Consider the following 57,383-nt stretch of genomic DNA (forward strand, 5'->3'; position numbering starts at 1 on the left):
TCAGACGCGGAAGCCGAATACCCAGATTCAACCTGCAGACTCTCATTATGAATGAGGGACCAGCAGGGGGCAGGTCAGCGCTGAACACAGGCAAAGATGCGCCTGAAAACGGAGTTGCGCGAAGGCGCTTCCCCGACGCCCAAACGCCCCCGAACTCTGTCCTTGGGGGTGCTGACCCAAGAACCCCATGTGTTCCAAATGCGGACACTGGCAGGGAGCTTGCAGCGATTCGACGAAACGGTGGCCAAGCTTCTGAGCCTGTTGCGTCAAGGACGGCAGCTTGACCCTGTGCGAGTATGGTGGACCGGAAAGCGTTGGGTGCTGCTTGATGGGCATCACCGATTGGAAGCCTATCGCCAGTTTGCCGAAGCCAAACAGATACCAGAGGCCGCTTTCAAGGTTTCGGTTGCCGTGGTGGTGGCCGATACGGTGGATGATGCGGAACGCGCTGCACACGAGGATAACGCCAAGATTAGGAACGCGTCCGAAGACATTGACCGGCGCGACCTTGCTTGGAAGCTGACAGTGGAAGACCCGACGCGCAGTTATGGGTTTATCCAAGATCGGACCGGCGTGAGCAAGGGCACGGCGCAGAACATGCGGAAGGTGTACTTCAAGCTTAAGGACCGGCGATGGTCGGTGGCTGGGATGATGCAGGCCGGTTGGGCATATGCCCGGAAGGGCGCGGCAGATGAGAAACCGGATATGAGTGCAATGACGGAAGATGAACTTCTTGGCGTCATGCTGCGCGAAGCCGATTTCATCGAAGAACGGCTGCGGAAAACATTCGGGCAGAAATGGACAAAGAAATGGGATGCTTTTGCATTGCTGTTGTCGCAGCGGCACCCAATCTTCCTTAGAAGGATGCTCGATAGCCACTACTTCGAGATACCCGAGGAGATGGAACAGGACGACTTTGATGATGACATCGAAGACGAAGCAGTGAGCGCGTAGGTGTGGCCCTTGCGGCGATCCCTTCCAAGGGTTTGTTGGAGGGGATGGGGCGATAGTCGTTGGAGCCGAACGAACAATGAGCGGACGCCTTGCCAGTCTCCATGCGACCCCGGAATGGCAGTCCTCGGGAACCCGAAGAGAGTTCTTTCAGCGGTTGGACGTTGAGGCGCGGGATAACCGGCACGGTAAAAGCCCAGCCTTCGGGACCCTCATGGGGAAAACCAAGGGGTATACCTCATACATACCGTACAATTTATACAGCGATTATCGGTGCGGAACTCTGGAGCACAAGGCAAACGTTCCCGCCGCTTCCGTCTCTATCTGTTTTTTGCCCAGCCAAACCTGTATCCACATTTCTCTACACAAAGGGCAATTCGGGCGATAATATCCCTTTGATATCAACATGCAGGCGTGTGGTGTCGCTCCGTGTGGGGGCACCACTAAAACCATCCCAAGCAATTGCGTTACAGAAACCGGCCGTTAGGGATGTGTCCTATTGCATGCCTGATTTCCGCAAACCCAGCTCGAACATTTGTGCAGCAGCTGTGCGGGCATCGGCACAGCCGTTGGAAGCATCATTCTGACGTAGCGCAGGCATGCGCCTGGGGGCCGGGGGGCTTGGGAAGATTGAGTTTGCCAAAGTGCAGGGCGGGGGAAGGCGTCTTGTGGGCGGCGGGCCATCCCAAACCCAAGCGAAGCCCGCGGTCGCCTTGGCTTCGGAAATCGCGCGGAACATATCGTCAGGATCACTGCTGTTTTGGGCGCCCGGCTGTCACGGGTTCGTCGTCTGGGTCCGCATCGATTCGATCAACAACTTTCTTGAGTTGTCTGCCGACAAACCGGCTCGGGCGTGAGGTGGCGACCTTGTATCCCATTTCTGCCAGATCAACGGTCGCCTTGAGCGATCCGGTGATGGCAACGCCAATGCCCTCTTCGATGGCCTCTGCCTTGTCCATGCCTGCGCGATGTTGGTCGATGGCGTGGTTTATGCCGCGCAAAGAGGCGAGGATGCCAAGACCACCCAGCCCGCTCAGGACCGCGTCGGCGCCCGCATCGGCAACGTCGATGACAGTCCCGCCAAGGGCCAGAGAGGCGGCGGTATCCAGCTCTACATTGCTGATCCCGCCATCAATTGCGCCGGTTGCTTCGGCGACCTCACTTGTTGCGATCACGGGGATCGCCGGATCCACGCTTTCGATATAGGCCACGCTGTCGGTTGCCTTGATCTGATATGCCACGCCATCGACAACGATATCGGTGTCGGGCGTGTTGAAATGGGCGTGCAGGGTGCCGCCGGTGGCATCGGCGACATGGCTTTCGAACAGCGCACCCTTTGTCAGCGCAGTCAGGCCGACCAGACTTTCGCTGGGCATGGTCAGACATTGCAGCCAAATTTCGAAATCCGTCAGCCCGGCATAATTGCCATTCACCGAACGCAGCGCGTCAAAGACCGCGTTGGCCTGCGCGACATCATTCCAGGCCGACACCGGCAGCGACAGCGCGCCGAGCATGAGCGCATGCTGGGCCAGGGCGTCATCGTCAAACGGAACATTGCGTGCCTCGGGGATGGCAAGGGCCGCGCGGGCCTGAGAGGTGGCCAATCGTTCCTCGGCGCGGGCCTTGGCGCTGTCGAATTGGGATTCTGCTGTCTTGATCGCAGCGGCATTGCTTGCAAGGAAATACCGCACATCCGCCTCCAGCTTTTCGATATCACGATCCATTTTGCGATAGTCGGGATAATCGTAGTTCAGCTTCTGCCACCAGGACGCATCCTTGAGGATGTCTTCGACATCAAGTTCCAGCTGCCTTCTGCGCGCCTTGACGTATTTCAGGTTCTGCACAGCCGCATCCCGTGCTGACAGTTTGGGATGCGCGGCCCTGGATGCCGCGATCCGCGACAAGGCTCTTTTGCGCATTTTGGCAAATTGGTCTTTCAGGGCTTCGCCACGCCGTCTTTTGGTTTGTGCCTCTTTGGCCCGCTCCAGCTGCGCTTCAATCGCGGGGCGGTGATGGTGGATCAACGGCCCGAAAAGCGGGTGGTGGTCCAGTTCAGGCAGGTTGCGAAGCCCCGCAAGAATGACATCGGGGTCCGTTTCCTGCTGCAAGCTGTGCAATGCGTTTGCCAGATTGCGATGCCGTATTTGCCGCCTGCGCACATGAATCGCCCAGAATGCGGCGCAGAGCGTTCCGCCGACCAAGGCCGCGAAGGGCAGCAAGGCGCTGGAAGTGACGCCGGTGTCGAGGCTCGCGCGGGCGGCGGGCAACAGGAGCAGGGCGCCAAAACCGAACAAGGCGGCCAGAGTGACGGCGCGCCAGAGATGGCGGTTCAGGGTTTTACGGATCTCGTTAGTCATGGCTGTCCTTCACCCGGTCACGCAACAAACCGTCCAAGGCATGGCTGTGCACATGTCTTGTTCCAAAGAGGATGATTTGAGCCGGTTTCGGTGACGATCTGGCTGGCAACACGCGCTCAAACCTCTTGGTGACTGGTTGTTTTGACCATGACAGCATCGTCGTTGATTTCGCAATCCATCCGGCAAACAGATTTTGCATCAGTTGCTTGGATGGAACCCTTGCGGGCCATCTCTGGCGTGGTCCGCGTCTGGGAATGGCATGTTTCGGGGTGAGGGCGGTTTGACGCAATCTGCGAACAATGCTCCGGGCGCGCAATGCAATTCATGCTGCGCCATAGCGTAATTCTGTCTGCCTGACCTTGATCCTACAAAAATACTAAGGTATTTGCGGCCAAAATGATCGCAGCCAGACTACCGTTCCCTCATCGGTCACCAGCCACGTGAAAAACTGAAAAGGGAACAGAATGAACCATCTGAGATCACGCAGCGTGTTGCTGCTTGGAACCTGCCTCTGTGCTGGCACTGTTGCGGCCCAGGACGCCGATCCGCTTTTCCTTGGGACGTTGCGTATTGATCTGGCCGCGGCACAGAACCTGTTGGGCAATGACGAGATCACCGAAGAAGAGCTTGCCGATCGCAACCCATCGACCGTCAAGGACGTGTTTGTTGGCGAATCTTCGGTGTCGGTCAGCGGTGGCGCGGCGATGGCGCAAAAGGTCATGGTGAACGGGATCGAAGAAAGCCAATTGGCGGTCACCATCGACGGGGCACGTCAAAACAAGGGCGCCTTTCACCACACTGGCAACGTTCTGCTTGATCCCGCGTTGTTGAAGTCGGTCGCGGTCAGCGAGGGGCTGGCGCCAGCGGATGCGGGCCCCGGCGCGCTTGGCGGCGCATTGGCCTATACCACCAAAGACGCCGGCGACCTTCTTGCGCCGGATGACACCTTTGGCGGGCGGCTGTCGCTGACGACGGGCACCAATGGAACGGGGCTGCGCAGTTCGCTTGCGCTCTATGGTGTGACGGGCGGTTTTGACTGGCTGCTCAGCGGGACACTGCAAGAAGGCGACGACTACGAAGACGGCGATGGCGACCGCATCGACGGCACCGGCGCAGAGCTGTCGGATTATATGGTCAAGCTGGGCTTCACCACCGACACCGGCAAGCGGCTGGCCTTTTCCGCGTCCCAAACCGAAGACACCGGCCCGCGCGCATCGCAGGGGGGCTTCATTCGCTCGGATTTCGCCGGGTTGACCAGCCCCGCGCGCCCGACCGACATCATCGACGGCTATGCGCGCCGCAGCTCTTATACCTTGACCTATAGTGACACGCAGCCACAGGGCAATTTCGCGCCCTATCTGCAACTGACCTATAACGAGCAGGAAGTGGATGTTGGCGACGTCACCGGCGTGAACAAAAGCCTGTCAGGCACGGCCAAAAACGAATGGCAACTGGGCAATGGCACCGTGACCGCAGGTATGGATTTCTTTGACGAAACCGCCGAAGCAACCGAAGGGGCCGATGGCGCGGAAAGCCGCTTCAACCTTGGTCTTTTTGCACAGGCGCGCCAGGATTTGACCGACCGCATCTCGGTCAGCTACGGCGGACGATATGATTTCCAGCGTTTCGAGGGGGCTGACGGCAGCGATTTCGAAGAGGGCGGCGCAAGTGTGAACGCCGCTGTTGACGTTCTGTTGACGGACGGTCTGTCGCTGAACGCCGGGATCGCCTCGACCTGGGGCGGGTTCGCGCTGGGCGAGGCCGCCCTCGTGAACTATCGCACGGATTGGAACTATGATGGCTTCGCCTCGACGCGGGCGCATTCGGCGCGCATTGGTTTGCGCTATGACACCGGGCCCTGGGCCTTTGGCGGGGCTTTGTTCCATACTGAAATCAACGATGTATCCGCCATTTTGCCAAGCGGTGGCAATCGCGGTGCGTTGACCGACATGACGTCGCAGGGCTTTGACGGTTCGATCAGCTACACAGGCGCGCGGGGCTTTGCCAAGCTGAACTATACCTTTGCGGATGTGCAGCTGGACGACGATGAAATCGCCACCACGGCCTATTACTTTGGCCGTCCGATGGGGCATATCATTGCCTTGGAGGCCGGGTATGACCTGAGCGACGAATGGCGGATCGGCGGCAATGCCGAAGTCGCGCTGGAGAACAAGATCGGGTCGCTGGATCTTCCGGCCTATGAGGTCGCAAATGTCTTTGCCAGTTATGCGCCCACGGCGGTGGAGGGGCTGGAAATCCGGCTTGGCATCGACAACCTGTTCGACGCGACTTACGCCAGCCGAAGCAGCGACGGGCTGGATCTAAGCGCGATCGAGCCGTTGAATGAACCGGGGCGGACCTTCACCCTGACGGCCAGTTTGCAGTTCTAGGCCAAAATGACATGCTGACGGGCGGCCCCGGGTCGCCCGTTTTGCATTGTGTCGGGGTTAGGCGCTTTGCCACACCATGCCTTTGAAATCTTCGCGAAATGCGAATGTTTCAAGGTGGCTATCAATCACACTATGGGCGGCGGGCACGTCTTCGGGTTTGGACAGGGTGAACACAACCGTCAGCCCGGTCTCATCCGCCTGCATCTTTGCGGGGCCCATTGGAAAAGCCACGGTGCCGGTTTGGTGGTCATAATCCACATCAACCTTGTGCCCGAAATGCTTGCACAGTTGCTGGAGATATTTTGACCCGTTGGGGGTGGCGAACGTGCCGGTTTCAGTCACGGTCAAGGGCATGGCGGTTCATCCTGATTGTTTCTGTCAGATTAAGGCTTGCAGCCGATGAACGCAATCCGCTACACCCGCCGCAATACCGCGAAGCCATGCCAGACGGACCAGCCACGCGATTGCATCTGACCTTCAGGAGTGATTCCATGCGCATGACCCTACTTGGTGGCCTTTTGGGCGCCGCTCTCGCTGTTCCGGCCTTTGCCGATGATGTTTCCGTGCAAACCGCGACCGGCGCTGTGACGGTGCCGGCCAAGCCCGGAAAAATCGCGGTTTTTGATGTTGCAGCGGTCGATACCATCAACGCGCTTGGTCAGAAAATCGACGGGTTGCCGAACAAACTTTATGTCAAGCGGCTTGATCCGGTGATGGAGGCCGGTGCGGTGGTTGGCACGTTGTTCGAACCCGACTTCGAAGCGTTGGCAGTGATGCAGCCCGATCTGATTGTGGCCGGTGGCCGGTCGTCCGAACAGGTGGAAAACCTGTCCCAGATCGCGCCGACGATCGACATGACGATTTGGGGCGATGATATGCTGGATCAGGCGCATGCGCGGATCGCGGCCTATGGCGCGATTTTCGATGTCGAAGACAAGGCCGCCGCGCTGACCGAAGAGCTGAACGCCAAGCTTGCAGAAGCGCAACGCGCGGTCGAAGGCAAGGGCAAGGCGTTGATCCTGTTGACCAATGGCAGCAAGGTGTCGGCCTATGGCCGGGGCGGGCGGTTTGGCTGGCTGCACAGCGAAATCGGCATCGAAGAAGCGGCGCAAAACGTCGAGGCCGAAACCCACGGCGAGGCGGTTTCGTTTGAATTCGTCGCCGACATCAACCCCGATTGGTTGCTGGTGGTGGACCGGGGCGCCGCGATTGGCGCCGACAGTCAGGCCGCCGAGGCCACATTGGACAACCCGTTGATTGCCAAGACAACAGCGGCACAAAAGGGCCAGATCGTCTATCTTGATGCGGCGTCGCTTTATATTGCGTCGGGCGGTGCCGGGTCTGTCCTGCACACGCTGGACGAGGTGATCGCAGCCTTTGCTGGCGCGGACAGCTAATCTTGCGACTGTGGCCTTTGCTTATATGCGCGCTGATCGGGTTGAGCGGTCTCAGCCTGTTGATCGGCGCGGCGTCGTTGTCGGATGGGGATGGCGGCTGGCTTTTGATGGTCAGCCGGTTTCCCCGCACGGCGGCGGCGGTGTTGGCGGGGGCTGGGCTGGCACTGGCCGGGGTGGTGGTGCAACAGGTGGTGCAGAACCGTCTGGTCGAACCGGCCCTGACCGGCACGCCCGAGGCGGCGATGCTGGGATTGCTGGCGGTGACATTGATCGCGCCGGGCATGGCGATTGCGGGCAAGATGTTGGTGGCCGCCGCGGCGGCATTGGCGGGGATGGCCGGGTTTATCGCGCTGGCCAAACGGGTGCCGCGCAGTGACCCGATGCTGTTGCCGATTGTCGGGCTGGTCTATGGCGGCATTCTGGGTGCGATTGGCATCTGGGCCGCGTGGCTGACCGATTTGATGCAATACCTTGGCACATGGCAATTGGGCGAATTTTCCGGCGTGATGATCGGCCGGTACGAATGGCTCTGGGCGGTCGCGGGGATGGCTGTGCTGCTCTATGCGGTGGCGGATCGGATCACGATTTTGGGGCTGGGCGAGGCGCAGGCGCGTTCGCTGGGCCTGAACTATAAACAAACCCGCGCGCTGGGGTTGGTGATTGTGTCGGTGTTGACCGCATTGGTCATGGTGACGGTTGGGGCGTTTCCCTTTGTGGGACTGGTCGCGCCAAATCTGGTGTCGCGCTGGCGCGGCGACAACCTGCGCGCCAATTTGCCGTTGATTGCGCTTGGCGGCAGTGTGCTGGTGCTGGCGGCGGATGTGATTGGGCGGGTGATCCGCTATCCCTTTGAAATTCCGGCGGCGACGGTATTTGGCGTGTTTGGCGCATCGGTCTTCCTGTGGCTGCTTCACGCCGCGCCGAGGCGGGCCCATGGTTGACCGACATGTGGCGTGGTTGGCGCTGGCGCTTGTGGCGTTAAGCGCGGTTTTTTTGCTGTGGCACCTGCGCGCGCCTTATGGATTTATTTTGGAGCTGCGCGGCGCAAAACTGGCGGCGTTGATCTGTGTCGGGGCGGCGACGGGGGCGGCCACAATCCTGTTTCAGACGGTGGCGATGAACCGGTTGCTGACACCGGGGATCGTGGGGTTTGATGCGCTGTTTGTGCTTTTGCAGACGCTGTTGGTTGTGACCCTTGGCGGCGTTGGCGCGGCGCAGATCCCCGGCGCATTGCGGTTCGGGATCGAAGCGGCGGTGTTGATGGCGGCGGCGACCGCGCTGTTTGGCGTGTTGCTGCGCCGCGATGCCGGCGATGTGACCCGGATGATCCTGACCGGGGTGATCCTTGGGGTGTTGTTGCGCGGGCTGGCCTCGATGGTGCAGCGGATGATGGACCCGTCGGAATTTGCCGTGGTGCAACAGGCGATGTTTGCAAGCTTTGGCCGGGTGGACCTTGGCCAATTGATCGCGGCGGGGCTGGTGTTGATGGCGGCGATTGGCGCTGCGCTACGCATGGCACCGGCGCTGGATGTGGCCGGATTGGGCCGGGGCACGGCGCGGGGGCTGGGGCTGAACCATGATCGGGTGGTGCTGATGGCGCTGATGCTGGTGGCGGCGATGATTTCGGTCTCCACCGCGCTGGTCGGGCCGATCACGTTTCTGGGCCTTTTGGCGGCCAGTCTGGCGCGGCATCTGACCGACACCCACCGTCATATCGTGCTGATCCCGGCGGCGGCGCTGATTGGGGCGCTGATCCTTGTGACCGGGCAATTCGTGTTTGAACGCCTGCTGGGCAGCCAATCGGCGCTGGCGGTGGTGGTGGAATTCTTTGGCGGGCTGCTGTTCTTGTGGCTCGTCCTGCGCAGGAGACAGCTATGATCAAGGTTCGCGGGCTTGGCTATGGGGTCGGCGATACGGCGATCCTGCATGATGTGGACCTGACGCTTGCGCCGGGGGGGATCACCGCGTTGATCGGGCCGAACGGGGCGGGGAAATCATCGCTGCTGCATTGTATGGCGGGGCTGACAACGCCGACACAAGGCTGTGTCGAGATCGACGGCCTGGACCCGTTCACCGCCCGGGATGAGGCCCGTGCGCGTGCCGTGGCCCTGTTACAGCAAACGCCAGTGGTGGTCAGCCGCTTGCAGGTGCGCGAGCTGGTCAGTTTTGGCCGCTGGCCGCATCACCGCGGGCGACCGGGGCCCAAGGACATGGAAAAGATCGCAGAGGCCTTGGAGGCCTTTTCTCTGACGGATTTTGCTGAACGGCCCTTGGAAACCTTGTCTGGCGGCCAGCGTCAGCGCGCGTTTATTGCCATGACCTATGCACAGGATACGCCGTGGATGTTTCTGGACGAGCCGCTGAATGCGCTGGATCCACGCCATGCGCGCGATTTGATGGCGCGGTTGCATGGGCTGTCGCGCGGCCATGACCGCAGCATCGTGATAGTGATCCACGATATCAACGCGGCGGCGGGATGGGCCGATCGCATTGTTGCGATGAAAGACGGGCGCATCGTGGCACATGACGCCAGTGCCGCGCTGTTGACGCCCGAAACCCTGGGCGATGTATTTGATACCCCGTTCGAGGTGCTGCGCCACAAGGACAGGCCAGTGGTGATTGCGCGCTGATTGCGGGCAAAGACGCCGCCAGACCGCCATCAGGGCGGTCGCGTGCATGGTTTGTCCGCCAGCGGTCACCACATTTCAAAGGATTGCCCCGAAGGGCGAAATTGACGGCACCCTTTCAAAGGTGCGCTACACATCCATTCCCAAAACCATAAAGGCATCGGTGTTGAAAGTGGTGAGCCGTGATGGGTTCGAACCATCGACCTACTGATTAAAAGTCAGTTGCTCTACCAACTGAGCTAACGGCCCACTGGCGGCGTATCTAGAAAGACCGGCGGCGGGGGTCAACCCCGAAAACGCGAAAAAAAGCATGGGACTGGAATAAGTTTGGGCAGGGGCGTATATGCCGCCCTATGAGCAATGCGCAAAAAAACAATTGGCCGTTTATGAAGATGCACGGGTTGGGCAACGATTTTGTTGTCCTTGACGGGCGTGCGCGAACGGTCGACGTGACGCCGACGCTGGCCCAGGCGCTGGCGGATCGGCACCGTGGTGTCGGTTTCGATCAATTGGCGGTCATCCTGCCAAGTGGCGATGCTGATGCCGCTTTGATTTTCTATAATTCAGATGGGTCAACCTCGGCCGCATGTGGCAATGCCACGCGCTGTATTGCACGCCATCTGATGGAAGAGACCGGCAAGACAGAGCTGAGCCTGCAAACCAGCGACCGGGTGCTGTTGGCGCGCGATTCGGGGTGTGGGTTCACGGCGGTCAATATGGGCCACGCCCAGACCGAATGGCAGGATATCCCCCTGACAGAGGACGTGGACACGCTGCACCTGCCGATCGCGGGGGATCCGGTGGGCACTGGCATGGGCAACCCGCATTGCACGTTCTTTGTCGATGACGTGATGGCGGTCGACCTGGAGACCCGCGGTGCCGAAATGGAACATCACCCGTTGTTCCCGGAACGCACCAATGTGCAATTTGCCACGGTGACCGGCGAAAACGCCATGCGGATGCGGGTGTGGGAGCGGGGCGCTGGTGTGACGCTGGCCTCGGGCTCGTCCTCCTGTGCCACCGCAATGGCGGCCTATCGAAGGGGGCTGATCGGGCGCGAGGTGATGATAAAGCTGGATGGCGGTTTGATTCATGTCGAGATCTCGGATGAAGGTCTCTGGCTGACCGGACCGACCAGCCACGTGTTTTCCGGTACGCTGACCACACAATTTTTGGAAAGTCTGGAATGAACGCCCCGCACAAACCTGCGGTGAAGCCGCCGGTCTTTTCGACCATGGGCTGTCGCTTGAACGCTTATGAGACCGAGGCGATGAAGGAACTGGCCGCCGAGGCCGGTTTGCAGGGCGCGGTTGTGGTCAACACCTGTGCCGTCACAGCCGAAGCCGTGCGCAAGGCCCGCCAGGAAATTCGCAAACTGCGGCGTGACAATCCCGAGGCACGGCTGATCGTGACCGGATGCGCCGCCCAGACCGAGCCCGAAACCTTTGCCGCGATGGCAGAGGTCGATGCGGTGATTGGCAATACCGAAAAGATGATGCCAGAGACCTGGCAGGGGATGGCGGCCGATTTCGTCGGCGAGACAGAGAAGGTCATGGTCGACGACATCATGTCGGTCACCGAAACCGCCGGCCATCTGATCGACGGATTCGGGACGCGGTCCCGCGCTTATGTGCAGGTGCAGAACGGCTGTGACCATCGCTGTACCTTTTGCATCATTCCCTATGGTCGGGGCAATTCGCGGTCGGTGCCCGCCGGTGTGGTGGTGGACCAGATCAAGCGGCTGGTGGATCGCGGCTATCACGAGGTGGTGTTGACCGGGGTGGATTTGACGTCCTGGGGGGCTGACCTGCCGGCAACGCCGCGTTTGGGCGATCTGGTGCGGCGCATCCTCAAGCTGGTGCCGGATCTGTCGCGCCTGCGGATCTCGTCCATTGATTCGATAGAGGCCGATCCGGCGCTGATGGAGGCGATTGCCACCGAACCCCGGCTGATGCCGCATTTGCATCTGTCGTTGCAGGCCGGTGACGATATGATCCTGAAGCGGATGAAACGGCGGCACCTGCGCGATGATGCGATTGCGTTTTGCGAAGAGGCGCGCAAATTACGCCCGGACATGACCTATGGCGCCGATATCATTGCCGGTTTCCCGACCGAGACCGAAGCGATGTTCGACAATTCGCTGAAACTGGTCGAGGATTGCGGCCTGACCTGGCTGCATGTCTTTCCCTATAGCCCCCGTCCTGGCACCCCGGCGGCGCGGATGCCGCAGGTCAATGGCCGCGCGATCAAGGACCGCGCTGCGCGGCTGCGGGCTGCGGGCGACTTGCGCGTGGCGCAGCATCTTGGTGCCCAGCAGGGCCGCAGCCATAAGATCCTGATGGAAAATCCCAATATGGGCCGTACTGAACAATTTGCCGAAGTCCGCTTTGCCGCGCCCCAGCCAGAAGGCCAGATCGTGACAGCGACGATTGCCGGCTTTGATGGCCACCAATTGGTGGTCTGAGGAATGCACCCAAATCCGATTTTCCGTGGCGAAGCTACGGAGCGTAACCTGGGCTTTGCGCGCGAGCGGGGCTTTGGAATGCTGGCTGTTGGCGCGGCGGATGCTGCGCCGATGCTCAGCCATGTGCCGTTCCTGTTGGCCGAAGATGGCGCCGAGGCCGAACTGCACCTTGTTCGCTCAAACCCCATTGCGCGGGCCTGCAAGGCGGCAATGCCCGCCCGGATCGCCGTCAACGGGCCGGATTCCTATATCTCGCCCGATTGGTACGGGGTCGAGGATCAGGTGCCGACCTGGAACTATGTGGCGGTGCATCTGGTCGGGCGGCTGGAGCCGCTGCCGCCGGACCGGCTGTGGGACATCCTGAACCGGCAATCGGCGCTGTTCGAAGAGCGGCTGTTGCCCAAACCACCCTGGTCGACGGACAAGATGACACCAGAGGTGCTGGACCGGATGATGCGCATGATCGCGCCGTTCCGGTTTGTGGTGGATAAGATAGATGGCACATGGAAACTGGGCCAGAACAAAACCGATGCCGTGCGCGACAGGGCGGCGGGGGGGGTGGCGGCCTATGGTCAGGGGCAGGAAATTGCCACGCTGTCCGCATTGATGTGGGGCGTGGACAAGGACGCCTAAGGTGCTAGGCTGCGGCCGAATGATATATGTTCCAATGCTGGCTGCCATTTGCAACTGGCTGAAATCAGACCGGGAAATTCCACATGAAATTGTTGATGGCTGGCACGTCACCCTTTGTCCGCAAGGTTATGGTGACATTGCACGAAACCGATCAGGTGAACGCGGTAGAATACGAGGCGGTTGTCGCCGCGCCCGCCGGGCCGTCCGCCGAATTGATCGCCGCCAATCCGGTGGGCAAGATCCCGGCGCTGGTGCGTCCGGATGCGCCGACACTTTACGACAGCCGGGTGATTTGCCGGTTCCTGGATTCGCGGGTTAATGGCGGCCTGTATCCGCAGCAGCGCCAATGGGACACTCTGACGCTTGAGGCGACGGGGGATGCGATCATGGATGCGGCGGTGCTGATGGTCTATGAAATTCGGTTCCGCGACGAAGCCCAGCAATCACAGGATTGGATCGAGGCGCAATGGACCAAGGTTGATCGCGCCCTTTCGGCGTTGAACACCCGCTGGATCAGCCATTTGCACGGTCCGTTGGATATGGGACAGATTTCGGTGGCCTGCGCCTTGTCCTATCTGGATTTTCGCCATGACGCGCGCAGCTGGCGCACCGAGTATACCGCATTGGCGGATTGGCATGCGGCCTTTTGCCAGCGTCCCTCAATGATGGCGACCACCCCCAAGGGGTGACACCCGATCCGACAGATCCGGGGGCGGTCCGCCGCCAAAGATTCGCGTTGCGCGGCGGCAAAGGCCGCCGCCCGGCAATAATTCCGCAGCATCGGCCAGCGAAAAATGCCGAAATCTGCCGCATTGGGCATTCGACCGGTTGATTTCAACGTGTTTTTGGCGCGACATTACGGCGCGATGGGGCCTGCGCTCTTTTGAACGCTGGACGCCCAATTGGCACGGCGCTAAACACCGCACCGGAGAGCTGTGTTTTCCTATGGGAAGGCATGGACGGGAATTTACAGCCAGACTACTGGCGCTGAAATGGAGATCACTCGTGTCCCACGCAGACGATCACGAAGGCACCCGCAGAGATTTTCTCTACTACGCCACCGCAGGGGCGGGGGCCGTAGCCGCAGGTGCTGCGGTATGGCCATTGGTCAACCAAATGAATCCTTCCGCCGATGTGCGCGCGCTCAGCTCGATCCGGGTTGATGTGTCGGGCGTAGAGGTCGGAACCCAGCTGACGGTCAAATGGCTGGGCAAGCCGGTGTTCATTCGCCGCCGTACCGAAGACGAGATTGCCGAAGGCGAAGCTGTCGAGATGAGCCAGCTGATTGATACCTCGGCCCGCAACCCGAACAAGGGCGAAGTGGACGCGACCGACGCGAACCGCACCATGGACGACGCGCATGAATGGCTGGTGATGATGGGTGTTTGTACCCACCTCGGCTGTGTGCCTTTGGGTGACGGCGCTGGCGATTTCGGCGGTTGGTTCTGCCCTTGCCACGGTTCGCACTACGACACCGCAGGGCGCATTCGCAAGGGTCCGGCACCGGAAAACCTGCATGTGCCGCCCGCCGTCTTTGAAGACGACACAACAATCAAACTGGGTTAAGGAGCGGACATATGGCTGGTATTCCTCACGACCATTACGAACCGAAATCCGGTATCGAAAAATGGGTTCACACCCGTCTGCCCATTGTTGGGCTGATGTATGATACCCTGATGATCCCGACGCCCAAGAACCTGAACTGGATGTGGATCTGGGGCATTATCCTGACATTCTGTCTGGCGCTGCAAATCGTCACCGGCATCATTCTGGTGATGCATTACACGCCGCATGTAGATCTGGCCTTTGCTTCGATCGAACATATCATGCGCAACGTGAATGGCGGCCATTTCATCCGCTATCTGCACATGAACGGCGCGTCGCTGTTCTTTATCGCGGTTTATCTGCACATCTTCCGCGGGCTTTACTATGGTTCGTACAAGGCACCGCGCGAAATCACATGGATCATCGGCATGTTGATCTATCTGTTGATGATGGCGACCGGCTTCCTTGGGTATGTGTTGCCTTGGGGTCAGATGTCGTTCTGGGGTGCTACGGTGATTACCGGCCTGTTTGGCGCGATCCCCTTCATTGGTGAACCGATCCAGACTTGGCTGCTGGGCGGACCGGCGGTGGACAATGCCACGCTGAACCGCTTCTTCTCGCTGCACTATCTGCTGCCTTTCGTCATTGCGGCGCTGGTTGCGGTGCATATCTGGGCCTTCCACACCACCGGCAACAACAACCCAACAGGGGTTGAGGTGCGCCGCACGTCGAAAGCCGAAGCCGAAAAAGACACCGTGCCGTTCTGGCCCTATTTCGTGATCAAGGATGTCTTTGCCCTGGCGGTGATCCTGGTGGTGTTCTTTGCCATCGTCGGTTTCATGCCGAACTATCTGGGCCACCCGGACAACTATATCGAAGCCAACCCGCTGGTGACGCCCGCGCATATCGTGCCGGAATGGTATTACCTGCCGTTCTACGCAATCCTGCGTGCCTTCACCTCTGAGGTGTGGGTCGTGCAATTCGCCAGCTTTGTGACCGGCGGTATCGTCGACGCGAAATTCTTTGGTGTGTTGGCAATGTTTGGGGCGATCGGTGTGATGGCGGTCGTGCCGTGGCTCGATACCTCGTCTGTGCGGTCGGGCAAATACCGTCCGATGTTCAAATGGTGGTTCTGGCTGTTGGCGATCGACTTTGTCGCGCTGATGTGGCTGGGTGCCATGCCCGCAGAAGAGCCTTATGCAACCTTCTCGTTGATTGCCGCGGCCTATTGGTTTGCCTACTTCCTGGTGATTCTGCCGCTTCTGGGTGTGATCGAGAAACCGCAAACCCCGCCAGAGACCATCGAAGCCGACTTCAATGCCAAAATGGCCAAGAAGGCCGCCAAGGCTGCTGGTCGTAAATCCCAGCAACCGGCTGAGTAAGAGGACGAGAGAATGATGATCAAGCAACTCACCCTCTCCGCGGTAGCGGCGCTGGCAATCGGAACTTCGGCGGCCCTGGCCGCCGGCGACGAAGGGCATATCCACGACGTGGATTTCTCTTTCGAAGGGCCTTTTGGTGCTTTTGACCAAATGCAGCTGCAACGCGGGCTTCAGGTCTATACCGAGGTCTGTTCTGCCTGCCACGGTTTGCAATATGTGCCGATCCGCACGCTGGCCGACGAAGGTGGCCCGCAACTGCCGGAAGATCAGGTGCGCGCCTATGCGTCCCAGAACTTTGAAGTTTTCGATGCCGCGCTGGACGATTATCGCCCGGCGGCGGAAACCGACAACTTCCCGAAAAACACGGCTGCGGGTGCACCGGATCTGTCGATGATGGCCAAGGCCCGCGCCGGGTTCCACGGTCCTTATGGCACCGGTCTGAGCCAGCTGTTCAACGGCATGGGCGGACCAGAGTACATCACCTCGCTTCTGACCGGCTACACCGGCGAAGAGAAGACCGAGGCAGGTGTGACGCTGTACGAAAACACCGCTTTTCCGGGCGGCTGGATTTCGATGGCACCGCCGCTTGATGACGATCTGGTGGAATTTGCCGATGGCCACTCCGCCGATCTGCACCACCTTGCCGAAGATGTGTCCGCCTTCCTGATGTGGACGGCAGAGCCGAAGATGATGGCGCGCAAACAGGCCGGTCTGACCGGTGTTCTGTTCCTGGTGCTGTTGTCGGTGCTGCTCTATCTGACCAACAAACGCATCTGGGCGCCGATCAAGAAACAGGCCAAACTGGCTGCAAAGTAAACGGATGGTTTGAGCGCAAGCTCAGCCTGAAGAACGTAAAAAGCCCCGTTTTGGCGGGGCTTTTTCTTTGGCATCAGGTCAAAGGTCCAGATCAAACGCCCAGATAGGCGCGCAATTCCGGCGGTGGATCGGCAAAAAGCCGGTCGGTGGATTGCGGCGGGAAAAGCTGGCCTTCGGCGACCAGCGCGACCTGATCTGCGACCCGCTTGGCGTCTTCGGGGGCGTGGCTGACCATCAGAACCGTGATTCCCGCATCCGACGCCAATTGCGCCACCAGGTCGAGCATCTCTGCCCGCAATGCCGGGCCAAGCGCCGAAAACGGCTCGTCCAGCATCATCAGGGGGCGGTCCTGTAAAAGAACGCGCGCCAGTGCCGCGCGGCTTTGCTGTCCGCCGGACAGTGCGGCGGGCTTTCTTGTGCCCATGTCGGCCAACCCGACCTGCGCCAAAGCGGCGTTGATCCGTTCCGTTTGGGCGGGGGTGGGCCGTTTGGTGGTCAACGCCAGTGCCAGATTGGCGGCAATGGTCAGATGCGGGAACAGGTTGTTGTCCTGAAACAGAATGCTGACCGGGCGTTTGGCCGGCGCCAACCCATCCAGCGGGCGATTGTCCCAAAGGATCTGGCCACGACTTGGCGGTAGAAAACCGGCGATCATGTTCAGAATCGTGGATTTTCCTGCCCCGCTTGGGCCGATCAGGGCGGTGAACCGTCCCTTGAATTCTGCATTGGCGGCGAGGTGATAGCCCTCCAGGTGCAGGGTGATGTCACGCAGTTCAAGCATTGGCTCGTCCGCCCTTGTCAAAGATCCAGAACAGCCCGAGGCTCATCATCAGCAGCAACAGCGCCGCGCCCTGTGCCGCCTCGATCCGATAGGCCGCCATCAGCTGATAGAGTTGAAAGGGCAAAGTGGCATGTTCACCATCGGCAAACAGGGCGATCACCCCAAGATCCCCCATGGAAAGCGCCGCGGTCAGACCGGCAGCAAAGCCCAAGGGGCGGCGCAGGCGCGGCAACAGCACGATGCGCCATAGCGCCCAGCCGGTGATCCCAAGCGTCGCAGCCAATCTACCGTAATCCTCTCGGGCGGCGTCCAGCTCTGGCCGCAGGATACGCAATACAAAGGGCAGCGCCATAAGTGCATTGACCAGCAATGTGACTGGCAATGCGACCTCTGCCGGGCGCACGAAGGGTTGCACCAAAAGAAAAAGCCCCGTGCCCAGCACCAATCCCGACACGGCGACCCCCAATAACCCGGCCAGCTCACCCAGTTTGGTGGCCAGCGGCAGGGCCAAAAGGATCGTCAATGCGGTCGCGCCGAGCGCAACGCTCAGCGATCGTAACGCAGACGACCATACATCCGCAGACAGCGCAAAAAGCCCCGGCAGGCCGGACAGAATGATCATGGCAAGCGGTGTCAAAAGGAACAGCGCCGCAAAGCCGATCCAAAAGAAATCGACGATCCGCACCACACGGCCGCGCCCATCCCAGCGCTGCGGCACCCGGTCCAGCCCGGCGCCCAACCCATCGGGCGGCGACAGCGCGAACAGGGCCAATGCGGCGGCCATGCCCATGGCCAGTTGAACCAGCGCCAGGGTCGCGGTCTTGCCCAAATCGAAATCGAATTTGAACGCCTGATAGATCGCCAGTTCCACGGTTGTGGCCTTTGGCCCGCCGCCAAGCGTCAGCGCCACGGCAAACGACGTCAGGCAAATCACGAAGATCACCGCAAAAGCCCCCGGCGCGATCCGCGCCAGCATCGGGCGTTCCAGCACCCGGCCCATCGGCGCATCAAGCGATGCGGCCAGGCGAAACCGCTCTGCCGGGATCGCCAGCCAGCCCTGTAAAATCAAACGTGTGGCCAGCGGCAGGTTGAAAAACACATGCGCCAGAATCACGCCGTGATAGCCGTAAATATCAATGCGCGGCAGGCCCAGCCAGCCGCCGATCTGGTTCACCAGACCATTGCCGCCAAAAACCGCCAACAAGCCCAGAACCGCGACAATCACCGGCAGGATAAACGGCGCGCCAAGCAGGGCGATCAATGCGCCGCGCCCGGGAAACTGTTGCCGCGACAGGGCGCGGGCCACCGGAATGGCCAGAACGACGCTCACCGCCGCAGACAGCGCCGCCTGCCAGATCGTGAACCACAGGGCGGCATATTCCGGAGTGCCAAGGCCGCCAAGGCCACCGGCACGCATAATCACCGCAACCACGGGGCCGATCACCAGCCCCGCAGCCAAAAGCGCCCAAACGAAAGGCAGCGTTACTGCGAAAGCGCGCTGCGCCATGCTTCGATCGCTGTATCCCGCAGCGAGGCCGCTTCATCTTCTGAATAGAACAGAACCTTTTCCGGCATCGGCAGTTCGCGGAACCCTTCGGGCCATTTTTCGACCGGAAGCGCCGCAGGCAATGACCAGTTCGAGGTCGGGATCATCGACTGGAATTCCTCGGTCAGGATGAACTGCATGAATTGATCGGCCAGATCGGGGTTGTCCGTGCCGGCCAGCTTCGCCACCAGTTCGACCATGAAGTAATGCCCTTCGGGGAAAATCGCCGCCGATTTGGTCAGGTCTTCTTCGGCAATGATGTGATAGGCGGGGGATGTGGTGTAGCTGAGCACCATGTCGGCCTCACCATCGGTGAAAAGCCCGTAGCTCTCTGACCAGCCTTTGGTCACTGTCACGATTTTCGGCGCGAGCTTTTCCCAGGCTGCCTTGGCCCCGTCGCCATAGACGGCCTGCACCCAAAGCACGAGCGCCAGCCCGGAAATCGACGACCGCGGGTCCTGGATCACCAGCCGGAGGTCATCCGGCGCGTCAAGCAGCGCCTCGAACGAGGCTGGCGGGGTGTCGATCAGTTCGTTGTTATAGATGAACGCCGTGTGGCCATAGTTGAACGGCAGAAAGATCTCATCCGTCCAGTCCACCGGCAGGGTCAATGCCGACATGTCGGCGCCATGTGGGGCAAACAGCCCGCTGTCGCGCGCCTTTTTGGTGATGTCGGATGTCAGACCGATCACAACGTCGGCTTCTGTGCGCTCGCCCTCCAACAGGATGCGAGGCAGAAGATCGCCGGTCTTGTATTGCAGATCACAGTCGCAACGGGCCTCAAACGCGGCTTCGATCCCGGGGCCAGGGCCCCATTCGGAATTGAAATAATCGCCTGCGTATACTGTCAAAACGGGGGTATCCGCCGCGGCCACGGTGGCCGAAGCTGCAACAAGTCCCGCAACGATGGTGCGTCCCAGCATGGGTCTCTCCAAATGTTGTGGGCGGAGTAGGGGCATGCTTGCGCAATCGACCTTCCCTCCGCCGGTTCTAGCCGGTTCAGGTTCAACGGGTTCGCATGTGCATCTCAGCTGGTCATATGGATCAGCACCCCGAGGTGAGGCCATTTCTAGGGCTTTGCCCTATGCGCCACAAGCCAATTGTGCTTGAGACCCGGCCAGTGGCGGCTTAGACGAAAGGAAATGGAGGGTTTGTCATGAGCTATAACACCTTTGGCCGCATGTTCCGTGTCACCACCTGGGGCGAAAGCCACGGACCGGGATTGGGCGCGACCGTTGATGGCTGCCCCCCGGGCATGGAGATTGATGCAGAGTTCCTGCAAATCTGGTTGGACAAACGCAAGCCGGGCCAGAACAAGAACACCACCCAGCGCAAGGAGCCGGACGCGGTCGAGATCCTGTCGGGGGTGTTCGAAGGCAAATCCACCGGCACGCCGATCCAGTTGATGATCCGCAATACCGATCAGCGGTCCAAGGATTACGGCGATATTGTTGAAAAATTCCGCCCCGGTCATGCCGATATCACCTATTGGCAGAAATACGGCATCCGCGATTATCGCGGCGGTGGGCGGTCGTCGGCGCGCGAAACCGCAGCACGGGTTGCGGCCGGTGGCGTGGCGCGGGCCGTGCTGGCGCAGATGCTGCCGGGGCTGAAGATCACCGGCTATATGGTGCAGATGGGCGAAAAGCACATTGATCGGTCGCGCTTTGACTGGGACGAAATTGGGCGCAACGATTTCTGGGTGCCCGATGCGGCGGCGGTGCCGGAATGGGATGCCTATCTTGGGCATTTGCGCAAAGATGCCCATAATTCGGTGGGCGCGGTGATCGAAGTCGTCGCACAGGGCGCGCCCGCGGGTCTTGGCGCGCCGGTCTATGGCAAGCTGGACACCGATCTGGCCACGGCGATGATGTCGATCAACGCGGTCAAAGCGGTGGAAATTGGCGACGGCATGGCGACGGCGGCGCTGACCGGGTCGGAAAACGCCGACGAGATTTTCATGGGGCCGGATGGGCCGGTCTATTCCTCGAACCACGCGGGTGGTATCCTTGGTGGGATTTCCACCGGGCAGGATGTGGTGGTGCGTTTCGCGGTCAAGCCGACGTCGTCGATCCTGACCACGCGCAAGACAATCACCAAATCCGGCGAAGAGACCGAGATCATCACCAAAGGCCGCCACGATCCTTGTGTCGGTATTCGCGCGGTGCCGGTGGGCGAAGCGATGATGGCCTGTGTGTTGCTGGATCATATCCTGATGCATCGCGGCCAGATGGGCGGCGACGTGGGAGAGACATTGGGACGGATCGGTTAACGGGCCCGGATTTCGCCACGCCTTCGCGTGTCGACAGGTTTGGGGGCCTGCCCCCAAATCACAGGATAGATGGGGTGCCAGCCCCCCAAACCCCCCGGGATATTTAAGGTCAGATGAAAGACACGGGTTTGAACCGGGGGCAGCCGGGGAAGGCGCGCGGTTTCGCGTTTTGGTTGACGTGATTGCCCGCTTCAGGACCGTGCCCGTTCGGCCCCTTTTTCAATCGCGTCGCGCAATTTGTTTTCCAGCGACTTTTGTTTGGTGGGCGAGTGGAATTTCAGCCCGAACATGTCTTTGACGTAGAAGCTGTCCACCACCTGTTCGCCGTAAGTCGCAATCACCGCCGATGAAATATAGACATTGGCATTGGCCAATGTGCGGGTCAGGTCGAACAACAGGCCGGGGCGGTCGCGGGTGTCGACCTCGATGATTGTGTAGATTTCCGAGCCATCGTTATCAAAGGTGATATGTGTTGGCACCCGGAAGGCGCGTTCGCGTTTCTTGATCTTGTCGCGGGATTTTATGGCTTCGCGCGCCTTGACCTCGCCCTGAAGGGTTTTCTGGATCATGGATTGCAGGCGCGGTAGTTTGCTGGCTTCATAGGGGGAGCCTTCGGCATCCTGAATCCAGAAGGCCGCCGTGGCAAAGCCGTCCTTGGTGGTAAATGTCCGGGCATCCACCACATTCGCCCCGACCAGAGACAGCGCGCCACACATGCGGCTGAAGATACCGGGATGGTCGGCCATGGCAAAGCATACCCGGGTGGCGTCACGGTCTTCGTCGGGGTGCAGGTCGATGGCAATTGCAGCATCGCCAAGATCACGCAACAGATTGGCAAAGGCCAGATGGGCCGTCACATGCAGGCCCTGCCAATAAGGCGGGTAGTGGCGCGCTGTTTCTGCCCGCAGGTCCTTGACCGGCCAATCCTTGAGCGTTTGGCGCAGCAGCTTCTTGGCCTCGGCCCCGCGGTTTTCGCGGTTCAGCGCCTCCATTCCGCCCTCAAGCGCGCGGCGGGTCTGGCGGTACAGCGCCCGCAGCAGGGCCGCTTTCCAGTTGTTCCAGGTGTTGGGCCCGACGCCGCGAATGTCACAGACCGTCAGCACACAGAGCAGGTTCAGCCGTTCCACGGTTTTCACCGCCTTGGCGAAATCGCGCACGGTGCGTGGATCGGCAATGTCGCGTTTCTGGGCCATGTCGGACATCAAAAGGTGATAGCGCACCAGCCATTCGACGGTTTCGCATTCCTTCTTGTTCAATCCCAGCCGTGGCGCCACCGTGCGGGCAATACGCGCCCCCAGGATCGAGTGGTCTTCGTCCCGCCCCTTGCCAATGTCATGCAGCAGAAGCGCGACAAACAGGACCTTTCGGTCAATGCCGGATTCGATGATGTCGGTTGATACAGGAAGCTCTTCGCCCAGCTCGCCGCGTTCGATTTCCGCCAGATGGTGGATCACCTGGATCGTGTGTTCGTCGACCGTGTAATGATGGTACATATTGAATTGCATCATGGCGACGATGGTCTTGAACTCTGGCAGGAAGGCCCCGAGCACGCCCAATTCGTTCATCCGCCGCAGGGCGCGTTCCGGGTTGCCATGACGTAGCAGCAGATCGAGGAACAGTTTCGCCGCCGCCGGATTGCGGCGCATGTCGTCGTCAATCAGATGCAGGTTCGCCTTGACCAATCGCATGGCATCGGGATGGATCAGCAATTCGCTGCGCAGGCCTTCTTCGAACAGGCGCAGGATGTTCAGCTTGTCTGCCAGAAATGCCGTGTCATCAACAATTGCCAACCGACCGTGGATCACCGAATAGCCTGCCTTGACCCGGCGTTGGCGGCGAAAGAAACGGTCGATCAGCGGCGGGCCCTTGGTGTGGTCGGCCTCTAGCGAGGTCAGGAAGATGCGGGTCAGGTCGCCCACTTCGGTGGCGTGCAGGAAGTAATCCTGCATGAAATGTTCGACCGCGCGTCGCCCGCCCTTGTCGACATAGCCCATGGCGGATGCGACCTCGACCTGGAGATCGAACGCCAGCTGTTCCTGCGGCCGGTTTGACACCAGATGCAAATGACAGCGGGTCGCCCAAAGAAAATTTTCCGCCCGCACAAAGGTTTCGTATTCTTCGGGGCGAAACACCCCAAGGTCCACCAGCTCGCTCGAGTGGTCGACGTGGTGCACATATTTGGCAATCCAATACAGGGATTGCAGGTCGCGCAGCCCGCCTTTGCCTTCTTTGATATTGGGTTCGACCATATAGCGTTGGCCGCCCTGCTTCTTGTGGCGGTCGTCGCGCTCTTCGAGCTTGGCCTCGACAAATTCCCGTTCGCTGCCCTGAAACAGGTCTTTTTGCAGTTTGGTGTCCAGATCCCGCGCAAGCCGTTTGTCGCCCGCCAACAGCCGGTGTTCCAGCAAAGCGGTGCGAATGGTGAAATCTTCGCCGCCGAGGCGAATGCAATCGCGCACCGTGCGTGACGCATGGCCAACCTTCAGCCGCAGATCCCACAGGATGTAGAGCATGGATTCAATCACGCTCTCGGACCAGGGGGTGATCTTGTGGGGTGTCAGAAACAACAGGTCCACATCGGAAAACGGCGCCATTTCCCCGCGGCCATAGCCGCCCACCGCAATCAACGACAGCCGTTCACCGGCGGTGGGATTGGACAGCGGATGCAGCATTTCGGTCGCGACCCGCCATGCGGTCAGCACCAGTTGGTCGGTCAACCAGGTATAGGTGCGTTTGGCGGATTCAGCGGCCAGTGGGTTGGCACGAAACGCGGCGGCGATGGTTTCCATCCCGGCCTTGCGCGCGTCCAGCAGGTGTTTCACCAGAAGCTTGCGGAATTCGCCCGGCCGATCACGGTCAAACTGGGCGATCAAGGTTTCGACCGCGGCAGAGTCAAAGATCTCTGCCGCGGGGCATATCAGAATATCGGTCAATTCGGTCTTTCGTGCAGCGTTAGACTTTTGGGCGGCTTTAGAAGCCTGCTCCGCCAAATGCTTTGGGGGCTGGGTCAAGAATTACCACCTTGTTGCCGCGCACAGAGGCCACCGCCAGCGCGCGTTCATTCGTGCCGTCGGGCCGCAGACGGAACACCCCGCCAACCCCCTGGAAACCGGCGGTTTGCGTCAATGCGCCACGTGTCAGCGCGTCGGATTTGCCCTGGGCGACCAAGGCACCAATTGCAGCGATCCCGTCAAAGGCCAATCCGGCCAGCGGATGCGGGGATGTGCCATAAGCGCCCTGATACCGGCTGTTGAAACTTGCGGTGCGCGCCTGATCCGGCAGGGCAAACCAGCCGCCCTGAACACCAGGCAACGCCAGGGTCTGGGGGGGGACATCCCACCGCGCCAGGCCGATATACTGCGTAGTGTCTGGCGCAATGCCGTTCTCTGGCAGCAATTGCACCAGAAGCGGCAAGGCCCCGGCGGCATTGGATGTCAGGAACACCGCGTCCGATTGCCGTGCGGCGGCGGCGATACGGGGCATCGCATTCAGCACGCCGGCCTGGGAAAATTCAAAAGATTCCGCCGCAGTCACGCGCAGGCCGTTTGTACCGGCAGCGGATTCAATCGCCGCTTTGCCGAACTGGCCTTCGACGTTGTTGGGGTACACAATTGCGACGGTGGATTTGCCGTTGCGTGCAGCATAGCCCAACAGGCGATTGGCCGTATTGCGGAATGTGGGGCCCAGAACAAATACGTTGCCCCCGGCGATCGACGGGTTGTTGGAAAAGCTCAGCACATTCACGTTGTCATCAGACACGGCAACGCCGACCGCATTGGCCGCCTCGCCGAACAGAGGGCCAAGGATGATTTTCGCCCCTTCGTCGACGGCCTTTTGCGCCTGGGCTGCGGCCTGACCTGCGTTGCCGGCCGTGTCGTAAACCCGCAGATCAATGCGCACCCCGTCAAGATCGGCAACAGCAAGGCGCGCCGCGTTTTCCAGTGCCTGCGCCACGCCGCTGGCCCCGGCGTCGCTTTTGGGCAGCAACAGCGCCACAGGCACCGGGTTATCGGTGTTGATCCGCTGACCGGTGTTGTCACCCGCGCCGACACCGCCAAATTGGATCGGTTCACAGGCGGCGAGTGCAAGAACGCCAAAGCTGGCGACAGCCAGGCGCAAAATCCGGGGCAGACGCAACCGCTTGCGGGCGGCGGACAAAACGGCAAACATGGGCATCTCACTTCGTGGTTTGACGACACGGCGGTGACCGTGTGATTTGATGCGATAATAAACACAGAGCGGAGCGGGTCCAGTGGCGAATGTGAATGAGGGTCGGAACTGGCAAAGAGATTCCCGTCGGATCGCGCCAGGAATGTATTTTGTGGCGGTGCCGATCGGCAATGCACGCGACATTACGCTTCGGGCATTGGATATCCTTGCCGGGGCGGATGTACTGGCCGCGGAAGACACCCGCGCATTGCGACGGTTGATGGAATTGCACGGTGTCCCGCTGAACGGGCGGCAGATTCGTGCCTATCATGAACACAATGGTGCCCGCATGCGCCCCGCCCTGTTAGAGGCCTTGGCGGCGGGGCAATCGGTGGCTTATGCGTCCGAAGCAGGCACGCCGCTGATTTCGGACCCCGGTTTTGATCTGGCGCGCGATGCGGTGGCGTCGGATTTGCCGGTCACGGCGGCGCCGGGTGCCTCGGCGGTGTTGACGGCCTTGAATGTCGCGGGGCTTGCGACCGACAGATTTCTGTTTGCCGGGTTTTTGCCATCTGCCACAACCGCCCGGCGTACCGCGCTGGGCGAGCTGGCGGATGTGGCTGCGACCCTCGTGTTTTACGAATCACCGCGCCGGGTGGCGGCCATGCTGGCCGATGCGGCCGAGGTTCTGGGCCCGGATCGACCCGCCGCGACATGCCGCGAATTGACCAAGAAATTCGAAGAGGTGGTCCGTGCGCCGCTGGGCGAATTGGCGGAAAAGCTGACGGAAAAAGACCCCAAAGGCGAATTTGTCGTTTTGATCGGCAAGGGCGGGGGCGCGCAGGACACGGACGAAGACATCGAAACCGCGTTGCGCAAGGCCCTGCAAACCATGTCGGTGCGTGATGCGGCGGAAATGGTGGCCAATGCCTTTGGGCAAAAGAAACGCTTTGTTTACCAAATGGCCTTAGACTTGTCGAAAGAGGGGTAATCTCAGGATTTTCACATGCCATTGGATTGCGGTGTTGCGGATATTGGCCATGTGGACGTCGGTGACGCACGTGCGCGGCGCGGTCGGCGCAATCAATTGGCGGGCGTTTCTGCGGAAGGATCGGTTGAAAGGGCCTATGTCGCGGCTGGGCACCGGGTTCTGGCCCGTCGCTGGCGTGCGCGCGGTGGCGAGATTGATTTGATCCTGCAGGACGGCAACGGCACCTATGTGTTTGTCGAGGTTAAAAAATCCGCCACATTTGACCGTGCATTGGCCCGGATCACACCACAACAAGTGGCGCGTATTCATGCCGCCGCCGAGGTTTTTCTCGGGGATTGCCCGCAGGGGCTACTGAGTGATGTGCGCTTTGATGCGGCCCTGGTGGATAGCATGGGACAGACCCAAATATTGGAAGGCGCATTGCTGGGATATTGACTGTTGGTGCGGCTGGCATTGAACACCATGGGTTCATGGGCCATGTAAGAGGCTGAAACAGAACAGGGGCAGCCCATGAAAATCGCCTTTCAGATGGACCCGATCGGGGCCGTGGACATCAATGCCGACAGCACGTTCCGCATCGCGGAAGAGGCACAGAACCGGGGGCATGAACTTTTCTTTTACGGCCCGGATCAACTCGCCTTTCAAGAGGGGCGGATCACCGCGCGTGGTCAGGATCTGCGGGTCAAACGGGTGCAGGGCGATCATGCCGAGCTGGGTTCGATGCGCGAAGTGGATCTGGCAGACTTTGACGTTGTCTGGCTGCGCCAGGACCCGCCGTTTGATATGCATTACATCACCTCGACCCATCTGCTGGATCGGCTGAAGGGGCAGACATTGGTGGTCAATGATCCATTCTGGGTGCGAAACTACCCGGAAAAATTGCTGGTGCTTGATTTCCCTGACCTGACACCGCCGACGGCGATTTCGCGGGATCTTGATACATTGAAGGCTTTTCGGGCCAAGCATGGCGATATCATTTTGAAACCGCTTTACGGCAACGGCGGGGCGGGTGTGTTCAAGTTGGTGCAAGGGGACGGAAACTTGGCGTCGCTGTTTGAGCTGTTTACCGGCTTTTCGCGCGAACCATTGATTGTACAGAAATTTCTGCCAGCGGTGTCCGCAGGCGACAAACGGGTGATCCTTGTTGATGGCGCGCCTGTCGGGGCGATTAACCGAGTGCCGGCCAAGGGCGAAACTCGGTCGAATATGCATGTGGGCGGTCGGCCGGAAAAAATCGGCCTGACAGAGCGTGATCTGGAAATTTGTGCCCGTATTGGCCCGTTGTTGCGGGAAAAAGGCCAGGTTTTTGTCGGGATTGACGTGATTGGCGATTATCTGACCGAAATCAACGTGACCTCGCCCACCGGGATTCAGGAATTGGAACGATTTGACGGCATCAATGTCGCGGCCAAGATTTGGGAGGCGATTGAGGCGAAAGTGGCCTGAGGCGCGTCACGGGTCTGTTGCTGCCATGAGCCGATAGCTGAGCGCTTCGGCCACATGGGGCCGATGGATGGTTTCGGACCCGTCAAGATCGGCAATCGTGCGTGCCACCCGCAGCACCCGGTGATAGCCGCGTGCCGAAAGGCCGAAGCGGTCGGCGGCCTTCAACAGAAGGTCGCGGCCTTCGGCGTCCGGGGTGGCAAAAGCCGCGAGCGCCTTGCCCTGAAGGTCGGCATTGACCGCGGTGTCCGCCAATGCTTCATAACGCGCCGTTTGCAAGGCCCGGCTTGCGGCGACCCGCGCGGCAATTGCGGTAGAACTGTCGCCGGTTTCGGGCAGGTCGAGGTCGGTGAACGACACGGGCGGCACGTCAACGCGCAGGTCAAACCGGTCCATCAATGGCCCTGAGATGCGGCCCATGTAGTCTTCGCCACAGACCGGCGCGCGGGTGCAGGCCCGCGCCGGATCCGGCAGATAGCCGCATTTACAGGGGTTTGCCGCAGCGATCAGCATGAAGCGGCAGGGATATTTCACATGGGCATTGGCGCGGGCGACCATGACCTCTCCGGTTTCGATGGGTTGGCGCAGGGTTTCCAGCACCGCACGGGGGAATTCCGGAAATTCATCCAGGAACAACACGCCGTTATGGGCCAGACTGACCTCGCCGGGTTTGGCGCTGCGTCCGCCGCCAATGATTGCCGCCATGGAGGCCGTGTGATGCGGTTCGCGGAACGGTCGCACGCGTGAAATCCCGCCCTGATCCAGAAGTCCGGCCAGCGAATGGATCATCGAGGTTTCCAGAGCCTCTTGCGCCGACAGCTCTGGCAGGATGGTTGGCAGCCGCGCGGCCAGCATGGATTTGCCCGATCCCGGTGTGCCCACCATCAAAAGATGATGCCGCCCGGTTGCGGCGATTTCCAGCGCGCGTTTGGCGCGTTCCTGACCCCGCACATCGCGGAAATCCCGGTCACTCGTGGCGGGGGGCACTTCGCCGGGTGCGGCCGGGGACAGCGGCGATTGGCCGGTGAAATGGCGCACCACATCAGCCAGGTTCGCCGCGCCGATCACCTGCGTTGCGCCGACCCAGGCCGCTTCGGGGCCGGATGCGCGCGGACAGAGCAGGGCGCGATCCTCTTCTGCGGCGGCCATGGCGGCGGGCAGGGCGCCGATCACCGGCACCAACCCGCCATCCAACGACAATTCGCCAAGCGCAACAATGCCGGCGACCGCGTCTTCGGGGATGATGCCCAATGCGGCCAACAGGCCAAGCGCGATGGGCAGGTCGAAATGTGACCCCTCTTTGGGTAGGTCAGCCGGGGAAAGGTTGACGGTGATGCGTTTCGACGGCAACGCGATCGACATTGAATTCAACGCCGTACGCACCCGGTCGCGGGCTTCGGACACCGCTTTGTCCGGCAGGCCGACGATGGAAAACGCGGGCATGCCGGGCGTGACGGCGCATTGCACTTCGACCGTGCGCGCGGTTACGCCTTCAAAGGCAACGGTATAGGCGCGGGCGACCATATTGCCCCTTCCCCTGATGTGATTAACCAACTTTGGGGAAGGAGGCGTTGAGGAAAGGTTAACGCGGTAACAGAAAGTTAACCGAGGTTGATGTCATTCGGCCCGGCAATGACGCTTTCTATCAGGCCGCATCGACCGTCTTGATGAAGTCTGGCCAGGCCGTTGGGTCGACCATGGTCTTGTCGCGGCAAAAAGGGTTGCAAAATCCCCAGATACGCCCCCGAAATTCCAGAAAATCGGTGACCGCATCGCCGGAATAGGGGCAGGTTGCATTGACCGACGGGCCATGTGCGACCGCTGCGGCGGGCTCTGGCGTGGGGCCGGGCCATGATTTTGTCGGGTAGGGCATCGCATACCGTTGCAGGGTTTCCCCCCGTACCAGCCCCATGGCGCGAAACCGGCGAAAGGCCGGATCGGCCAGATGACGCGCGACATAAGCGGCAGCCTTGTCACCAACCGGCAGGCCATATCCCGCAATTCGCGCCGCGACCGGAGCATAAAAGGCATCTGCGACAGAATATTCACCACAAAGCCAAGGTCCGCCGGATTGTGCCAGCGCATAGTCCCAGACCTTTTCAAGGCGGGCCAGATCCGTCGCCAATGCGTCTGGCACCGGCACATCATCATAGGCAAGCCGCATGTTCATCGGGCACAAGCTGCGCAAACTGCCAAACCCGGAGTGCATTTCGGCGGCCAGTGACCGGGCGGTTGCGCGCCGCGGTGGATCCTTGGGCCAGAACCCACGATCCGGGTGACGCGCGGCCAGTTCTTCGGCCATGGCCAGTGAATCCCAGACCAACCCGCCACCGGATAATTCGGCGCTGGGTACAGTGCGCGCTGGTGCAAGGTTTAGCTGCTCTTCCACAGAGTTCTGTGCAAAATTGACAAGGTTGATCCGGCACGCAAGGCCAAACCGGCGGTACAGCAACCATCCCCTGAGGGACCAACTGGAATAGGCGTAATCGCCAATGTGCAAAATATCGCTCATGAAAACATCCTAGTATCAGGGGGTTCACAGGTCCAATTGCAATTGTTGCGGCGCGTCATCACGGAACGTGAAGGATTGTGATCGCTTGTGCGAATATTTTTTCGCGCGATCGGGGTAAGATTTAGATCCAAGCACGATCACCCGACGTATCACTATCACTGCAACAGACAAAATTGGAGATTATTCAAATGGCCCAAAATGCTACGCACGACAGAGCCCTGTCCCGCGCGGCAATGAAAGCCGAATTGCTGGATGCTGAGACAGAGAGAAAGCTTGCTTATGCTTGGCGGGACGAACGCGACGAAGCGTCGCTTCACCGTCTGATTACCGCTTATATGCGGTTGGCCATTTCGATGGCCGCAAAGTACCGGCGCTATGGGGCGCCGATGAATGACCTGATCCAGGAGGCTGGGGTGGGTTTGATGAAAGCCGCGGACAAATTCGACCCGGACAGGGGCGTGCGGTTTTCGACCTATGCGGTGTGGTGGATCAAGGCGTCGATTCAGGATTACGTCATGCGCAATTGGTCGATGGTGCGGACGGGGTCGACCTCGTCGCAGAAATCACTGTTTTTCAACCTGCGTCGCGTGCAATCACAGATCGAGCGCGAAGCCGCATCGCAGGGGGAAACGCTGGATCCGCATCAGGTCCAGCACAAGATCGCGGCAGAGGTCGGCGTGCCCTTGGCGGATGTCGTGATGATGTCCGGGCGTTTGTCCGGCTCTGACTTTTCGTTGAATGCGACACAATCCGCCGAAGACGAAGGCCGGGAATGGATTGACACGATCGAGGATGACGCGCCTCAGGCCGCTGAAATGGTGGAAAATGACCATGACACTGCGCAGTTGCGGGCATGGCTGGTCGAGGCGATGCATGACCTGAGCGATCGTGAGCAATTCGTCGTGCGCGAACGGAAACTGCGCGACGCGCCAAGGACATTGGAAAGCCTGGGGTCCGAACTGGGCCTGTCCAAGGAACGTATCCGTCAGGTCGAGGCGGCAGCCTTTCAAAAGATGCGCAAATCGTTGGAAGGGCAGAGCGGAGAAGTACACGCCTTTCTGGCGTGATTTAACAAGTTTCAGGGTTTCCGCCCTGCGTCCCGGCCCCTTTTGGGGTCGGGATTTTCTTTGGCAAATGCGGGGCAAGCGCCGCTCTTCCGCCCTTGCAGGCGTCATCGCATTGGACATAGGGTCAGGCGCGTTACAGATGTATCAATGGCGCGGTACTGGCGGAGGCTGAAAGAAATGATGTCGGGCAAGCGGGTTCTTTTGATCATTGGTGGTGGCATTGCGGCCTATAAATGTCTGGATCTGATCCGGCGTTTGCGCGAACGCGGGGTGTCGGTAAGCCCGGTGATGACCCGCGCCGCCGAGGAATTCGTGACACCGCTCAGCGTGTCGGCCCTGGCGGGGGAGGCGGTTCATCGCGACCTGTTTGACCTGACCAAAGAAGCCGAAATGGGCCATATTCAATTGTCGCGCGTTGCCGATCTGGTGTTGGTGGCGCCGGCGACCGCAGATTTGATGGCGAAAATGGCGTCTGGTCTGGCCAGCGATCTGGCGACGACGCTGTTGATGGCGACGGATACGCCGGTGATGATTGTTCCCGCGATGAACGTGCGGATGTGGCAACATCCGGCGACCCAGCGCAATCTGAATGTTCTGCGCGGCGATGGCGTGACAGTGGTGGGGCCGGAGTCCGGTGATATGGCCTGTGGCGAATATGGGCCCGGGCGGCTTTCGGAGGTGCCGGATATCCTTGGTGCGGTTGAGCGGCATTTTGCAGCGGGGCCACTGGCGGGCAAACGGATTTTGGTGACCTCTGGCCCAACGCATGAGCCGATTGACCCGGTGCGGTATATCGCCAATCGGTCGTCAGGCGCACAAGGCACGGCGATTGCGTGCGCTTTGCGGGACTTGGGCGCAGAGGTGGTTTTTGTCACCGGGCCGGCGGATGTGGCCGCACCCGAGGGTGTGGAATTGCATCGCGTCGAAACAGCGCAAGAGATGTTGACCGCGGTTCAGGCGGTCTTGCCCGTGGATGCCGCGATCTTTGCCGCGGCTGTGGCGGATTGGCGTATGGCGCAGCATGCAACATCCAAGATCAAGAAGCAGGCCGGCAAACTGCCGCCGCTGGAGTTCACCGAGAACCCGGATATTCTGGCCCATGTGGCACAGATGGATGCCGGGCGGCCCAAGCTGGTCGTCGGCTTTGCCGCCGAGACCGATGATGTGGTGGCCAATGCGACGGCGAAAAGGCTGCGCAAGGGGTGCGACTGGATCGTGGCCAATGATGTTCGCCCCGAGACCGGCATCATGGGTGGCAGTGACAATGCGGTGGTATTGATCACCGGCGATGGATCCGAGGATTGGCCGCGTATGGGCAAGGATCAGGTGGCGCAGAGATTGGCGTTGCGGCTGGCTGATGCGCTTGGTTGATGGGTTCGGATTTGCGTATTTATAAAAGAGAAGAAGGGCAGGATTTGGTTGAGCTGAACGTCACATGGGATGAAGGCGCAGACAGGGCGCTGGGCCTGCCGCGATATGAGACGGCAGGTGCGGCGGGGGCGGATCTTCGGGCGAATTTTCAGGATCGCGCTACGGTGGTGTTGGCCCCAAATGCCCGCGTGTTGGTGCCGACCGGTCTGCGGTTGGCCGTCCCGCAGGGCTATGAGGTGCAGATCCGGCCAAGATCCGGTCTGGCCCTGAAACACGGCATCACCCTGCCCAACAGCCCCGGCACGATCGACAGCGATTATCGCGGGCCGCTGGGGGTTATTGTATTGAATGCCGGCACCGATGCGTTCGAGATCACCCATGGCATGCGGATCGCCCAGATGGTGCTTGCCCCGGTGGTGCAGGCGCAATTCGCCTTGGTCGAGGTTCTGGATGACACCGCGCGCGGCACCGGCGGTTTCGGGTCGACCGGGCGCGATTGATGTTGCTGGTTCTGGTCATTGCTGCGGCGATCTGGGGGCTGGGGTGGGCCATTGGCCTGCCTGCATCCGCGCGTTGGCCGCTGATCGGGCTGTTGTTTGTCGCCGTTTTGGGCATTCAGTTTCTGTTTCCCGATGGTCACGCGCTTCGCGATGCGACGGGGGGGGATCCGGCGCTTTGGCTGTTGCTGGCGGGGTTTGCGGTGCTGGTCATGGCCTACCGGCAGGTGCTTCTGCATCTCAAGACCCGTGCGATGGCGCGCGATGCGGGCCCGGTAAAACCGACCCGCGACCGCATGGGCGAGACTGAGTTGGAGCGTTACGCCCGCCACATCGTCCTGCGGGAATTGGGTGGCCCGGGCCAGCAGCGGCTGCGCAAAGCGCGGGTGTTGGTGGTGGGGGCCGGTGGGTTGGGCGCCCCCGCGTTACAGTATCTGGCGGCGGCCGGTGTGGGCACCATTGGCGTGATTGACGATGACGTGGTCGAAAACGCCAATCTGCAACGGCAGGTGATTCACCGCGATGCCGACATTGGCAAACCCAAAGTGTTCTCGGCTGAGGCGGCGATGCTGGCGCAGAACCCCTTTGTGACTGTGCGACCCTATCATCGCCGGCTTGAGGCCGGGATGGCGGCGGAATTATGCGCCGATTATGACCTCGTGCTGGATGGGACTGACAATTTTGACACGCGGTATTTGGTCAATCGCGCGGCGGTCGCGGCCGGTATTCCGCTGATTTCCGGTGCCTTGTCACAATGGGAAGGCCAACTTTCGGTTTTTGATCCCGCACGTGGAACCCCCTGTTACCAATGCATTTTCCCAGAGGCGCCAGCCCCCGGTCTTGCCCCGTCCTGTGCCGAGGCGGGGGTGCTTGGCCCGCTGCCCGGCGTTGTCGGCGCAATGATGGCGGTCGAAACGATCAAGGTGCTGGCCGATGCCGGAGCGCCGCTGCGCAGTGAAATGCTGATTTACGATGCCCTATGGTCCGAGACCCGCAAAATCGCGCTGAAGGCGCGCGATGATTGCCCGGTCTGCGGCGAGAACAAGGAAGACTGACATGACAAATCCACTGCTTTCGGATTGGACCGGCGCCTATGGTTTGCCGCCTTTTGCCACGATTTCAGACGCCGATTTTGCCCCCGCAATGGGGGTGGCCCTGGCCGAAGATCTGGCCGAGGTTGCGGCAGTGGCCGACAATCCCGAGCCGCCGACATTTGCCAACACCATCGAGGGTCTGTTGCGCTGCGGCGCTGCGCTGGATCGGGTCACGGGGGTGTTTTTCAACCTGGCTGGTGCGGACAGCACCCCGGACCGCGAAGCGCTGATGCGGGAATTTTCGCCGAAACTGGCGGCGCATGCTTCGGCGATCTTTGGCAATCGGGCGCTGTTTGATCGGATCAGCCGCGTGTGGGCCGCCCGCGACGACCTGGACCTGAGCGCTGAACAGGCACGCGTTTTGATGCTGGTGCATCGCAATTTCATCCGCGCTGGTGCGGCGCTGGAGGGGGATGATGCCACGCGCATGAAGTCCATAAAGGAGCGGTTGGCGACGCTTGGCACGGAATTCACCCAAAACCTTTTGGCGGATGAACGCGACTGGTTCCTGCCTCTGGCAGAGGATGACCTCGATGGTCTGCCGGATTTTGCCATTGCTGCGGCGCGGGCTGCGGGCGAAGAACGCGGGGCGGATGGTCCGGTGCTGACGGTGTCGCGGTCCATCATCGTGCCGTTTCTGCAATTCTCTACCCGCCGCGACCTGCGCGAAGTGGCCTACAAGGCCTGGGTGGCGCGGGGGGCGAATGGCGGTGCGACCGACAACCGCGCAATCGCCGGGGAAATTCTGGCCCTGCGGGAGGAACGTGCCAAGCTTCTGGGATACGCCGATTTCGCCAGCTACAAGCTGGAAACCGAAATGGCGGGATCACCGGACAAGGTGCGCGAATTGCTGATGGCGGTCTGGGCTCCGGCCAAGGCCCGTGCTGAATCCGATGGCCAGATCCTTGCCGACATGATGCGCGACGATGGCATCAATGGCGCGTTGCAACCCTGGGATTGGCGCTATTACGCAGAGAAACGCCGCAAGATCGAACATGATCTGGATGAGGCCGCGCTCAAACCCTATCTTTCGCTGGATCAGATGATTGCAGCGGCGTTCGATTGTGCCAACCGTTTGTTCGGGCTGGAATTTGCGGCGCTGGATCTGCCGCTTTATCACGCCGACGCGCGCGCCTGGGATGTGACCCGCAACGGCAAACATGTTGCGGTTTTCATCGGCGATTATTTCGCGCGCAGTTCAAAACGGTCTGGCGCGTGGTGTTCGGCCATGCGATCGCAGCGCAAATTTCCGACCGATCAACGGCCCATCGTGGTCAATGTCTGCAACTTTGCCAAGGGCGACCCGGCGCTGCTGTCCTATGATGACGCCCGCACGCTGTTCCATGAATTCGGCCATGCCCTGCACCAGATGCTTTCCGATGTGACATATGAGATGATTTCCGGCACCAGCGTGGCGCGCGATTTTGTCGAATTGCCCAGCCAGTTGTATGAACATTGGCTTGAGGTGCCCGAGGTGCTGCGCGCCTTTGCCACCCATGTCGACAGTGGCAAAGCGATGCCGCAGGACATGCTGGACAAGGTGCTGGAGGCTGCAAATTTTGATCAGGGGTTCCAGACCGTCGAATATGTCGCCTCCGCCCTGGTGGATCTGGCCTTTCACGAAGGTGCGGCCGCCAGCGACCCGATGGCGAAACAGGCAGAGGTGCTGGCGGATCTCGGGATGCCGGATGCCATCGGCATGCGCCATGCCACGCCACATTTTGCGCATGTCTTTGCCGGGGACGGCTATTCCAGCGGCTATTACAGCTACATGTGGTCCGAAGTCATGGACGCCGATGCATTCGCGGCATTCGAAGAAGCGGGCGGTGCGTTTGATACGGAAATGGCCCAGAAACTGGAAAAACACATCCTGTCTGCTGGGGGCTCCGACGACGCTGAAACGCTCTATCTTGCCTTTCGCGGCAAGATGCCGGGTGTCGAGGCGCTGCTCAAGGGGCGCGGGCTCGTCGGTTGAGGTCGCGCTGACTTCTTCTGTTCAAAAATATCCCGGGGGGCCGCCTTGGCGGCGGGGGCAGCGCCCCCTCCCTCCCGAGCGATCAAAATTCCTGACGTTCCAGGGTGTAACCGCGGCTCTGCAATTGGTTCAGAATTCCGCTCTCTCCCATCAGGTGCGCCGCGCCGACGGCGACCACAAGACGGTCTTCGGGCGCATCTTCGATCACGTCGATCCAGGCCAAATTACGGCGGATCAATAGCTTTTCTTCCATCTCGGTCAGCATCTGTTCGACTTCGGCCTCTGGCAGGTCAAGATGCGCCAAGGTCAACATGCGCGACAATTGCCAACTGTCGGAATGGGCCTGATCGAAATAGCTGTTCAACGTCGTGACCAGCAGATCGGCGCCGGTTTCTTCGGGGAAAATACCCAATTGCAGCATGCGCAATTGTTCGTCCAACGGGTCTTCGTTGAACATCTTGAACACCGTATCAAAGGGTTCCAGCGATTGACGGGCCAGATCGGCGTTTCGCGCCATGGTTTCTATTCTGGCATCCAACCCTTCGCCTGTGCCCATTACCTCCATGGCGCAGCCGGGCAGGGCCAACACCAACGACAGATACCAGGGTTGGAATTTGGCCGCCATAAACGCCGGGATGCCACGGCTGCGGGCCGCTTCCGCCAGCTTTTGCCAGTCCTCCTCTTCCATCAGCTCTGGCAGGGTGGTGTCTTGCAGCAAGAGGAACGAACTGTCCGAGGTCAGATTTTGTTCCAGCAATTTGCGGTCTTCGGCGGTCGCCTCGACCAGCAATCGGTCTGCGGCCGTGATCAATGGGGCAAGTTTGGCGCTCACCGGGTCGAGACGCGGATCGGGGATATGGACCGTGCCAATCACATGGATCACCCGTTCGCCGCGCGTCGCCCGCCAATGGTTGCCATTGGCAAAGGGGGTTTCGGCCTCTGCGGCGGCCAGTGCCGCGATCTGATCAGGCTCAAGCTGGGTGCGCAGGTCGGAACCGACACATCCCGCCGCCAGGGTCATTTGCGGCAAAAGAGATAAGGCAATCACAATAAGCAGGCGCAAAACGAAATCTCCAAATCCAAATCAGGTGCCGCAAAATGTCTTGTAAGGGCCAAAGTCCCGTGGCGCGGGCCGGGCGTATTCCTTGTGGTCGGGGTTTTCGGTGAACGGTGCGCGCAACACGTCCAGCAATGTGGCGATCGGGGTCATGTCGCCAGCTTCGGCTGCGGTCAGCGCCGCTTCGACCAGATGATTGCGCGGGATATAAAGCGGGTTGACCGCGTTCATTGCGTCCCTGCGATCTTCGGCGCTGACGGCCTCGTGCGTCAGGCGGTGCCGCCATGTGGCAAGCCAGGCGGTGATTTCAGTGGCATCGTCAAACAACCCAAGCAGGGCGTCATCATCCCCGGTTGCGGCATCGGCCAGATGGCGGAAAAACAACGTGAAATCCAAATGTTGCCCGGAAAGCGCCGCATAAAGGGCGTTGATAAGGTCACGGTCACCCGGCTGGGTGCCCGATATCCCGATCTTGGCGGATGCGCCATCTGTCCAGGCCTTGGCATAGCGTTCGGGGAACTGCTGGATTTCCCGGGTCGCGATTTCAATCGCCTTGTCCTGATCCGGGTCGAGCAGCGGGATCAGCGTTTCCGCCAGACGCGCCAAATTCCATTGCGCGATATTGGGCTGATTGCCAAAAGCATAGCGCCCAGCGTGATCAATTGATGAAAACACCGTCGCCGGGTCGTAATCGTCGATAAAGGCACAAGGACCATAATCGATGGTTTCGCCGGAAATCGTCATGTTGTCGGTATTCATCACCCCATGGACAAAACCGACCTGCATCCAGCCCGCGACCAGATCGGCCTGACGCCGGATCACCGCGCGCAGGAACTGAAGGTAGCGGTCGTCATTCCCGATCAGATCGGGATCATGGCGGGCAATGGCATAATCCGCCAATTGCCGCACCTGGTCATGTTCGCCCCGCGCGGCAAAGAACTGAAACGTGCCGACCCGCAGGTGGCTGGCGGCGATACGGGCCAGGACCGCGCCGGGTTTGGCCGTGTCGCGGTAGACCGTTTCGCCGGTGGTCACCGCGGCCAGCGCCCGGGTCGTGGGGATGCCAAGCGCATGCATCGCCTCTCCCATCAGGAATTCGCGCAGCACAGGGCCCAGCACCGCCTTGCCATCGCCGCCGCGTGAAAACGGCGTGCGGCCCGATCCCTTGAGATGCAGATCGCGGCGCTTGCCGCGACGGTCGATGAGTTCCCCCAACAGGATCGCGCGACCATCGCCCAATTGCGGGGAAAACCCGCCAAATTGATGCCCGGCATAAGCCATGGCCAGGGTTTCGGCCCCCTCCGGGGCCTGCGCGCCGACCAGAATTGCCGCGCCGTCGTCGCTGTCCAGCGCATCGGCGTCCAGCTGCAATTCTGTGGCCAATTCGGCGTTTAACAGCAAAATACGTGGTTCGGGCACCGTGTCGCCCTTCCATTGCACGTAAAACCCGTCAAGATCGCGGGCATAGCTATTGTCGAAGGCAAATTTTATGGCAGTCTGGTTCATGTCCCATAGGTGGGTCATTCCGGGCGGATTTCCAAGGGGTTCTTGCCCATATCATCGCGTCCCGGCGACCGACCGCCCCGGATAAGAGGAGCCAGATTGCCCATGTCATTGTTCCGAAACCTGTGTCTGGCGGGGATTTCCGCCTTTTGCATGCTGTCTTTTGCCAGTGGGGCGCGTGCCGCCACCCTCGAAGACCATACAGACAGCTACATGGGCTGTCGGGCCCGGTTGAGCGGGGTGATTGGCCCCGGCGACGCCGACAAGATCAAGGCATGGATCGCGACCGAAAAACAGCGGCTTCTGGACAGGACCAGCACCTTGCCGCCGGGATCACAATTGGGCCAGAGCCGCCTGTGTCTCGACAGCCCGGGCGGCAGCTTTGCCGAAGCCGTGCGGATCGTGGATGTCATCTTTGGCGAATTGGGCACGGCGGTGCCGCGCGGGGCGGAATGCCTGTCGGCCTGTTCCATGGTGTTCATGGCGGGGTCTTTTTCCACCGAAAGCGACGCCGGGGTCGTGGCCAATCGCAAATTGCATGCTGCCGGGCGGTTGGGATTTCATGCGCCCTCGCTTGAAGTGGCGGCCGGGCAATACAGCGAAGCGCAGGTCAACAAGGCCTACAGGATTGCCGTGACCGCGCTGGGTGATCTGATGCAGCGCATGGGGGTGATGAAACTGTCGCAAACCCTGATTGCCGAAATGCTGGCCACCCCGCCGGATGACATGTTTTATATCGACACGGTGCACCGCGCCGGGCGTTGGCTGATCCCGGTTGTCGGAACGGTGCGCCCACAGGAGGTCACGGCCCTGGCCGCGAGCAATGCCTGTGGGGCGTATTATGGCTGGGTGGGTGATCGGCTTGCCACCAATGGTCTGGGGTTTGTGGCTGATCCGGCCAACCGATTTGGCTGGGATCCGAAAATCACCCGCGAAAACGACAGTATTCAGGTCGAAATGGAAGGGTTCGGGCAGGAAGGCGCGATGCGATGCCGGTTGTGGATTTCGCCCGACACCGCAATTGCGGATGAATTGCAAAGCTTTGGCGGCGGTTTCGCCCATGTGTCGATTGGCGACGACGATATCGGATTCGAGGCCTCGCCCGCGCTGTTTTTTGATCCGCGCACGCCGCTGGTGGCGCTGGCACGGCCAAATGATGACCAGATCATCCTGCGCGATGTGGCGGATTTCAATCCCACTGAACGGCGTGAAATGCAGGGGCGTTGCAGCGTCTGGAGTTCTGGCCAAATGCTGGACAACGATCCCTGTACCAAACAGGTTGCGGAAACCATGATGGACGATCTGAAACTCTATGTCCTGGAAACCTTTGTCTGGCCGTCGGGGGCCAAAACGGTGCTGGAGACGCTGAATTTCGCAACCAAGATCAATGGGGCCAAGGCGGAACGGATGTGGGACAATCTGCCGGACAATGCCGTGTGCTATTTGAATTCGGCCTCAGGCAACATGTTTTGTTTTCAAGAGGCGGGGTAGGGGCGCGCAGCGCATGTGCTGGCGCCCCTGATCCTGTGCAATCGCTCGTTATTCTGCCGCGTCGCGTTTCGGCAAAACCCAGTCGGGCCGCGCGAAGTGGCAGGTATAGCCGTGGGGCAGGCGTTCCAGATAATCCTGATGCTCTGGCTCGGCCTCCCAGAAGGCACCTGCCGGTTCCACCTCGGTCACGACCTTGCCGGGCCAGATGCCAGAGGCATCGACATCGGCAATGGTGTCCAGCGCCACTGCTTTTTGATCCTCATCGACGTAATAAATCGCCGAGCGATAGGACAATCCCCGGTCATTGCCCTGCTGGTTCATCGTGCTGGGATCGTGGATCTGAAAGAAGAATTCCAGAAGCTGCCGATAGCTGACCTTGTCGGGATCAAACAGGATTTCAATGCCCTCGGCATGGGTGCCGTGGTTGCGATAGGTGGCGTTTTCCACATCTCCGCCGGTATAGCCGACACGGGTTTTCAGGACGCCGGGACGCTTGCGGATCAGATCCTGCATCCCCCAGAAACATCCCCCCGCCAGAACTGCACGTGCGCTCATGATGAGACCTCCTCAACTTGATCAAGATAATCGCCATAGCCTTCGTCCACCATTGCGTCGCGGTGAACGAACCGCAATGAGGCAGAGTTGATGCAATAGCGCAGGCCGCCGCGATCGCGTGGGCCGTCGGGGAAAACATGGCCAAGGTGGCTGTCGCCATGGGTCGACCGGACCTCGGTGCGGATCATGCCAAGGCTGGCGTCACGCAATTCGGCCACATGGGCCGGTTCGATCGGTTTGGTAAAGCTGGGCCAGCCACATCCCGATTCAAATTTGTCGGACGAGGCAAACAGCGGCTCGCCGGACACGATGTCGACATAGATGCCCGGTTCTGCGTGGTCGTTGTATTGGCCGGTAAAGGGGCGTTCGGTGCCGCTTTCCTGGGTCACGCGATATTCTTCGGGTGTCAGTGCGGCAATGGCGTCGGCGGATTTCTGATAGCTCATTTGCAGGGCCTCCTGTCTTGGATCTTGCTCATGTGGGGCGTTGGCGGGCAATTGTCCAATATCTGTCAATGCTGTCACGTGCCTGTGAGCGATCTGGTGTGGCTATTGTCGCAGCGGTTTCAGCGCGATGTAAAGCGCGCGATACCGGGCGAGGCGGTCCGCGTGATAACCGGCCTTGTCTGTGCGGGGGGCAAAGATGCGGTCGGTTGGCGGTCTTTGACCCAGATCGGCCAATGTCGCCGCGCCAATGGCAACGGCGGCCATGCGCGCCGCGCCCAGTGCCGGCCCGCTTTCCGCGCCAGCCCCGCGATGCAGCGTCAGGCCGGTGGCATCGGCAATGGTCTGTAACAGCAGATCCGATCTTGTGCCGCCCCCAATGGCCAGCAGTGGCTGGGGGATGTCCGTGGTCTGGCGCATCGCATCCGCCGCGTCACAAAAGGCATAGGCAATCGCATCGACAACCGCGCGCATCATCTCGTCAGATCCGGTGGCATCGCCCAGGCCGTAAAACGCGCCGCGAATGCGGCTGTCGCCATGTGGTGTCCGCTCGCCCGTGAGATAGGGCAGGAACAGCGGGATGTCGGCGTCAGCCTGCTGTGCCTTGGCCAGAAGATCGCCGACGGGCTGACCCGTGACGTTGGCGAACCAGCTCATTGGGCGGGCGCCATTCAGCATCGCCGCCATCTGGAACCAACGATTGGGCAGGCAGTGGGCAAAGGAATGCAATCCCGCCTCCGGGGCCGCGCGATAACCATCGGTGGTGACAAACAATTGCCCCGACGTGCCAAGCGATATGAAGCCGCACCCCGGATCAACCGCGCCGAGCGATACCGCCCCTGCCGCTGCATCCCCCCCGCCAACGGCAATTGGAAGACCGGTTGGCAGACCCAGTTCCTTTGCCGCCTCTTCCCGCAGCGTGCCGGCCAGATCGGTGCCATTCCTCACCTGCGGCAGCCAGGCCGGATCGGTTGCGGTGGCCTTGCAAAGCGCCGTCGACCATTGGCCAGCGGCCTGATCAAACCACCATGTGCCGGCGGCGTCGCATCTGTCGGTGACATGGGTGTTGTGCAGCCAAAGCCCGAGATAATCCTTGGGCAGGCAAATGCGGTGGATCTTGGAATAGGTGTCCGGCTCATGCGCGGCCAGCCAGGCGATTTTCGGCGCCGTGAACCCCGGCATCGGCCGCACGCCGGCGATCTTTGCCAGGGTGGGGTGATCCTGGTCCAGCGCGTTGCAGATCCCGTCAGCCCGGCCATCATTCCACAGGATCGCCGGGCGCAATGGGCGATTGTCGGCCCCAAGCACCACCGCGCCATGCATCTGCCCCGAAAGACCCATCGCACGCACCTCGCCAAGGTCATATTGCCCCGCCAGATCGCGCAGGGCCTGCCGCGTTGCGTGCCGCCAGCTCTCGGGGTCCTGTTCGCTTTGACCGGCGCTGGGCGTGTGGGTTGCAAGCGGCGCGGTGGCGCTTGCGATCAAGTGCAGATCGGCCCCGACCAAAGAGGTTTTGACGGCGGAGGTGCCAATATCAATGCCTAGAAACATATGAAATCCGAGGTTGGGTGTGGGTCATCCTAGCGCCACTGCGCCATGGCGCGATAGGGGGGAACAACAAAGGCCCCGGAATTTTCCGGGGCCTTTGCGGTGATTTGATTTGGCCCGGATCAGGCCGCTTCGGCGCCTTCGGGCACCTTGGCACCGGTCATGAAGGCCACAGCGTCCGACATGGAGTAATCCTTGGGGTTGATGACGCAAAGCCGCTTGCCCAGCCGGTGAATGTGGATGCGGTCTGCGACCTCGAACACATGCGGCATGTTGTGGCTGATCAGGATGATCGGAATCCCGCGCGAGCGGACATCAAGGATCAATTCCAGCACCTTGCGGCTCTCCTTGACCCCCAAGGCGGCGGTGGGTTCGTCGAGGATGATCACCTTTGACCCAAAGGCCGCAGCACGTGCCACCGCAACCCCCTGACGCTGGCCACCCGACAGGGTTTCGACCGCCTGATTGATGTTCTGAATCGTCATCAATCCCAGCTCAGAGAGCTTTTCGCGGGCGAATTCCTCCATCGCCTTTTTGTCCAGCTTGCGCAGGAACTTGCCCATGAAATCCTTGCGCAGGATTTCGCGCCCCATGAACATGTTGTCGGCAATCGACAGGGCGGGGGACATGGCCAGCGTCTGATAGACGGTTTCGATCCCGGCGTTGCGGGCATCAATCGGTGATTGGAATTTCACCTTCTTGCCCTCCAGCTCGACCGTGCCTTCGTCGGGAATGACCGCGCCGGAGACTGCTTTGATCAGGGTGGATTTGCCCGCGCCATTGTCGCCGATCACCGCCAGGATTTCGCCCGGATAGAGATCGAAATCACAATTGTCCAACGCCGTGACCTTGCCATAGCGTTTGGTCAGATTGCGGCCTTTCAGCAATGGGGTGCCACGGTCCGTTGCAGTATTTTGCAGAGTGCTCATGCCGACACCTTTCTGATCCATTGATCCACGGCCACAGCGCCAATGATCAATGCGCCGATAAGAAGGAAGGTCCATTGCGGGTTCGCCCCGCCCATGCGCAGGCCAAGTTCGAACACGCCCACAATCAATGCGCCAAAGAATGCCCCGACAATCGACCCCCGCCCGCCAAAGAGCGAGATGCCACCAATCACCACGGCGGTGATTGACTGAATATTGCCGATGACCCCGGTGGTGGCCGACGGCGACACAGATCCAAAGCGGCCAATCATCACCCAGCCGGCCAGCGCGCAGATGAAACCAACAACCATATATACCGACATCAGGGTTTTGTGCACATCGACACCGGCCAGTTCTGCGGCCTCTGGGTCATCCCCGACGGCATAGACATGGCGGCCCCAGGCAGTCGAGCGCAGCGCATAGGCCAGGATCGCAACCAGGGCAATCATCAGGAACACGCCCAGGGTGAACCGCGCGCCGCCGACGCTGAATGTGGTGCCAAGGAATTGCAGGAACGGCGCTTCGGCCTCGATGTCCTGTGACCGGATGGTTTCATTGGCGGAATACAGATAGTTGGCCGCCAAAACGATCTGCCACATGCCCAGCGTGACAATGAAGGGCGGCAGTTTCACCCGGCTGACAAGCCAGCCATTGGCCGCGCCAATGCCGGTGCCCACGGCCAGACCGCCCAGAACCGCAAAGAACGGCGGCAGGCCATAATCAAAGGAAAATTTACCCATTACAACCGTGCAGAGCACCGCAATCGCCCCGACCGAAAGGTCGATGCCCGCCGTCAGGATGATCAGCGTCTGCGCCGCCGCCAACACGCCGACGATCTGAACCTGTTGCAGGATCAGGGTCATGGCAAATGGTGAAAAGAATTTGCTGCCCAGCACCAGCCCAAAGACGATGATGGCGGCGACCAGAACGATCAGCGGCACCAGCGCCGGGGTTGTGTGTAGCAAATGGTGGAAGCGGCCCACCAGGCCTTTGTTGTGCTCGTCAAAGGATGCGACGTCGGTGTTCGCCTCCTGAATGACGGATTCGTAATTGTCCGCGTTGGACATGTTCCCCTCCGTAAGATCAAAAACGCGTTTTGGCGTTCGGGAATAGAAAAAGGGGACGGACAGGCTGCCCGCCCCCGGGATGCTTCAGCTTGCTGTGGCGGATGCGCTTACGTCAGCCGCGGGATGATCGGTCTGATGTCAGACGATGCAAGGGACAGGGCCGTGGCCCGGATACCTGAAACTCTGGGAATATATGTGATAACCGGACCGCTGATGCGGCCCGGCGCTCAGGTATTTAGCCCCAGCAGAGATCTTTGCCTTCGGCAACCGAGATCGAGTCAACGCCGTCGGCGGGTTTGTCGGTCACCAGTGCCACACCGGTGTCAAAGAAACCTTTGCCTTCGGTCGCGGCCGGCTTGGTGCCGTCCTTGGCCCATGCGGCAATCGCTTCGATCCCTTTGGAGGCCATCAGCAGGGGATATTGCTGCGATGTCGCGCCGATAATGCCTTCTTCGACATTGGCAACACCGGGGCAGCCGCCATCAACCGACACGATCAGAACGTCATTTTCGCGACCAATGGCTTTCAGCGCTTCATAAGCGCCGGCAGCGGCAGGTTCGTTGATGGTGTAGACCACGTTGATCATCGGATCAGAGGCGAGGAGGTTTTCCATCGCGCGGCGGCCGCCTTCTTCGTTGCCTTGGGTCACGTCGTTGCCAACGATGCGGGCATCGTCTTCGTCACCCCATTTGTTCGGATCGCCGAGATCAATGCCAAACCCCTGCAAGAAGCCCTGGTCGCGAAGAACGCCAACCGATGGCTGGCTGACCGCAAGGTCGAGCATCGCGATTTTCGCATTGGCGGCTTCGTCGCCCAATGTGGCGGCGGCCCATTTGCCAATCAGCTCACCCGCAAGGAAGTTGTCGGTGGCAAAGGTCATGTCGGCGCTGTCGATCGGCTCCAGCGGGGTGTCGAGCGCGATAACCAGAATGCCCGCGTCCCGCGCCTGTTGTACCACGGGCACGATGCCGGCGGTGTCGGATGCGGTCAAAAGAATGCCCTTGGCGCCATTGGCGATGCAGGTTTCGATGGCCGCGACCTGGGTGTCGTTGTCGCCGTCAACTTTACCGGCATAGGAATTCAGCGAGATCCCCAGTTCCTCGGCCTTGGCGGCCGCACCTTCGCGCATTTTGACAAAAAACGGGTTGGTGTCGGTCTTGGTGATCAGACAGGCGTTGACGGCGTGGCTTTCGGCATTGGCGACGCCCGCCAGTGTTGCAAAGGAAATTGCGCTACCCAAAAGTAGTTTTTTCATGATGTCCTCCCAAAGACATTTGATTTTGGCCCGAAACTGGGCCTTTCTCCCCGATTCGCCCTTTTGGAGCGAGATCACCGTTATATGATCTGATTCTGTTTCATGCGTCAATTAATAAATCATGTTGATTTATTAATTACGAAATGGCAGGGTAGGTAAGGGAGGAAATGCCATGACGCAAGAAGACGTCAGAGGTTTCAGTGGTGGTGTGAACCAAAGTGGTGTGCGCGACTATAATGAACGTCTGTTGCTTTCGATGATCCAGCGGGTGGGGCAATTGCCCGGCAGCGACATTGCGCGCCAGGCTGGGCTGTCGGCGCAAACCGTGTCCGTCATCCTGCGTTCGTTGGAGGCGGATGGGATTCTGATCAAGGGCGCCCCCCAGCGCGGCCGGGTCGGCAAGCCGCGCGTGCCGATGAAGTTAAACCCCTCGGGCGCCTATTCTGTCGGGCTCAAGATCGGGCGGCGCTCTGCGGATGTGGCGTTGATGGATCTGCTGGGCAACGTGCGGATGCAAAAACAGGTCAACTATCGCTTTCCCCGGCCCGAAGTGGTCTTCCCCTTTCTGCGCGAAAGTCTGGCGGCCATGCTTGCGACCCTGCCTTCTGCGGAACAGACACGGGTGTGTGGCATCGGGATCGCGGCCCCGTTCGAATTGTGGAAACCGCATGAGATCATCGGCGCGGACGACAGCGATTTTCAATCCTGGCGCGGCATTGCCATCGCAGAGGAGGTGGCGCAGTTCAGCGATCTTCCGGTGTCGATCCTCAATGACGCGACCTCGGCCTGTTATGCCGAGAATATTTTTGGCAATGGTCGCGGGCTGCGCGACTACGCGTATTTCTTTATTGGTGCCTTTGCCGGGGGCGGTGTTGTGTTGAACGATGCCGTGTACGAGGGCAACCGCAGCAATGCGGGGGCGCTGGGATCGTTGATGCACCGCGATGCGACGGGCAAACCGGTGCAATTGATGGATCACGCGTCGATCTTTTGGCTGGAAAACACCATTCGTCTGGCCGGACGCGACCCGAAACTGCTTTGGACACAGGGTGCCGATTGGTCCGATTTCGAAGAACAGGTCGGCCCGTGGATTGATATGGCGGCCCAGGAGCTGGCGATGGCGGCCCTGTCGGCCTGCGCTGTGATCGACTTTGAAGCGGTGGTGATTGACGGCGCTTTCCCCGAAGGGGTGCGCGAGCGGCTGGTGCAGCGCACCGTTGATGAGATCGCGAAAATCGAGACCATCGGTCTTTTGCGGCCCGACATTCGCGCAGGCGGGGTCGGGGCCAATGCCCGCGTTCTTGGCGCGGCGTATCGGCCTATCGCCTCGCAGTATTTTCTGGGATCTGCCGGGTTCAGCGCAACTGCGGGGTCCTAAGACCCTACGCCAGAATATGTTCCGCGGTGCGCATCGCCAGCCCGGCAATGGTCAAGGTCGGCGCATTCACCGGCATGGTGACATGCGCCGATGACCCCATGATATAAAGGTTCGGATGCTGGTGGGCCTGTTGCTGGGCATTCACCACCGAAGTCGCGGGATCAAGCCCCATGCGTGTTGTGCCGCCGATGATGGCATTGGACAGATAAACCTCGTTAGAGGTGATTTCGGTGGATCCCAGACGTTGCAGGATCTCGGTGTTCATTTTCTGGGAAATTGTCATGCCCGCACGGGTATATGCGTCGATGGAATAGGCGATGCGGGATTTCGGCAGTCCGGCGCTGTCTTTTTCATCCGACAGGGTCAGACGATTGTCCGGGTCGGGCAGGATCTCGGCCGAGGAATTCAGCCGAAGATGCCGCGACACAATCCGGTTCAATTCCTGCGCCAGGGATTGTCCGAGATACCCCTGCGAGATCAGATCCTTGGCCACATTTGTCCCATCGGAATTGCCGGAATGCCCGGAATTCATGAAGCTGGTGCCAATGGCCGCATGTGACGCGCGGAAATCGCCATCGCGCAGCTCGATCAAACCGCTGGTCTGTTGCGGCCCGCGATAGGGGAACACCGGATCGAGGGTCACGCCCTTGGTGTCCTGATTGGCCTGGGTGATCAGGTAACGGCCCACCGCATCCGATCCGTTTGCCACGCCGTTCGGGGCGTTTTCCTGGGCTGACATCAGCAACAGCCGGGGATTTTCAATCGCATGACAGCACAGGGCATAGATATTGGCGGTGACGCGCGTTTGCGTGCCATCCGGGCGGCGCACATCGACGCCGCTGACCATGCCATCCGGCCCGACATGGATCATCGTCACCACCGCCTCGGTGATGATCTGCGCGCCGGCCGCTGCGGCCTTGTCGGCGATCACCGATCCGTCCAGCTTCGCCCCGATGGGGCAGATCGGCACACAGGTGTTGTTGCCGCAACACGGCGGTCGGCCGTCGAATTGCACGGAATTGCGCGCATGGCTGAAAATACCGGAATGCAGGCCCATTTCGGCCAGGGCAATATCGACCCGGCTGTCCATATAGGTCGCCGGAATTGGCGGCATGGGATAGGGTTCCTTGCGCGGCGCGCCCCAGACATCGTCCATGCTGCCCGCAACGCCCCAGATCTTTTCGGCGCGCGCATAATAGGGTTCCAGATCCTCATAGGTCACCGGCCAGTCCTCGGCGACGCCATAGGTGGATTTCATCGCGAAATCAGCCGGGCGCAGGCGGTCGGCAAAGCCGGTCCAATGCCATGTCGACCCGCCGTAGATCCGCAGATAGGCCCCGGCAAATTCCATCGGCCCGGCCTGGTCATAAAACGTGGCATAGCCATTGTCCTCGGGATGTGGCGCCCAGGCGTTCGACGGGTAAGGCGCCTGCGGGCCCTTGACCGGGTTATTGGTGAAAATCGACATCCAATCCTGGCGGGGTCTTTTTGGCCCGGCCTCCAGCACCGTGACCTGTCGCCCGGCATTGGCCAGTTCCAGCGCCAGATGTGATCCGGCCATACCGGCGCCAACCACCAGCACATCGACGTTTTCCGGCACTGGCATGGTCATCGCTGCGGCTCCACCCAATGGCCAAACGGCCCGCCACAAAGCCCCGGCGCGGTGGCAAAGGTCAGCGATTGCCAGCCAAGGCAATAATCGTAATACCGCACCTCGCCATCGACCTCGCCGGTGTAAAGGAACGTCGCGATCCAGCGCAGTTGGTCGGCGGCACGGGTGCTGGCATCTGCGGCCATGTCATCCAGCACCGGACGACGCCGGGCCAAGGCCACCAGCGAAAACATCGCCTCAACCCCAAAGGCGCGGGCAAATTCAGTTTCACAGGCCGTGGCCAAGGCTTGTGGCATGTAGTTGGTGCCGCCGACGGCGCGGATGATGTCGCGGAACACCGCCAGATCATCCGCAACCCCGAGCCGCGCCAAAGCGGGGGCCGGGGCCATTGACATGGCCGCCCCAAGAATGCGGATCACATCGCGACGACCAAATTCCATCATCAGAATGTCCTCACCAGCGCTAGCCCACGGGACCGCTTGGACGAGGTATCGACGTCCAGCATCGCCTTGTAGAGCATGTCCATCGGAATCCAGGCGGGCGGATATTTGTAACCCGCTACATCCAGCACCAGCACAGAGTCGCTGGGCTGGTGATAAGCCGCGATGGGCGAGACATGGCCAGAACCGTTCTGGCCGACAATGCCGCGATTGTAATTCAAGATCACCCGCACAGCCGGGTCTGACAGGCCTTCCATAATCGCATTGCGCATGTGTTCGATGCTGTTTTCATCGGCAAAGATGGTGCTGGGCCGCACGTCCAGATGGGTCAGGAACAGCCCGATCTGATCCAGCGTCAGCCCGTCTGTCACCACCCCTTCGAAGGTTTTGACCTGCTGGTTGTCTTCGTTGAAGATATTGTCCTGGGTGAAATAGGGATAGGGGTAACGCGCGGTGTCGATGGGCCGTTTCAGCGCGTCTTCAAAGGAATTCAGCACCGCCGCCATGGTGGCGATGGAACAGAATGTCAGGAACTTTTCGCTTTCGACATAGGGCGCGACACGGAAATAATCGCCGTTGAACCGGCTTTCGACGACCCGCGCGCTGCCCTCTTTGGTGGTCAGATAGACCAGCCGACCATCGGCGCCCTCGGCAGATGCCTTGATCAAATGGGAAATGGGCGCGGTCTGCACGATGGAGGCGTCGGTGCCAAAGAACGCCGCCAGCTGGTCGATCTGCGCCGCGCTAAGATCCTGTGCCACGGCCTGCATCACATCGGCGGTGCCGCCGCTGCGCTGGCCGGATTTATAGGCGTGCAAAGCATTGCGCAGATAGGTTTCGGATTGGCCATGAATAATCGGGACATGATCAATATGCGCCACACCATCCACCGAATGACAGGACAGGCAGGTCTGGGCATTCACGGTCTGAACCTCGGCCAGAACTGGCGCGGCGGCAACGGCAAAGGCGGCAAACGCGAGGCGCAGAATGCTCATGTGGTGATCCTTATGTTCATCATCATTCCGGCGTCTTCATGCGGCAGGATGTGGCAATGGGTGACGAAATCGCCATCGAAGTCTTCGAACCTTGTGCGGATGGTCAAGGTGCCGGCGGCGGGCACCACGCATGTATCGTACCAGGGCCGGTCCGGCACCGGCACACCGTTGATGGCGACCACCTGAAACGGGTTGATATGAATGTGCATCGGGTGCGGATAGGCGGTGGTGTTGACGAAGGTCCATTCCTCGGCGGTGTTCAATTTCGGGTCCAGATGCCAAGTGTTCGGATCATAGGATTGCCCGTCAATGGTAAAGGCCAGGTCAAAGACCGCACGGGGATCGCGGACCTCGCCCAAAACCACCTTTCGGCTGCGGACAATCTCGGCATCGGTAATGTCTGGCGGTGTCGCGGCCGGGGCCGGCAACAGGTCCGAGGGCATGCCGCCCGCCTCGATCTGGACCTGGGCGATGATCCGTTCCTCCAGATCCACCAACCCATGGCGATAGGGTTGGCGCACCATGTCATGCAGGCCGGGCTGCGCCCCCTCAACCACCACATCGAACCGATTGCCGGGCGACAACAGCAGGCGGTCAACCTCCTTGGGGGCGGGCAGGGGGATGCCATCGCGACCAATCAGGATCGCACGCAGGCCCATGTCGGCAAAATTCAGCGGGCAGAATTGGAAATCATTGGCCAGCAATATGCGCCAGAATTGCCGCTCACCCTGACGCAGGCGAATGGTGGGCCGAAACTGACCGTTCAGGGTGAAAATACGCGGCGCTTGCAGCGACATGAATTGTTGCGGATCGTCAAACGCCGCCAGATCGCTGCCGATCACGGTCTGTATGATGACCTGCCGTTCGGGCAGGCCCGGTGGCACATAATCCTCCGGTTCAACCAGGATCAGCCCGGCCATGCCGGTGCCGATCTGGGCGGCAACAGAGCCATGCCAATGCGGATGATACCAGAAGGCACCAATCGGATGATTGTCGGGGATCTGCACGTCATAGGTAAAGGCGGACCCCGGCTCGACCGTCAGGAATACATTGTCGCTGTTGCCCTTGGGGCTGACATGCATGCCGTGAAAATGCAGGTTGGTGGTGTTGAGGTCATGCGGCGCAACATGGGTGGTGCCGACCGGCCCACAAAGATCCCCCGGCCCGAAAGCCGGGAATGTGTCAAGCGCACGCAACGGCGGCGCATTGGACGGCAGGGCATTCTCCAGCGTGATTTCCATGCGGTCGCCCGGTTTCACCCGCAGGGTCGGTCCCGGCAAGCCATCATTGTATCGGCGAAGCTTGCGGGGCTGTTCGTCCACCAATACCTCTGCCAGGGCGGGGCGCAGGGTGGTCTGCAACAGGCCGTTCTGGCTGTGGATTTGCGGCGGGTTGGCCAGATCGCCGACCCCGCCAAGCGCATGTTCCGCCAGCCCGTCCTTGGCCGACGCGCGCGACAATCCTGTGATCGTGGCCCCGCCAAGGGCCAGACCGCCAAGGCCAAATGCCATGATTTGTCTGCGATTATGCATGACGGGTCTCCCCTTATGGTGGTGTTTCTGGCACGAAACGGTAAAAAAAGCGACTATCGTCTGTATTGCTTGCCACCTTAAACAATTTAACTTGTGATATGGGTCACTTACGCGCTTGATGGTGTCAGATCCAAGCGAAACAAGCGCCATCGAAAGGAGGTCACTTGCAAGTTGAAGATTGGCTTCGTGGTCATGGGCTTGAGAAATACGCCGCCCGGTTTCTGGAACACGACATCGGGCTTGATGTTCTGGGGACATTGACCGACGCCGACCTGCGCGAGATCGGCCTGCCGATGGGCGCCCGCAAACGTTTGCTGCGGGCGATTGGCCGAGAGCAATCAATCGCCCCAAGCCCACCGGCCAAACACAACGACACCCAATCCCCCGCGACGTCACACCCGGGCGGCAATCCCGCGAATGCCGCCGATGGCGAACGTCGTCAGATCACGGTGCTGTTCTGCGATCTGGTCGATTTCACCGGGCTGGCGACCGAAATGGATCCCGAAGATCTTGAGGTGCTGATGGCGCGGTTTGTCGACATCTGTCGGCAGACGGTGTTGCTGTGGGGCGGGCATCTGGGCAATTACCTTGGCGATGGAGTGCTGGTGTATTTCGGCTGGCCTCAGGCCTATGAGGACGCGCCACAACGGGCGGCGCATGCCTCGCTTGAGCTGGTGCGGGCGGTGGGGAAACTGCGCGGCCCGTCCGGGCGACCGTTGCAGGTGCGGGTTGGCATGGCAACCGGGCTGGTCCTTGTCGGGCGCAAGCTGGATGCGGGCACCGGGCAACTTGAAACCGTCTTTGGGAAAACCCCCAATCTGGCCGCCCGGCTTGAGGCGCTGGCCGATCCCGGAGAGGTGCTGATTGATGCGGCCTCGGCGGAATTGCTGCCGAACCCGCAATTCCGGCGCAGCGATCTGGGCGCGCGTCAGGTCAAGGGATTTGCTCGTCCGGTGGGGGTTTGGCGGCTGGACACGGCACAGCGTCATGAAACCTCGGGCGCTTCGCCCGCGGCGCGGTTGGGCGGCGAGCCGATTGAAGGCCGCGATGGCCCCCTGTCCCGACTAGAGGATTGGTGGCGCGGTACGGCTGCGGGCGGCGGTCTGCGGTTGGTGGCATTGGTGGGCGAGGCGGGGATTGGCAAAAGCCATCTGGCCGCGCATTTCATGCGTAATTGCAAGGCAGAGGGCGCCGTCGCGTTTGAATTGCAATGCTGGCCATATAACGACAATGCCACGCTTTATCCCTTTGTGGCGTGGTTGTACGAACGGGCGGGCATTTGCCCCGATGCACCCTTGGACCAGCGTCGGGCGGCCTTTGTCGATTTGGCGTTGCGCGGCGGGGTATCCCCCTATCTTTATCTTCAGGGGCTGGGGGATCTGCTGGATCTGGCACCACCGCCGAAAGGCCAGACCACCGACCAACGCCAGACCGCATGGTTTGCCGCAATCGTCGACGACATTCGGGCGCTTTGTGCCGGTGGTCCGGTGGTGATGGTGATCGAGGACATGCATTGGACCGATCCGCTGACCGATCAATTTCTGTTGGCGTTGGCTGGATCCTGTCAGGATCTGCCGCTGATGATATTGGCCACGTCACGGCCACAGACCCGCCCGGCCTGGCAATCGTCGGACACCAGCCGCACGTTGGAATTGTCGCGGATCGGGCGGTCGGCGGCGGCGCGGATGGTGGATCAATTGGCCGTTGGCCGGGTGCTGGCCGATGATATTCGGACCCAGATCGTCGAAGCCTCGGACGGGGTGCCGTTGTTCATTTCGGAACTGACCCGCGATCTTCTGGCGCGCAGCGGCAACACGGTCCAGCCCAATGGGGCATTGACCATTCCCGCCACGCTTCAGGGCGTGTTGTCGGCCCGTCTCGACAGTGCGGGGTCTGCCAAACCTCTTGCCCAGATCGCAAGCTGCATTGGCCGGGCTTTTGATACGGGGCTGCTGGCCCGCGTGCTGGGCGCGGCTCCGGCTGATCTGCGCCCCAGTCTGGCCAAGCTGGAGGAACTGGCGCTGATCGAGCCGGTGGACCTTGGCGATACGCGGTATCTTTTCCGCCACGCGCTGATTCAGGAGGCGGCCTATCAATCGCAGCCGAAATCGCTGCGTCGCCAGCGCCATGGGGCGATTGCCGATGTGCTGAACGACAATTCCGGCCATGATGTGCGGCAATTGGCCAACCATCTGACCGCAGCGGAACGTTTTGATGCCGCCATTGCCCGCTGGCAAGAGGCTGGCGATCGGGCCGTGCGCCGGTCCGCCCAAAGCGAAGCCATTGAGCTTTACAATCGCGGGCTTGATCTGGTGGGTCATCTGCCAAAGGGGCGCGACACCGATCTGCGGCATCTGACGCTTTTATTGGCGCTGGGTCCGGCGGTGTCGTCGCACGATGGATATGGCGCGGAACAGGTCGGGGCGGTCTATACCGAAGCGGCGGAACTGGCCGATCGTGTGGGCACCGCATTGGACCGGTTCAAGGTGCGCCGTGGCCTGTGGCTCTATTATCAGATGAGCGCGCAATACGTTGGTGCCGAAGAGGTAGCGCAACATATGCTGCAAAGGGTCGATGAAGACGGGTCTGACCCGGCCCTCGCACTCGAGGCGAACCGGGCCTTGGGGGCCACGGCCTTCATGCTGGGGAAACTGACCTTGGCGCGCCGGCATCTTGGGCTGGCAATTGACGGCTATGCAAGCGGCGTCGGTTCCGGCAATACCGCGCTTTATGGCGATGATCCGGGGCTGGCCTGTATGGCGTATCTGTCATCGACGCTTTGGTATCTGGGCGAACCGGATCAGGCCGGGTTCTGTGCCGATGAAATGCTGGAGATCGCCCGCCGGATCGGGCATCCGTTTTCCATGGCGCGGTCGCTGACCTTTGCGGCCTTTACCTTTCATCTGATGCGCGATTTTGACCGTTTGTTGCCCATCGCCAAACAGGCCGCCCGCCATGCGGACCGCTATGAATTTCCATTTCATGCCGGGGTCGGGCGTATTCTCTGGGGGTGGTGTCTGTGCCAACAGGGCGCGCGGGCGCGCGGCTGGGAGATCATGAAGCAGGGATATGCGCAATATACCGCCTCTGGCAGCCATATGTTGCAGCCGTTGTATTTCACCCTGATGGCCGGCATTGCCCGGGACCGTGGCAAACCGGACGAGGCTTGGGATTTTTCGCAAAAAGCGTTGGAGCGGCTGCGGTTGACGGGCGAAGACCTGGTGCGGCCCGAAGTGCTGCGGGTTCAGGGGGAGTTGCTCGCGGAGCGTGGCGAGATCGCTCAGGCGCTTGCCATGTTCAATGAGGCCGCCACATTGGCGGATGCTCAGGGGGCGGTTTTTTGTGCGTTGCGCGCGCGGGTCTCTGCGGTGCGGGTCGACCCGACACAGGCGCAGGATCTGGCGGTGGCCCTGGCGGGTTATCCGCCGACGATGGAAGTGCCCGATGTGCGCGATGCACGCGCGGCATTGGCGGCGGTTCACGAACAAGAACAGGACAGCACACATGGCGAACACCGCCACCCATGACATTTGGAATGGCCAATCAGGACGTGATTGGGCGGATAATCAGCGTGCCTTGGATATTTTCCTGCGTGACGCAATGGATCAATTGCTGGCCGGCCTGCCGCTGACACCCGGCGCAAATGTGCTGGACATCGGCTGTGGTGCGGGCACGCTCAGCCTGCGCATGGCGGATCAGGTGGCAGAGACCGGCGCGGTCCTGGGGCTTGATGTGTCCGAGCCGCTGTTGCATTTGGCACGCAGGCGCAGCGCCGGGCGCGACAGCCCGAGCTTTCGCAAACTCGACATTCAGACCGATGATCTGGATCAGCCGGGGGCAAAGTCACCAACAAGGTTCGATCTCTGTGCGTCGCAAATCGGCATGATGTTCTTTTCCGATCCGGTCCGGGCGTTGCGGCGCATTCGCGCGCATCTTTGCCCCGGTGCCGTGATCGCGTTCAATGGCTGGGGGCAGGACGACAACCCTTGGTTTTCCCTGCCGCTGAAGGTGGCGGAACGCCATCTTGGGCCGTTGCCCTCTGCACCGGCCAGCCCCGCCCCTGTCAGCCCCGCCCCGCCGCCGGGGCCCTTGGCTTTTGCGGATGTGACCTATGTTACAGGCTTATTGACCAAAGCGGGTTATGATGAGGTGACCGGCCAGCGCCGAACCATCGCCATCGGCCATCCACAGGGGCTTGCTGCGCTTATGCAATCGCTTTCATATGTCGGGCCGATCTCGACCCTTTACCGGTTGAAACAGCCGGACACCGCGCAGCGCGATGCGATCGCCGCGGAGATTCAGGCTGAATTCACCAGATATATCCTGCCCGATGGCAGTCTCGAAATGCCGGGAGCGATGATGTATTACAAAGCAATTGCGCCGTGATGGACGACATGATCCTGACACTGGTGTTGTTGGCAGGGTTGCAGGTCAAACATCTGCTGGCGGATTTCGTCCTGCAAACGTCGTTCATGCTGGCGGGAAAAGGCCGCTATGGCCATATTGGCGGGCTGTCCCATGCGGCGCTGCATGGGGTGTTGAGCTTGCCGATCCTGTTGCTGGCGGCTGGGGTCTTTGCCGGGCCGTCCCTTGGTCTGGTGCTGTTGATCGTGCTGGTCGAGGTGCTGGTGCATTATCATCTCGACTGGGCCAAGGAACGATGGGTGCGCCATCACGCGGTAACGGCGGCACAACCGGGGTTTTGGCGGGCCATCGGGATTGATCAGAGCCTGCATCAATTGACCTATCTGATGATGGTTGCGGCGATGCTGTCGGGGTCGGCGGATTGAACAGACCGGGATTTGGGGGCGCGATGGGCCGGAACGGATCTGGATTCCTTGCCATCTAACGGGCGGGCGGCGCAAAACGGGCTATCAACTGGTGGCGGGGGGCGTTATGCCGATGGCATCTGTCCTCAAATCGTGAAAGTGCCATGTCAGACGAATTCTACCGCCTCAGCCTGTTGCCGCCTTATGTGATCGCCGAAACCAATGCGATGCGTGCAGCCGCAAGACGCGCGGGCGAAGATGTGATCGACCTTGGCATGGGCAACCCCGATCTGCCGCCGCCGCAACATGTGATCGACAAGCTGGTCGAAGTGGCGATGAAACCCGATGCGCATGGCTATTCCCAGTCCAAGGGCATTCCCGGCCTGCGCCGCGCACAGGCGAATTATTACGGCAACCGTTTCAACGTCGACCTTGATCCCGAGACCGAGGTCGTGGTGACCATGGGGTCAAAGGAAGGGCTGGCAAGTTTGGCCACGGCGATCACCGCGCCGGGCGATGTGGTGCTGGCCCCCGATCCGTCTTATCCGATCC

General features: G+C 60.6%; 49 protein-coding genes, 1 tRNA gene and 1 riboswitch (1 of these 51 running past the window's edge). Of the genes, 28 read left to right on the top strand and 22 right to left on the bottom strand.

From position 1 onward, the window contains the following. Positions 1 to 96: 96 nt before the first annotated feature. Positions 97 to 954 (top strand): ParB/Srx family N-terminal domain-containing protein, encoded by an 858-nt coding sequence (locus Q4577_RS07525; RefSeq protein WP_303469110.1) that lies wholly within the window; start codon positions 97 to 99, stop codon positions 952 to 954. A gap of 746 nt (positions 955 to 1,700) precedes the next feature. On the opposite strand, the gene Q4577_RS07530 is transcribed toward Q4577_RS07525, so the two are convergent. Continuing rightward, positions 1,701 to 3,308: a hypothetical protein gene (locus Q4577_RS07530; RefSeq protein WP_303469112.1), complete on the bottom strand. Its 1,608-nt coding sequence runs from the start codon at positions 3,306 to 3,308 to the stop codon at positions 1,701 to 1,703. 464 nt (positions 3,309 to 3,772) lie between these two features. Between Q4577_RS07530 and Q4577_RS07535 the strand changes: the two genes are divergently transcribed. Then, entirely contained in the window at positions 3,773 to 5,698 is a 1,926-nt protein-coding gene (locus tag Q4577_RS07535; protein WP_303469113.1) for a TonB-dependent receptor, read from the top strand. A 57-nt stretch (positions 5,699 to 5,755) separates the two neighbouring features. On the opposite strand, the gene Q4577_RS07540 is transcribed toward Q4577_RS07535, so the two are convergent. Beyond that, positions 5,756 to 6,052: a DUF2218 domain-containing protein gene (locus Q4577_RS07540; RefSeq protein WP_303469115.1), complete on the bottom strand. Its 297-nt coding sequence runs from the start codon at positions 6,050 to 6,052 to the stop codon at positions 5,756 to 5,758. 137 nt (positions 6,053 to 6,189) lie between these two features. Here Q4577_RS07540 and Q4577_RS07545 point away from each other — a divergent pair, with 137 nt between their 5' ends. Genes Q4577_RS07545 through Q4577_RS07560 form a run of 4 tightly spaced genes read left to right on the top strand, consistent with a single transcriptional unit; the run spans position 6,190 to position 9,725 of the window. After that, positions 6,190 to 7,095, top strand: coding sequence for a siderophore ABC transporter substrate-binding protein (locus Q4577_RS07545; RefSeq protein WP_303469116.1), 906 nt, complete (start codon positions 6,190 to 6,192; stop codon positions 7,093 to 7,095). Positions 7,096 to 7,097: 2 nt separating this feature from the next. Next, positions 7,098 to 8,036, top strand: coding sequence for an iron chelate uptake ABC transporter family permease subunit (locus tag Q4577_RS07550; protein ID WP_303469118.1), 939 nt, complete (start codon positions 7,098 to 7,100; stop codon positions 8,034 to 8,036). Then, complete coding sequence (locus Q4577_RS07555) at positions 8,029 to 8,973, top strand: iron chelate uptake ABC transporter family permease subunit (protein ID WP_303469119.1); 945 nt, start codon at positions 8,029 to 8,031, stop codon at positions 8,971 to 8,973. Before Q4577_RS07550 ends, Q4577_RS07555 begins: the two co-directional genes overlap by 8 nt. Next, positions 8,970 to 9,725, top strand: a complete 756-nt coding sequence (locus tag Q4577_RS07560; protein ID WP_303469120.1) for an ABC transporter ATP-binding protein — start codon at positions 8,970 to 8,972, stop codon at positions 9,723 to 9,725. The genes Q4577_RS07555 and Q4577_RS07560 overlap by 4 nt, the downstream gene beginning before the upstream one ends. A gap of 170 nt (positions 9,726 to 9,895) precedes the next feature. Here Q4577_RS07560 and Q4577_RS07565 read toward each other — a convergent pair. Further along, a tRNA-Lys gene (locus Q4577_RS07565) sits at positions 9,896 to 9,971 on the bottom strand. 104 nt (positions 9,972 to 10,075) lie between these two features. On the opposite strand from Q4577_RS07565, the gene dapF reads away from it, so the two are divergent. The 7 genes from dapF (at position 10,076) to Q4577_RS07600 (ending at position 16,562) form a co-directional block, all read left to right on the top strand. Then, complete coding sequence (gene dapF / locus Q4577_RS07570) at positions 10,076 to 10,912, top strand: diaminopimelate epimerase (RefSeq protein WP_303469122.1); 837 nt, start codon at positions 10,076 to 10,078, stop codon at positions 10,910 to 10,912. Positions 10,913 to 10,932: 20 nt separating this feature from the next. Further along, on the top strand, positions 10,933 to 12,186 hold the full coding sequence (mtaB, locus tag Q4577_RS07575) for a tRNA (N(6)-L-threonylcarbamoyladenosine(37)-C(2))-methylthiotransferase MtaB (RefSeq protein WP_303469358.1): 1,254 nt from the start codon (positions 10,933 to 10,935) through the stop codon (positions 12,184 to 12,186). A gap of 3 nt (positions 12,187 to 12,189) precedes the next feature. Continuing rightward, positions 12,190 to 12,819: an FMN-binding negative transcriptional regulator gene (locus tag Q4577_RS07580; protein ID WP_303469123.1), complete on the top strand. Its 630-nt coding sequence runs from the start codon at positions 12,190 to 12,192 to the stop codon at positions 12,817 to 12,819. Between the two features lie 83 nt (positions 12,820 to 12,902). Continuing rightward, positions 12,903 to 13,508 (top strand): glutathione S-transferase, encoded by a 606-nt coding sequence (locus Q4577_RS07585; protein ID WP_303469125.1) that lies wholly within the window; start codon positions 12,903 to 12,905, stop codon positions 13,506 to 13,508. 316 nt (positions 13,509 to 13,824) lie between these two features. After that, positions 13,825 to 14,385 (top strand): ubiquinol-cytochrome c reductase iron-sulfur subunit, encoded by a 561-nt coding sequence (gene petA, locus Q4577_RS07590; RefSeq protein WP_244687996.1) that lies wholly within the window; start codon positions 13,825 to 13,827, stop codon positions 14,383 to 14,385. An 11-nt stretch (positions 14,386 to 14,396) separates the two neighbouring features. Further along, positions 14,397 to 15,746 carry a cytochrome b gene (gene petB / locus Q4577_RS07595; RefSeq protein WP_244687999.1) on the top strand — a complete coding sequence of 450 codons (1,350 nt, stop codon included), beginning with the start codon at positions 14,397 to 14,399 and terminating at the stop codon, positions 15,744 to 15,746. 15 nt (positions 15,747 to 15,761) lie between these two features. Further along, a complete protein-coding gene (locus tag Q4577_RS07600; RefSeq protein WP_303469359.1) occupies positions 15,762 to 16,562 on the top strand; it encodes a cytochrome c1 in 801 nt (266 codons plus the stop codon). A gap of 91 nt (positions 16,563 to 16,653) precedes the next feature. On the opposite strand, the gene Q4577_RS07605 is transcribed toward Q4577_RS07600, so the two are convergent. From Q4577_RS07605 to Q4577_RS07615, 3 genes are read right to left on the bottom strand one after another with little or no spacing between them, the layout of a single operon-like run. Then, positions 16,654 to 17,343, bottom strand: a complete 690-nt coding sequence (locus Q4577_RS07605; protein ID WP_303469127.1) for an ATP-binding cassette domain-containing protein — start codon at positions 17,341 to 17,343, stop codon at positions 16,654 to 16,656. Then, the gene (locus Q4577_RS07610) at positions 17,336 to 18,850 is read right to left on the bottom strand and encodes a thiamine/thiamine pyrophosphate ABC transporter permease ThiP (RefSeq protein ID WP_303469129.1); all 1,515 of its coding nucleotides are present in this window, start codon (positions 18,848 to 18,850) and stop codon (positions 17,336 to 17,338) included. Before Q4577_RS07610 ends, Q4577_RS07605 begins: the two co-directional genes overlap by 8 nt. Beyond that, positions 18,826 to 19,809 (bottom strand): thiamine ABC transporter substrate binding subunit, encoded by a 984-nt coding sequence (locus Q4577_RS07615; protein WP_303469360.1) that lies wholly within the window; start codon positions 19,807 to 19,809, stop codon positions 18,826 to 18,828. The genes Q4577_RS07610 and Q4577_RS07615 overlap by 25 nt, the downstream gene beginning before the upstream one ends. A gap of 39 nt (positions 19,810 to 19,848) precedes the next feature. Beyond that, positions 19,849 to 19,954: riboswitch (TPP riboswitch) on the bottom strand. A gap of 91 nt (positions 19,955 to 20,045) precedes the next feature. On the opposite strand from Q4577_RS07615, the gene aroC reads away from it, so the two are divergent. Beyond that, positions 20,046 to 21,161, top strand: coding sequence for a chorismate synthase (gene aroC, locus Q4577_RS07620; protein WP_303469130.1), 1,116 nt, complete (start codon positions 20,046 to 20,048; stop codon positions 21,159 to 21,161). Between the two features lie 191 nt (positions 21,162 to 21,352). On the opposite strand, the gene Q4577_RS07625 is transcribed toward aroC, so the two are convergent. Then, positions 21,353 to 24,094, bottom strand: a complete 2,742-nt coding sequence (locus tag Q4577_RS07625; protein ID WP_303469131.1) for a [protein-PII] uridylyltransferase — start codon at positions 24,092 to 24,094, stop codon at positions 21,353 to 21,355. 37 nt (positions 24,095 to 24,131) lie between these two features. Then, positions 24,132 to 25,331, bottom strand: coding sequence for a penicillin-binding protein activator (locus Q4577_RS07630; protein WP_303469132.1), 1,200 nt, complete (start codon positions 25,329 to 25,331; stop codon positions 24,132 to 24,134). Between the two features lie 142 nt (positions 25,332 to 25,473). Between Q4577_RS07630 and rsmI the strand changes: the two genes are divergently transcribed. The 3 genes from rsmI to gshB all read left to right on the top strand — a co-directional run bounded on the left by rsmI (position 25,474) and on the right by gshB (position 27,747). After that, positions 25,474 to 26,301, top strand: a complete 828-nt coding sequence (gene rsmI / locus Q4577_RS07635; protein WP_303469134.1) for a 16S rRNA (cytidine(1402)-2'-O)-methyltransferase — start codon at positions 25,474 to 25,476, stop codon at positions 26,299 to 26,301. A gap of 15 nt (positions 26,302 to 26,316) precedes the next feature. Then, positions 26,317 to 26,736, top strand: coding sequence for a YraN family protein (locus Q4577_RS07640; RefSeq protein ID WP_303469136.1), 420 nt, complete (start codon positions 26,317 to 26,319; stop codon positions 26,734 to 26,736). A 75-nt stretch (positions 26,737 to 26,811) separates the two neighbouring features. After that, positions 26,812 to 27,747: a glutathione synthase gene (gene gshB, locus Q4577_RS07645; RefSeq protein WP_244688013.1), complete on the top strand. Its 936-nt coding sequence runs from the start codon at positions 26,812 to 26,814 to the stop codon at positions 27,745 to 27,747. Between the two features lie 6 nt (positions 27,748 to 27,753). Here gshB and Q4577_RS07650 read toward each other — a convergent pair whose 3' ends face one another. Continuing rightward, positions 27,754 to 29,268 (bottom strand): YifB family Mg chelatase-like AAA ATPase, encoded by a 1,515-nt coding sequence (locus Q4577_RS07650; RefSeq protein ID WP_303469138.1) that lies wholly within the window; start codon positions 29,266 to 29,268, stop codon positions 27,754 to 27,756. A 121-nt stretch (positions 29,269 to 29,389) separates the two neighbouring features. Then, entirely contained in the window at positions 29,390 to 30,256 is an 867-nt protein-coding gene (locus Q4577_RS07655) for a glutathione S-transferase (protein WP_303469140.1), read from the bottom strand. Positions 30,257 to 30,444: 188 nt separating this feature from the next. On the opposite strand from Q4577_RS07655, the gene Q4577_RS07660 reads away from it, so the two are divergent. From Q4577_RS07660 to Q4577_RS07680, 5 genes are all read left to right on the top strand, one after another. Then, a complete protein-coding gene (locus tag Q4577_RS07660) occupies positions 30,445 to 31,323 on the top strand; it encodes an RNA polymerase factor sigma-32 (protein ID WP_303469141.1) in 879 nt (292 codons plus the stop codon). A gap of 177 nt (positions 31,324 to 31,500) precedes the next feature. Beyond that, a complete protein-coding gene (gene coaBC, locus Q4577_RS07665; protein ID WP_303469361.1) occupies positions 31,501 to 32,694 on the top strand; it encodes a bifunctional phosphopantothenoylcysteine decarboxylase/phosphopantothenate--cysteine ligase CoaBC in 1,194 nt (397 codons plus the stop codon). Positions 32,695 to 32,738: 44 nt separating this feature from the next. Further along, the gene (gene dut / locus Q4577_RS07670) at positions 32,739 to 33,194 is read left to right on the top strand and encodes a dUTP diphosphatase (protein ID WP_244688022.1); all 456 of its coding nucleotides are present in this window, start codon (positions 32,739 to 32,741) and stop codon (positions 33,192 to 33,194) included. Next, positions 33,194 to 34,246, top strand: a complete 1,053-nt coding sequence (locus Q4577_RS07675) for a HesA/MoeB/ThiF family protein (RefSeq protein WP_303469142.1) — start codon at positions 33,194 to 33,196, stop codon at positions 34,244 to 34,246. Before dut ends, Q4577_RS07675 begins: the two co-directional genes overlap by 1 nt. 1 nt (position 34,247) lies before the next feature. Continuing rightward, complete coding sequence (locus Q4577_RS07680) at positions 34,248 to 36,260, top strand: M3 family metallopeptidase (RefSeq protein WP_303469143.1); 2,013 nt, start codon at positions 34,248 to 34,250, stop codon at positions 36,258 to 36,260. An 82-nt stretch (positions 36,261 to 36,342) separates the two neighbouring features. On the opposite strand, the gene Q4577_RS07685 is transcribed toward Q4577_RS07680, so the two are convergent. Then, positions 36,343 to 37,323 (bottom strand): TraB/GumN family protein, encoded by a 981-nt coding sequence (locus tag Q4577_RS07685; protein WP_303469145.1) that lies wholly within the window; start codon positions 37,321 to 37,323, stop codon positions 36,343 to 36,345. Positions 37,324 to 37,344: 21 nt separating this feature from the next. Next, a complete protein-coding gene (locus Q4577_RS07690) occupies positions 37,345 to 38,808 on the bottom strand; it encodes a YdiU family protein (RefSeq protein WP_303469362.1) in 1,464 nt (487 codons plus the stop codon). 117 nt (positions 38,809 to 38,925) lie between these two features. On the opposite strand from Q4577_RS07690, the gene Q4577_RS07695 reads away from it, so the two are divergent. Beyond that, positions 38,926 to 40,311 (top strand): hypothetical protein, encoded by a 1,386-nt coding sequence (locus tag Q4577_RS07695; RefSeq protein WP_303469146.1) that lies wholly within the window; start codon positions 38,926 to 38,928, stop codon positions 40,309 to 40,311. A 48-nt stretch (positions 40,312 to 40,359) separates the two neighbouring features. Here the strand turns inward: Q4577_RS07695 and msrA are convergent, their stop codons facing one another. The 6 genes from msrA to Q4577_RS07725 all read right to left on the bottom strand — a co-directional run bounded on the left by msrA (position 40,360) and on the right by Q4577_RS07725 (position 46,105). Then, a complete protein-coding gene (gene msrA, locus Q4577_RS07700; protein ID WP_244688031.1) occupies positions 40,360 to 40,866 on the bottom strand; it encodes a peptide-methionine (S)-S-oxide reductase MsrA in 507 nt (168 codons plus the stop codon). Further along, positions 40,863 to 41,312 carry a peptide-methionine (R)-S-oxide reductase MsrB gene (gene msrB, locus Q4577_RS07705; RefSeq protein ID WP_303469147.1) on the bottom strand — a complete coding sequence of 150 codons (450 nt, stop codon included), beginning with the start codon at positions 41,310 to 41,312 and terminating at the stop codon, positions 40,863 to 40,865. Before msrB ends, msrA begins: the two co-directional genes overlap by 4 nt. Before the next feature lie 102 nt (positions 41,313 to 41,414). After that, the gene (xylB, locus tag Q4577_RS07710) at positions 41,415 to 42,860 is read right to left on the bottom strand and encodes a xylulokinase (RefSeq protein ID WP_303469148.1); all 1,446 of its coding nucleotides are present in this window, start codon (positions 42,858 to 42,860) and stop codon (positions 41,415 to 41,417) included. A gap of 119 nt (positions 42,861 to 42,979) precedes the next feature. Next, on the bottom strand, positions 42,980 to 43,786 hold the full coding sequence (locus Q4577_RS07715) for an ATP-binding cassette domain-containing protein (RefSeq protein ID WP_303469150.1): 807 nt from the start codon (positions 43,784 to 43,786) through the stop codon (positions 42,980 to 42,982). Continuing rightward, positions 43,783 to 44,850: an ABC transporter permease gene (locus Q4577_RS07720; protein WP_244688040.1), complete on the bottom strand. Its 1,068-nt coding sequence runs from the start codon at positions 44,848 to 44,850 to the stop codon at positions 43,783 to 43,785. The genes Q4577_RS07715 and Q4577_RS07720 overlap by 4 nt, the downstream gene beginning before the upstream one ends. 235 nt (positions 44,851 to 45,085) lie before the next feature. After that, positions 45,086 to 46,105 carry a sugar ABC transporter substrate-binding protein gene (locus Q4577_RS07725; protein ID WP_303469152.1) on the bottom strand — a complete coding sequence of 340 codons (1,020 nt, stop codon included), beginning with the start codon at positions 46,103 to 46,105 and terminating at the stop codon, positions 45,086 to 45,088. Positions 46,106 to 46,277: 172 nt separating this feature from the next. Here Q4577_RS07725 and Q4577_RS07730 point away from each other — a divergent pair, with 172 nt between their 5' ends. Next, positions 46,278 to 47,483 (top strand): ROK family transcriptional regulator, encoded by a 1,206-nt coding sequence (locus tag Q4577_RS07730; RefSeq protein WP_303469153.1) that lies wholly within the window; start codon positions 46,278 to 46,280, stop codon positions 47,481 to 47,483. Between the two features lie 4 nt (positions 47,484 to 47,487). Here Q4577_RS07730 and Q4577_RS07735 read toward each other — a convergent pair whose 3' ends face one another. The 4 genes from Q4577_RS07735 to Q4577_RS07750 are packed head-to-tail and all read right to left on the bottom strand — an operon-like array spanning position 47,488 to position 52,062. After that, on the bottom strand, positions 47,488 to 49,095 hold the full coding sequence (locus Q4577_RS07735) for a GMC family oxidoreductase (RefSeq protein WP_303469154.1): 1,608 nt from the start codon (positions 49,093 to 49,095) through the stop codon (positions 47,488 to 47,490). Further along, positions 49,092 to 49,538, bottom strand: a complete 447-nt coding sequence (locus Q4577_RS07740; protein ID WP_303469155.1) for a hypothetical protein — start codon at positions 49,536 to 49,538, stop codon at positions 49,092 to 49,094. Before Q4577_RS07740 ends, Q4577_RS07735 begins: the two co-directional genes overlap by 4 nt. Next, positions 49,538 to 50,530 carry a phytochelatin synthase family protein gene (locus Q4577_RS07745; protein ID WP_303469156.1) on the bottom strand — a complete coding sequence of 331 codons (993 nt, stop codon included), beginning with the start codon at positions 50,528 to 50,530 and terminating at the stop codon, positions 49,538 to 49,540. Before Q4577_RS07745 ends, Q4577_RS07740 begins: the two co-directional genes overlap by 1 nt. Further along, positions 50,527 to 52,062 carry a multicopper oxidase family protein gene (locus tag Q4577_RS07750; RefSeq protein ID WP_303469157.1) on the bottom strand — a complete coding sequence of 512 codons (1,536 nt, stop codon included), beginning with the start codon at positions 52,060 to 52,062 and terminating at the stop codon, positions 50,527 to 50,529. The genes Q4577_RS07745 and Q4577_RS07750 overlap by 4 nt, the downstream gene beginning before the upstream one ends. A gap of 164 nt (positions 52,063 to 52,226) precedes the next feature. Between Q4577_RS07750 and Q4577_RS07755 the strand changes: the two genes are divergently transcribed. From Q4577_RS07755 to Q4577_RS07770, 4 genes are all read left to right on the top strand, one after another. Continuing rightward, positions 52,227 to 55,589: an adenylate/guanylate cyclase domain-containing protein gene (locus Q4577_RS07755; RefSeq protein ID WP_303469158.1), complete on the top strand. Its 3,363-nt coding sequence runs from the start codon at positions 52,227 to 52,229 to the stop codon at positions 55,587 to 55,589. Continuing rightward, positions 55,567 to 56,448, top strand: a complete 882-nt coding sequence (locus Q4577_RS07760) for a class I SAM-dependent methyltransferase (protein ID WP_303469159.1) — start codon at positions 55,567 to 55,569, stop codon at positions 56,446 to 56,448. The genes Q4577_RS07755 and Q4577_RS07760 overlap by 23 nt, the downstream gene beginning before the upstream one ends. An 8-nt stretch (positions 56,449 to 56,456) precedes the next feature. Further along, complete coding sequence (locus Q4577_RS07765) at positions 56,457 to 56,852, top strand: DUF3307 domain-containing protein (RefSeq protein WP_303567610.1); 396 nt, start codon at positions 56,457 to 56,459, stop codon at positions 56,850 to 56,852. 143 nt (positions 56,853 to 56,995) lie between these two features. After that, positions 56,996 to 57,383, top strand: partial view of an LL-diaminopimelate aminotransferase gene (locus Q4577_RS07770; RefSeq protein ID WP_244688062.1) — the 5' portion only. Its footprint extends 818 nt past the window's final position; 388 of the gene's 1,206 nt are visible here — the first part of the coding sequence; its start codon is at positions 56,996 to 56,998; its stop codon lies off the right edge, out of view.

Source organism: Marinovum sp. 2_MG-2023 (assembly GCF_030548265.1).
Taxonomy (GTDB): Bacteria; Pseudomonadota; Alphaproteobacteria; order Rhodobacterales; family Rhodobacteraceae; genus Marinovum.

Excerpts from the sequence above, each read along its gene's own strand:
- Q4577_RS07680 (WP_303469143.1), top strand. The coding sequence starts at position 34,248 with ATGACAAATCCACTGCTTTCGGATTGGACCGGCGCCTATGGTTTGCCG.
- Q4577_RS07605 (WP_303469127.1), bottom strand. The coding sequence starts at position 17,343 with ATGCTTGAACTGCGTGACATCACCCTGCACCTGGAGGGCTATCACCTC.
- Q4577_RS07675 (WP_303469142.1), top strand. The coding sequence starts at position 33,194 with ATGTTGCTGGTTCTGGTCATTGCTGCGGCGATCTGGGGGCTGGGGTGG.
- dapF (WP_303469122.1), top strand. The coding sequence starts at position 10,076 with ATGAGCAATGCGCAAAAAAACAATTGGCCGTTTATGAAGATGCACGGG.
- Q4577_RS07535 (WP_303469113.1), top strand. The coding sequence starts at position 3,773 with ATGAACCATCTGAGATCACGCAGCGTGTTGCTGCTTGGAACCTGCCTC.
- Q4577_RS07555 (WP_303469119.1), top strand. The coding sequence starts at position 8,029 with ATGGTTGACCGACATGTGGCGTGGTTGGCGCTGGCGCTTGTGGCGTTA.
- Q4577_RS07720 (WP_244688040.1), bottom strand. The coding sequence starts at position 44,850 with ATGTCCAACGCGGACAATTACGAATCCGTCATTCAGGAGGCGAACACC.
- msrA (WP_244688031.1), bottom strand. The coding sequence starts at position 40,866 with ATGAGCGCACGTGCAGTTCTGGCGGGGGGATGTTTCTGGGGGATGCAG.
- Q4577_RS07580 (WP_303469123.1), top strand. The coding sequence starts at position 12,190 with ATGCACCCAAATCCGATTTTCCGTGGCGAAGCTACGGAGCGTAACCTG.
- Q4577_RS07725 (WP_303469152.1), bottom strand. The coding sequence starts at position 46,105 with ATGAAAAAACTACTTTTGGGTAGCGCAATTTCCTTTGCAACACTGGCG.
- petB (WP_244687999.1), top strand. The coding sequence starts at position 14,397 with ATGGCTGGTATTCCTCACGACCATTACGAACCGAAATCCGGTATCGAA.
- Q4577_RS07735 (WP_303469154.1), bottom strand. The coding sequence starts at position 49,095 with ATGACCATGCCAGTGCCGGAAAACGTCGATGTGCTGGTGGTTGGCGCC.
- Q4577_RS07760 (WP_303469159.1), top strand. The coding sequence starts at position 55,567 with ATGGCGAACACCGCCACCCATGACATTTGGAATGGCCAATCAGGACGT.
- Q4577_RS07655 (WP_303469140.1), bottom strand. The coding sequence starts at position 30,256 with ATGAGCGATATTTTGCACATTGGCGATTACGCCTATTCCAGTTGGTCC.
- Q4577_RS07640 (WP_303469136.1), top strand. The coding sequence starts at position 26,317 with ATGCCATTGGATTGCGGTGTTGCGGATATTGGCCATGTGGACGTCGGT.
- Q4577_RS07695 (WP_303469146.1), top strand. The coding sequence starts at position 38,926 with ATGTCATTGTTCCGAAACCTGTGTCTGGCGGGGATTTCCGCCTTTTGC.
- coaBC (WP_303469361.1), top strand. The coding sequence starts at position 31,501 with ATGATGTCGGGCAAGCGGGTTCTTTTGATCATTGGTGGTGGCATTGCG.
- Q4577_RS07540 (WP_303469115.1), bottom strand. The coding sequence starts at position 6,052 with ATGCCCTTGACCGTGACTGAAACCGGCACGTTCGCCACCCCCAACGGG.
- Q4577_RS07740 (WP_303469155.1), bottom strand. The coding sequence starts at position 49,538 with ATGATGGAATTTGGTCGTCGCGATGTGATCCGCATTCTTGGGGCGGCC.
- Q4577_RS07745 (WP_303469156.1), bottom strand. The coding sequence starts at position 50,530 with ATGAGCATTCTGCGCCTCGCGTTTGCCGCCTTTGCCGTTGCCGCCGCG.
- Q4577_RS07630 (WP_303469132.1), bottom strand. The coding sequence starts at position 25,331 with ATGTTTGCCGTTTTGTCCGCCGCCCGCAAGCGGTTGCGTCTGCCCCGG.
- rsmI (WP_303469134.1), top strand. The coding sequence starts at position 25,474 with ATGTATTTTGTGGCGGTGCCGATCGGCAATGCACGCGACATTACGCTT.
- Q4577_RS07600 (WP_303469359.1), top strand. The coding sequence starts at position 15,762 with ATGATCAAGCAACTCACCCTCTCCGCGGTAGCGGCGCTGGCAATCGGA.
- Q4577_RS07750 (WP_303469157.1), bottom strand. The coding sequence starts at position 52,062 with ATGCATAATCGCAGACAAATCATGGCATTTGGCCTTGGCGGTCTGGCC.
- Q4577_RS07730 (WP_303469153.1), top strand. The coding sequence starts at position 46,278 with ATGACGCAAGAAGACGTCAGAGGTTTCAGTGGTGGTGTGAACCAAAGT.
- Q4577_RS07660 (WP_303469141.1), top strand. The coding sequence starts at position 30,445 with ATGGCCCAAAATGCTACGCACGACAGAGCCCTGTCCCGCGCGGCAATG.
- Q4577_RS07585 (WP_303469125.1), top strand. The coding sequence starts at position 12,903 with ATGAAATTGTTGATGGCTGGCACGTCACCCTTTGTCCGCAAGGTTATG.
- aroC (WP_303469130.1), top strand. The coding sequence starts at position 20,046 with ATGAGCTATAACACCTTTGGCCGCATGTTCCGTGTCACCACCTGGGGC.
- Q4577_RS07530 (WP_303469112.1), bottom strand. The coding sequence starts at position 3,308 with ATGACTAACGAGATCCGTAAAACCCTGAACCGCCATCTCTGGCGCGCC.
- msrB (WP_303469147.1), bottom strand. The coding sequence starts at position 41,312 with ATGAGCTATCAGAAATCCGCCGACGCCATTGCCGCACTGACACCCGAA.
- xylB (WP_303469148.1), bottom strand. The coding sequence starts at position 42,860 with ATGTTTCTAGGCATTGATATTGGCACCTCCGCCGTCAAAACCTCTTTG.
- Q4577_RS07560 (WP_303469120.1), top strand. The coding sequence starts at position 8,970 with ATGATCAAGGTTCGCGGGCTTGGCTATGGGGTCGGCGATACGGCGATC.
- Q4577_RS07525 (WP_303469110.1), top strand. The coding sequence starts at position 97 with ATGCGCCTGAAAACGGAGTTGCGCGAAGGCGCTTCCCCGACGCCCAAA.
- Q4577_RS07545 (WP_303469116.1), top strand. The coding sequence starts at position 6,190 with ATGCGCATGACCCTACTTGGTGGCCTTTTGGGCGCCGCTCTCGCTGTT.
- Q4577_RS07610 (WP_303469129.1), bottom strand. The coding sequence starts at position 18,850 with ATGGCGCAGCGCGCTTTCGCAGTAACGCTGCCTTTCGTTTGGGCGCTT.
- gshB (WP_244688013.1), top strand. The coding sequence starts at position 26,812 with ATGAAAATCGCCTTTCAGATGGACCCGATCGGGGCCGTGGACATCAAT.
- Q4577_RS07650 (WP_303469138.1), bottom strand. The coding sequence starts at position 29,268 with ATGGTCGCCCGCGCCTATACCGTTGCCTTTGAAGGCGTAACCGCGCGC.
- Q4577_RS07715 (WP_303469150.1), bottom strand. The coding sequence starts at position 43,786 with ATGAGCACTCTGCAAAATACTGCAACGGACCGTGGCACCCCATTGCTG.
- Q4577_RS07765 (WP_303567610.1), top strand. The coding sequence starts at position 56,457 with ATGATCCTGACACTGGTGTTGTTGGCAGGGTTGCAGGTCAAACATCTG.